General features: G+C 71.8%; 40 protein-coding genes (1 of these 40 running past the window's edge). 15 read left to right on the top strand and 25 right to left on the bottom strand.

Annotated elements, in window-relative coordinates:
* Positions 1 to 117 precede the first annotated feature (117 nt).
* The 3 genes from AB0I04_RS04435 to AB0I04_RS04425 all read right to left on the bottom strand — a co-directional run bounded on the left by AB0I04_RS04435 (position 118) and on the right by AB0I04_RS04425 (position 3967).
* Entirely contained in the window at positions 118 to 1572 is a 1455-nt protein-coding gene (locus tag AB0I04_RS04435; RefSeq protein ID WP_360878783.1) for an SLC13 family permease, read from the bottom strand.
* Between the two features lie 147 nt (positions 1573 to 1719).
* Positions 1720 to 3012 carry an enolase C-terminal domain-like protein gene (locus tag AB0I04_RS04430; RefSeq protein WP_360878780.1) on the bottom strand — a complete coding sequence of 431 codons (1293 nt, stop codon included), beginning with the start codon at positions 3010 to 3012 and terminating at the stop codon, positions 1720 to 1722.
* A gap of 13 nt (positions 3013 to 3025) precedes the next feature.
* Entirely contained in the window at positions 3026 to 3967 is a 942-nt protein-coding gene (locus tag AB0I04_RS04425; protein WP_360878777.1) for a 5-dehydro-4-deoxyglucarate dehydratase, read from the bottom strand.
* A gap of 132 nt (positions 3968 to 4099) precedes the next feature.
* On the opposite strand from AB0I04_RS04425, the gene AB0I04_RS04420 reads away from it, so the two are divergent.
* Positions 4100 to 4897 carry an IclR family transcriptional regulator gene (locus AB0I04_RS04420; RefSeq protein ID WP_360878774.1) on the top strand — a complete coding sequence of 266 codons (798 nt, stop codon included), beginning with the start codon at positions 4100 to 4102 and terminating at the stop codon, positions 4895 to 4897.
* A gap of 452 nt (positions 4898 to 5349) precedes the next feature.
* On the opposite strand, the gene AB0I04_RS04415 is transcribed toward AB0I04_RS04420, so the two are convergent.
* The 3 genes from AB0I04_RS04415 to AB0I04_RS04405 all read right to left on the bottom strand — a co-directional run bounded on the left by AB0I04_RS04415 (position 5350) and on the right by AB0I04_RS04405 (position 7689).
* Positions 5350 to 5718 carry a hypothetical protein gene (locus AB0I04_RS04415; protein WP_360878770.1) on the bottom strand — a complete coding sequence of 123 codons (369 nt, stop codon included), beginning with the start codon at positions 5716 to 5718 and terminating at the stop codon, positions 5350 to 5352.
* A 259-nt stretch (positions 5719 to 5977) separates the two neighbouring features.
* Positions 5978 to 6607: an MBL fold metallo-hydrolase gene (locus AB0I04_RS04410; RefSeq protein WP_360878767.1), complete on the bottom strand. Its 630-nt coding sequence runs from the start codon at positions 6605 to 6607 to the stop codon at positions 5978 to 5980.
* Positions 6604 to 7689, bottom strand: a complete 1086-nt coding sequence (locus AB0I04_RS04405; RefSeq protein ID WP_360878764.1) for an S-(hydroxymethyl)mycothiol dehydrogenase — start codon at positions 7687 to 7689, stop codon at positions 6604 to 6606. Before AB0I04_RS04405 ends, AB0I04_RS04410 begins: the two co-directional genes overlap by 4 nt.
* A 345-nt stretch (positions 7690 to 8034) precedes the next feature.
* Between AB0I04_RS04405 and AB0I04_RS04400 the strand changes: the two genes are divergently transcribed.
* On the top strand, positions 8035 to 8451 hold the full coding sequence (locus AB0I04_RS04400; protein WP_360878761.1) for an STAS domain-containing protein: 417 nt from the start codon (positions 8035 to 8037) through the stop codon (positions 8449 to 8451).
* A 74-nt stretch (positions 8452 to 8525) separates the two neighbouring features.
* On the opposite strand, the gene AB0I04_RS04395 is transcribed toward AB0I04_RS04400, so the two are convergent.
* A complete protein-coding gene (locus AB0I04_RS04395) occupies positions 8526 to 9425 on the bottom strand; it encodes a LysR family transcriptional regulator (protein ID WP_360878758.1) in 900 nt (299 codons plus the stop codon).
* 85 nt (positions 9426 to 9510) lie between these two features.
* Between AB0I04_RS04395 and AB0I04_RS04390 the strand changes: the two genes are divergently transcribed.
* The gene (locus AB0I04_RS04390; RefSeq protein ID WP_360878755.1) at positions 9511 to 10698 is read left to right on the top strand and encodes a serine hydrolase; all 1188 of its coding nucleotides are present in this window, start codon (positions 9511 to 9513) and stop codon (positions 10696 to 10698) included.
* A 2-nt stretch (positions 10699 to 10700) separates the two neighbouring features.
* Positions 10701 to 12128 carry a cytosine permease gene (locus AB0I04_RS04385; protein ID WP_360878752.1) on the top strand — a complete coding sequence of 476 codons (1428 nt, stop codon included), beginning with the start codon at positions 10701 to 10703 and terminating at the stop codon, positions 12126 to 12128.
* Between the two features lie 30 nt (positions 12129 to 12158).
* Here AB0I04_RS04385 and der read toward each other — a convergent pair whose 3' ends face one another.
* Entirely contained in the window at positions 12159 to 13508 is a 1350-nt protein-coding gene (gene der, locus AB0I04_RS04380) for a ribosome biogenesis GTPase Der (RefSeq protein ID WP_360878841.1), read from the bottom strand.
* Between the two features lie 19 nt (positions 13509 to 13527).
* Positions 13528 to 14241: a (d)CMP kinase gene (gene cmk, locus AB0I04_RS04375; RefSeq protein ID WP_360878838.1), complete on the bottom strand. Its 714-nt coding sequence runs from the start codon at positions 14239 to 14241 to the stop codon at positions 13528 to 13530.
* 157 nt (positions 14242 to 14398) lie between these two features.
* Here cmk and AB0I04_RS04370 point away from each other — a divergent pair, with 157 nt between their 5' ends.
* Both AB0I04_RS04370 and AB0I04_RS04365 read left to right on the top strand, forming a co-directional pair.
* On the top strand, positions 14399 to 15022 hold the full coding sequence (locus AB0I04_RS04370) for a GntR family transcriptional regulator (protein WP_360878749.1): 624 nt from the start codon (positions 14399 to 14401) through the stop codon (positions 15020 to 15022).
* A 37-nt stretch (positions 15023 to 15059) separates the two neighbouring features.
* Complete coding sequence (locus AB0I04_RS04365) at positions 15060 to 16430, top strand: MFS transporter (protein ID WP_360878746.1); 1371 nt, start codon at positions 15060 to 15062, stop codon at positions 16428 to 16430.
* Here the strand turns inward: AB0I04_RS04365 and AB0I04_RS04360 are convergent.
* Genes AB0I04_RS04360 through AB0I04_RS04345 form a run of 4 tightly spaced genes read right to left on the bottom strand, consistent with a single transcriptional unit; the run spans position 16357 to position 21239 of the window.
* Positions 16357 to 17433, bottom strand: a complete 1077-nt coding sequence (locus AB0I04_RS04360; RefSeq protein ID WP_360878743.1) for a prephenate dehydrogenase — start codon at positions 17431 to 17433, stop codon at positions 16357 to 16359. The genes AB0I04_RS04365 and AB0I04_RS04360 overlap by 74 nt on opposite strands.
* A gap of 59 nt (positions 17434 to 17492) precedes the next feature.
* A complete protein-coding gene (locus tag AB0I04_RS04355; RefSeq protein ID WP_360878740.1) occupies positions 17493 to 18644 on the bottom strand; it encodes a substrate-binding domain-containing protein in 1152 nt (383 codons plus the stop codon).
* Positions 18628 to 19785 carry a hypothetical protein gene (locus tag AB0I04_RS04350; protein WP_360878737.1) on the bottom strand — a complete coding sequence of 386 codons (1158 nt, stop codon included), beginning with the start codon at positions 19783 to 19785 and terminating at the stop codon, positions 18628 to 18630. The genes AB0I04_RS04355 and AB0I04_RS04350 overlap by 17 nt, the downstream gene beginning before the upstream one ends.
* Positions 19782 to 21239, bottom strand: coding sequence for a sugar ABC transporter ATP-binding protein (locus AB0I04_RS04345; protein ID WP_360878734.1), 1458 nt, complete (start codon positions 21237 to 21239; stop codon positions 19782 to 19784). The genes AB0I04_RS04350 and AB0I04_RS04345 overlap by 4 nt, the downstream gene beginning before the upstream one ends.
* A gap of 268 nt (positions 21240 to 21507) precedes the next feature.
* Between AB0I04_RS04345 and AB0I04_RS04340 the strand changes: the two genes are divergently transcribed.
* Positions 21508 to 22461, top strand: a complete 954-nt coding sequence (locus tag AB0I04_RS04340) for a cyclase family protein (protein WP_360878731.1) — start codon at positions 21508 to 21510, stop codon at positions 22459 to 22461.
* An 8-nt stretch (positions 22462 to 22469) separates the two neighbouring features.
* On the opposite strand, the gene AB0I04_RS04335 is transcribed toward AB0I04_RS04340, so the two are convergent.
* From AB0I04_RS04335 to AB0I04_RS04290, 10 genes are all read right to left on the bottom strand, one after another.
* Entirely contained in the window at positions 22470 to 24746 is a 2277-nt protein-coding gene (locus AB0I04_RS04335; protein ID WP_360878728.1) for a LuxR C-terminal-related transcriptional regulator, read from the bottom strand.
* 107 nt (positions 24747 to 24853) lie between these two features.
* The gene (gene aroH / locus AB0I04_RS04330) at positions 24854 to 25222 is read right to left on the bottom strand and encodes a chorismate mutase (protein WP_360878725.1); all 369 of its coding nucleotides are present in this window, start codon (positions 25220 to 25222) and stop codon (positions 24854 to 24856) included.
* Between the two features lie 33 nt (positions 25223 to 25255).
* Positions 25256 to 25993 carry a pseudouridine synthase gene (locus tag AB0I04_RS04325; RefSeq protein WP_360878722.1) on the bottom strand — a complete coding sequence of 246 codons (738 nt, stop codon included), beginning with the start codon at positions 25991 to 25993 and terminating at the stop codon, positions 25256 to 25258.
* Positions 25990 to 26562: an SMC-Scp complex subunit ScpB gene (gene scpB, locus AB0I04_RS04320; RefSeq protein WP_360878835.1), complete on the bottom strand. Its 573-nt coding sequence runs from the start codon at positions 26560 to 26562 to the stop codon at positions 25990 to 25992. Before scpB ends, AB0I04_RS04325 begins: the two co-directional genes overlap by 4 nt.
* 310 nt (positions 26563 to 26872) lie before the next feature.
* The gene (locus AB0I04_RS04315; protein WP_360878719.1) at positions 26873 to 27697 is read right to left on the bottom strand and encodes a segregation/condensation protein A; all 825 of its coding nucleotides are present in this window, start codon (positions 27695 to 27697) and stop codon (positions 26873 to 26875) included.
* 100 nt (positions 27698 to 27797) lie between these two features.
* Positions 27798 to 28688: an AAA family ATPase gene (locus AB0I04_RS04310; RefSeq protein ID WP_360878833.1), complete on the bottom strand. Its 891-nt coding sequence runs from the start codon at positions 28686 to 28688 to the stop codon at positions 27798 to 27800.
* A gap of 141 nt (positions 28689 to 28829) precedes the next feature.
* Positions 28830 to 29741 carry a site-specific tyrosine recombinase XerD gene (xerD, locus tag AB0I04_RS04305; RefSeq protein WP_360878716.1) on the bottom strand — a complete coding sequence of 304 codons (912 nt, stop codon included), beginning with the start codon at positions 29739 to 29741 and terminating at the stop codon, positions 28830 to 28832.
* Positions 29742 to 29815: 74 nt separating this feature from the next.
* Positions 29816 to 30448: an NUDIX hydrolase gene (locus tag AB0I04_RS04300; RefSeq protein WP_360878713.1), complete on the bottom strand. Its 633-nt coding sequence runs from the start codon at positions 30446 to 30448 to the stop codon at positions 29816 to 29818.
* A gap of 73 nt (positions 30449 to 30521) precedes the next feature.
* The gene (locus tag AB0I04_RS04295) at positions 30522 to 32177 is read right to left on the bottom strand and encodes a CTP synthase (protein WP_360878710.1); all 1656 of its coding nucleotides are present in this window, start codon (positions 32175 to 32177) and stop codon (positions 30522 to 30524) included.
* A 144-nt stretch (positions 32178 to 32321) separates the two neighbouring features.
* Positions 32322 to 34421: a hypothetical protein gene (locus AB0I04_RS04290; protein ID WP_360878707.1), complete on the bottom strand. Its 2100-nt coding sequence runs from the start codon at positions 34419 to 34421 to the stop codon at positions 32322 to 32324.
* Between the two features lie 188 nt (positions 34422 to 34609).
* On the opposite strand from AB0I04_RS04290, the gene pip reads away from it, so the two are divergent.
* The 7 genes from pip to AB0I04_RS04255 all read left to right on the top strand — a co-directional run bounded on the left by pip (position 34610) and on the right by AB0I04_RS04255 (position 41096).
* The gene (pip, locus tag AB0I04_RS04285) at positions 34610 to 35566 is read left to right on the top strand and encodes a prolyl aminopeptidase (RefSeq protein WP_360878704.1); all 957 of its coding nucleotides are present in this window, start codon (positions 34610 to 34612) and stop codon (positions 35564 to 35566) included.
* A gap of 55 nt (positions 35567 to 35621) precedes the next feature.
* The gene (locus AB0I04_RS04280) at positions 35622 to 36545 is read left to right on the top strand and encodes an arginase family protein (protein WP_360878701.1); all 924 of its coding nucleotides are present in this window, start codon (positions 35622 to 35624) and stop codon (positions 36543 to 36545) included.
* 82 nt (positions 36546 to 36627) lie between these two features.
* The gene (locus tag AB0I04_RS04275; protein ID WP_360878698.1) at positions 36628 to 37794 is read left to right on the top strand and encodes a thiolase family protein; all 1167 of its coding nucleotides are present in this window, start codon (positions 36628 to 36630) and stop codon (positions 37792 to 37794) included.
* Positions 37791 to 38183, top strand: coding sequence for an OB-fold domain-containing protein (locus AB0I04_RS04270; RefSeq protein ID WP_360878695.1), 393 nt, complete (start codon positions 37791 to 37793; stop codon positions 38181 to 38183). Before AB0I04_RS04275 ends, AB0I04_RS04270 begins: the two co-directional genes overlap by 4 nt.
* Entirely contained in the window at positions 38180 to 39304 is a 1125-nt protein-coding gene (locus AB0I04_RS04265; RefSeq protein ID WP_360878692.1) for a nitronate monooxygenase family protein, read from the top strand. The genes AB0I04_RS04270 and AB0I04_RS04265 overlap by 4 nt, the downstream gene beginning before the upstream one ends.
* A 173-nt stretch (positions 39305 to 39477) precedes the next feature.
* Positions 39478 to 40773 (top strand): hypothetical protein, encoded by a 1296-nt coding sequence (locus AB0I04_RS04260; RefSeq protein WP_360878689.1) that lies wholly within the window; start codon positions 39478 to 39480, stop codon positions 40771 to 40773.
* Positions 40716 to 41096 (top strand): hypothetical protein, encoded by a 381-nt coding sequence (locus tag AB0I04_RS04255; RefSeq protein WP_360878686.1) that lies wholly within the window; start codon positions 40716 to 40718, stop codon positions 41094 to 41096. Before AB0I04_RS04260 ends, AB0I04_RS04255 begins: the two co-directional genes overlap by 58 nt.
* Before the next feature lie 86 nt (positions 41097 to 41182).
* On the opposite strand, the gene AB0I04_RS04250 is transcribed toward AB0I04_RS04255, so the two are convergent.
* Positions 41183 to 42223: an SGNH/GDSL hydrolase family protein gene (locus tag AB0I04_RS04250; protein WP_360878683.1), complete on the bottom strand. Its 1041-nt coding sequence runs from the start codon at positions 42221 to 42223 to the stop codon at positions 41183 to 41185.
* 300 nt (positions 42224 to 42523) lie between these two features.
* Between AB0I04_RS04250 and AB0I04_RS04245 the strand changes: the two genes are divergently transcribed.
* Positions 42524 to 42727 carry a cold-shock protein gene (locus AB0I04_RS04245; RefSeq protein ID WP_345431049.1) on the top strand — a complete coding sequence of 68 codons (204 nt, stop codon included), beginning with the start codon at positions 42524 to 42526 and terminating at the stop codon, positions 42725 to 42727.
* Positions 42728 to 42944: 217 nt separating this feature from the next.
* On the opposite strand, the gene uvrB is transcribed toward AB0I04_RS04245, so the two are convergent.
* Positions 42945 to 44125: the 3' portion of an excinuclease ABC subunit UvrB gene (gene uvrB, locus AB0I04_RS04240; RefSeq protein WP_360878679.1), read on the bottom strand. The gene runs 934 nt beyond the window's last position; only the last 1181 of its 2115 coding nucleotides appear in the window; its start codon lies off the right edge, out of view; it ends in the stop codon at positions 42945 to 42947.

Below are 44125 nucleotides of genomic sequence, written 5' to 3'. Positions count from 1 at the left end.
TCTGTACCACTGGGGCATCGAGGAGTCGCTGAAGGCCGGGCGGCTGCCCGCCGTCGTGGCGACGTCGAGCCTGGAGCTCGGCGCGCGGGGGCCGGTGAACGGCCCCCGCGCGTGCTGTCACAGGAACAGGCTGATGACCAGGGCGATCAGGAAGGCGGTCACGCCCATCAGCGTCTCCATCACCGTCCACGACTTCAGCGTCTGCGGGATGGTCAGCCGGAAGTAGCGGTTCATCAGCCAGAACCCGGCGTCGTTGACGTGCGACAGCACCGTTCCCCCGGCGGCGATCGCGATGACGACGAGGGCCAGTTGTGCCTGACCGAAGTGCGACTGGGCGGCGAGCGGCGCGACGATGGGCGCGGTGGTGACGATCGCGACCGTCTTGGACCCGAGAGCCACCCGCAGCGCGGTGGCGAGCACGAACGCCAGGACGAGCGTCGGCACTCCGGCGTTGCCGAGCAGGTGTGCCAGGGCACTGCCCACGCCGGTCTTCTTCAGCACCGCCGCGAACATCCCGCCCGCGCCGATGACGAGCGTCACCGAGGCGATCGGCCCGAGGCAGGCGTTCGCCGCCTGTTCGAGGTGCTTCCCGCTCAGCCCGCGCCGTACGCCGAAGATGTAGAACGCGCCGAGCACCGTGATCGCCAGTGCGATGATCGGGTCGCCGACGAACTCCAGGATGTTCTGCGCCGTGGACCCCTCTTTCAGGAGCACGGTGGAGAAGGTGTTGAGCATGATCAACACCATCGGCAGCAGGACGATCGCGAGCACGCTCGCCAGCGACGGCGGGTTCTCGACGGCCCGCGAGGCCACCGCCGTCGTCCGCCGGTCGGCCACGGCGACACCGCCGTCGGCAGAGCCGGGTCCGTCGCCCTTCTCGTCCGGGGTGGTGCCGCCCTCACCGGCGACGGACAGATCCTCCGGGACCGTCACCTCGCTCATGCGCGGGCCGATCCACACGCCGTACGCGTAGCTGCCCAGCAGCCAGGCGGGCAGCCCGCAGATGATGCCGAAGACGGTCACCCAGCCGAGGCTCACGTGCAGCAGCCCGGCGGCGGTCACCGGTCCGGGGTGCGGAGGCAGTACCGCGTTGGTCATCGCCAGGGCGCCGACGGCGGGCAGCGCGATGGCGATCAGCGGTTTGCGCGAGGTACGGGTGACGGCGAACATCAGCGGCAGCAGCACGATCCATGCCGCGTCGACGAACATCGGGATGCCGAAGATGAGGGCGGTCACGCCCATGGCGAGCGGCGCGCGGTCCTCGCCGAAGCGGCGGATCATGGCACGGGACAGCACTTCGGCGCCGTTGGCCATCTCCAGCATCCGGCCGAGCATCGCGCCGAGGGTGATGATGATGGCGACGGAGCCGAGTGTGTCGCCGAAGCCGCCGGCGAGGACGTCGGGAATGTCCTTGACCGGCAATCCCGCCGCGATCGCCACGCCGACGCTGACGATGAGCAGGGCGAGGACCGCGTGTAGACGGATCTTGATGACGAGGAGAAGTAGGGCGGCGATGCCGGCCAGGGCGAGCAGGGCGAGGCCCCAGTCCGGCAGGTGGGTGGTGATGTGCATCGGCACTCCCGGGGGGTAGGGAGAGCGGGCATGCCGTCGACCGGCACGCCCGTTAACGCCAGGAGGAGGTGAGAAGGGAAAGGGAACGAGCGGCCCAGGACGGGCCCACCCGGCCGACCGACGCGGCCGGCCGGGAGACGGTGGGTGCTACCAGCGCGGGATCGACGGGGCGTTCCAGCCGGGGTCGACGACCCGCATCGCGGCGACGTCGTCGCGAGATCGCACGTCACTGGTACGCCAGCGCTCGTGGTAGCGGGCGAGCGCGGCGCGGTCGAGTTCGACGCCCAGGCCGGGCGCGTCCGAGACGGTCAGCGCGCCGTCGCGGAACACGTGCGGCTCGGTGATGACGTCGTCGGTCTGCCACGGCCGGTGCGTGTCGCAGGCGTGGAGGTGGCCGGGCGCGCAGGCGGCCGCCTGCGTCATCGCCGCCAGACTGATGCCCAGGTGGGTGTTGGAGTGCATGGACAGGCCGACGCCGAACGTCTCGCAGATCCGCGCGAGGGCCTGGGTGGCGCGCAGACCGCCCCAGAAGTGGTGGTCGCACAGGACGACCTGCACGGCATTGGCGCGGAACGCCTCGGGGATCTCCCGCATCGAGGTGACGCACATGTTGGTGGCGAGCGGCACTCCCGTACGGCGGTGGACCTCGGCCATGGCCTCGACGCCCGTGCAGGGGTCCTCGAGGTACTCGACGGTGTCGCGAAGGGCCTCGGCGACGCGGGTGCCGGTGTCCACAGACCAGGCGCCGTTCGGGTCGAGGCGCACCGGAACACCGGGGAACGCGTCGCGCAGCGCCCGGGTCGCGGCGATCTCCTCGTCGGGTGGGAAGACGCCGCCCTTGAGCTTCAGCGAGCCGAAGCCGTACTGGTCGATCATCCGCTGGGCCTGCGCGACGACGCCTTCCGGGTCGAGGGCCAGGCCCCAGTCGTCGACGGGCGCGCCGGCGACCGGGTGCTTCTCCCACTTGTAGAAGAGGTAGCCGGCGAAGTCGACGCGGTCGCGCACCTTGCCGCCGAGCAACTGGTGCACGGGCAGCCCGAGGGACCGGCCCATGGCGTCCAGGAAGGCGACCTCGAACGCCGACACGACGATGGCGTGCAGCTTGGTGAGGTTCTGCCGGCCGAACAGCCGCCGGGCCTGCAGGTCGTCCGTGAGCGAGCCGGTCACCGCGCTCGCGTCGAGCGCCCCTGCCACGATCTCCCACAGGCTCTCGGAGGACGCGACCGAACGGCCGGGCAGCAGCGCGGCCACCGCCCGCAGGGGTTCGAGGTACTCGTCGTCGCCGTAGGTCTCCCCCAGGCCCACGACGCCGTCCTCGGTCTCCACCTCGACGATCACCCGCGGGGTGTACGGCTGGTGGACGCCCTGCAGGTTCAGCAGCGGCGGGTCCTCGACGAGGACGGGGGTGACGCGCACGTCGGCGATGCGCAGGTCGCTCATCAGTACTCCTGACTCAGATCAGCTCGAGGCCGGCGGCGAGGACGCGCTCGAGGTCGGCCAGGTCTTCGGGGCCGGGATCGGCGAGCGGCGGGCGTACGGGGCCGGCGGGCAGGCCGCGCAGCCGCGCCGCGGCCTTGACGAGCGACACCGCGTACCCTGCCGTCCGGTCGCGGATCCGGGCCAGGGGCAGGTAGAAGCCGGAGAGCAGGCGATCGGCGGTCGCCTCGTCACCGCTGCGCAGCGCGGTGTGGAACGCCCCGGCGATCTCCGGCGCGAAGGCGTGCACGGCCGAGGAGTAGGCGGGGATCCCGATCGCCGCGTAGGCACGGGCCTGCAGTTCGGCCGTTGGCACGCCGTTGAAGAACAGGAAGTCCGGCGGCGTCGCCAGCCGCAGCGCCTGGAAGTGTTCGATGTCGCCGGTGCCGTCCTTGAGCCCGACGAGGTTCGGCACCTCCGCCGCCAGGGCGGTCACGGTGTCCACCGCGTACCGAGCCTGTCCCCGGTGATAGATGACCACCGGCAGGGTGGTCGCGGCGGCGACCCGCCGTACGTGCTCGGCGAGACCCGCCTGCGGGGCCTCGGTCAGGTAGTGCGGCAGGAGGAGGACCGCGGCGGCCCCGGCCTCTTCGGCGGCCCTGACGTACCGGGTCGCCAGCGCGACGCCGTGCCCGGCCCCCGCGACCACGGGAACCTCCGGCGGGGCCAGCTCGACCGCGGCGCGCACACAGGCGGCGTACTCCTCCAGATCGAGGCTGAAGAACTCGCCCGTGCCACAGCAGACGAACAGCGCGCCGGGCGACGCGGCGAGCTGGTGCTCCAGGAGAGCCCGATACGCGCCGAGGTCCAGATCGCCGCTTGCGGAGAACGCCGTCAGCGGAAAGGACAGCACCGCGCGGTCCATCCCCGCGCGGAGCGCAGCCGTGCGCGCTGCAACGGCCGAGTCCGTATCGTGCACGTCATCTCCATATGTAGACAGCATCTATGCTGGGAGACTATGCACATAAAAGTGCAAGTCCGTCAAGAAGCCGCAATCCACCCGCGATATGGACATGACAGGATGACGGCCATGACGGCGGGGAGGGGATCAGTGAGCACGGAGCAACCGCGGGGTGTTCGCGATGTGAAGTCGGCCGGGCGGACGATCGAGGTCCTCGAGGCTCTCGCCGCACTCCAGGGTAGGGCGGTGACGCTCAAGGACCTCGCCGAGCGGATCGACATCCCCCGCAGCAGCCTCTACGCCCTGCTGCAGACCCTCGTGGGCCGCGGCTGGGTCCGCACCGACGCCACCGGATCGCTGTACTCCATCGGCATCCGCGCCCTGCTCGTCGGCACCGCCTACCTCGACGACGACCCCCGGCTCGCCATGCTCAAGCCGCACCTGGACGCGCTCGCGACCGAACTCGGCGAGACGCTGCACTTCGCCCGGCTCGACGGCACGGACATGGTCTATCTCGCCACCCGCGAGTCCCACCACTACCGCCGCCGGTTCAGCCGCGTCGGCCGGCGGCTGCCGGTGCACACCACGTCCCTGGGCAAGGCGGTCCTCGCCGAGCACACCGACGATGAGATCGACGCCCTGCTCCCCGCCGCGCCGGAACGGCTGACCCCGCACACCCTCTGCGACCGAGACGCCCTGCACGCCGACCTCGCCGAGACCCGGCGGCGCGGCTACTCCGTCGACGACGGCGAGAACACCGTCGGCCTGTACTGCGTCGGCGTCGCCCTGCGCTACGACGCGGCCGTCACCGACGCGCTCAGCTGCTCGATCCCCAAGTCACGCCTCACACCGGAGCTGGAGAGCGACGTCATCGCCGCCCTCCAGGAGGTCCGCGCCGCGATCGAGACCGCCACGGCCTCCCCCGCTCTCTCCGTCGTCTGGCGCTGACCGACCCCCGACGTCGTTCAGTCGTCCGCACAGCGCCCGCGCCGGCCGGCGCAAAGGGCAACGCCGGCCCGGTTCCGGTCCGGCACCCCCATGCCGTGACCGGTTCCGGACCGGCGGCGGCCGCCGCGGCCCTGGGGCCTGTCTCGAAGCCCGCTGTCCTCCTGAGCGGTGACTTCGAGACAGGCCAGCGGTGATTCCCGGAGCCGGCGCCCGGTCGATGACCGTCCCCCAGGCCCTCTCCCCTATGGAGGGCCCGGCCCGGCTCCGTCTCCCCGGCACCGCGGGTCGAAGCGGCGATGTGCGGCACGTCCCGCTCGGCGGTGGCGCTCCCCTTCGGCGCCGCCGCCGAGCGATTCCCGTGCCGGGTCTGACTGGACCTCCTCTGTTCCCCGCCTACCGCTCCGGGCGTCGCGTCGCGCGCCGCCCGGAGCGGGCTCCCGTCTGGGCGGGGATCAGCGGAAGTCGTGGACGTCGTGACCCGTGTGCCAGGTCACGAGCCTCCACGTGCCGTGGCTCCAGTGGTAGAGCCGGTCGCCGATGACGCGGTACCGCCGGCCCTCGCTTCCGTACCAGTACCGGCCGTGGCCCTCCCAGACGCGGCGGCCGTCCCAGCGGCGGCCGTCGCCATGGTCGCGGTAACGGTCGTCGTCGCGGTTGTCGCCGTGTACGGCGACGCCCGACGAGTGGGCGATGACGGTCGTGCGGTGCGCGTCCTGGACGGACGCCGCGGAGGCGGTCCCGCCGAGTGCGAGTGCGGCGCCGCCGGCCACGGCGAGTGTGGCGGCCGCGGTGGCGACACGCCGTCCCAAGGTCCGATTCATGGTCATCTCCTTGTGTCGGCCCGGCGCCCTCGTGGGTGAAGGGCGCCGGGACTGCGTCCCTGGGTGGTGGGACATGGAAGACGTTACTCGTGCATAAGTTTAAATTTCAACTTATGCACGTGTGAGGTATACCATCATGACAACCCCTCTGACCTGGGAATATGCCGATCTTGGGCAGCCGGGAGGGGCGGTGTCATCACCCCGCAAGCGGCGGCGAGCACGCCCGTCCGATCGATGGCCGGCCGGCTTCGGCGTCGGTTCAGTGGCCGCGGGCGATCCACTCGTCCAGGTGCGGGGCCTCCGCGCCGATCGTGGTGTCGTCCCCGTGTCCGGTGTGGGCGACGGTCTCCGGTGGCAGGACGAGGAGGCGGTCGCGGATCGAGTCGATGATCGTCGGGAAGTCGGAGAACGACCGTCCCGTGGCCCCGGGGCCGCCCTGGAAGAGGGTGTCGCCGGTGAACAGCGCGCCGAGCGCCGGAGCGTACAGGCAGACGGCGCCGGGGCTGTGGCCCGGCGTGTGGAGCACCGTCAGCTCGGTGCCCGCGACGCGGAGCGTCTGCCCGTCGGCGAGTTCCGCGTCCGGGGCGCGGTCCGGGTGGGTGAGATCCCACAGCGGCCGGTCGGACGGGTGCAGCAGGATCGGCGCCCCCGTACGGGCGGCCAGGGCCGGGGCCGCGTCGATGTGGTCGTCGTGGGCGTGGGTGCAGACGACGGCGACCAGCCGGCGGTCGCCCACCGCATCGGCGATCGCGTCGGCGTCGTGAGCCGCGTCGATCACCAGGGCCTCGGCGTCGTCGCCGAGGATCCAGACGTTGTTGTCGACGTCCCAGGTGCCGCCGTCGAGAGAGAAGGTCCCGGAGGTGACGATGTGGTCGAGGCGGGCGGTCACAGGGTCACCACCGACCGCAGGACCTCGCCCCGTCCCATGCGCTCGAAGGCACCCTCGACGTCGTCGAGCGGGATCGTCTCGGAGACGAAGGCGTCCAGGTCGAGCCGGCCCTGAAGGTACAGGTCGATCAGCATCGGGAAGTCCCGCGAGGGCAGGCAGTCGCCGTACCAGGAGGACTTCAGCGCGCCGCCGCGCCCGAAGACGTCCAGCAGCGGCAGCTCGAGGCGCATGTCCGGGGTGGGGACGCCGACGAGGACGACCGTACCGGCGAGGTCGCGCGCGTAGAAGGCCTGTTCGTACGTCTGCGGGCGGCCGACGGCGTCGATCACGACGTCGGCGCCGAAGCCGCCGGTCAGGTCGCGGATCGCGGTGACGGCGTCCTCGCGGGCGGAGTTGACCGCGTGGGTGGCGCCCAGCTTCTTCGCCTGGTCGAGCTTCCGGTCGTCGATGTCGACGGCGATGATCTTCGCGGCGCCGGCCAGCCGCGCTCCGGCGATCGCCGCGTTGCCGACGCCGCCGCAGCCGATCACGGCCACCGAGTCGCCGCGGCCGACCCCGCCCGTGTTGATCGCGGCGCCGAGGCCCGCCATCACCCCGCAGCCGAGCAGTCCCGCGGCGGCAGGTGAGGCGGCCGGATCGACCTTGGTGCACTGGCCCGCGGCCACCAGGGTCTTGTCGGCGAACGCGCCGATGCCCAGGGCGGGCGACAGCTCGGTCCCGTCGGTGAGGGTCATCTTCTGCGTCGCGTTGTGCGTGTCGAAGCAGTACCAGGGGCGGCCGCGCCGGCAGGCGCGGCACCGGCCGCAGACCGCCCGCCAGTTGAGGATCACGAAGTCGCCCGGCGCGACGTCGGTGACGCCGTCGCCGACCGACTCCACGACACCCGCCGCCTCATGGCCGAGCAGGAAGGGGAACTCGTCGTTGATGCCGCCCTCGCGGTAGTGCAGGTCCGTATGGCAGACACCACAGGCCTGCACCTTCACGACCGCCTCACCGGGGCCGGGGTCCGGGACGAGGATGGTGGTCATCTCCACTGGCGCGCCTTTGGCCCGGGCGATGACTCCGCGTACTTCCTGCGCCATGCGTGACGTCCTTCCGATCTCGGGCCGCGGCGTGGCCGGACGGCTCGGGGCTGTCCGCCGATCGTACGCATGTCCACCCCGGCCACGGCCAGGGGCTTCCATCAGCCGAAACCCGGCAGCCGGCAGGATGCGGGCCCGGCGGTCGTCCTGAGGGCCGGGCTGTACGGGCCTATCCGGGCCGTGCACGGCACATCGGACGAAATGCGCAGGCCAGGGACTTTTTAGGATTCTCCCGGCGCTATACGGGTAGAGCTCCGATTGCGACACAGTGTTCCTGACTTTTGGTCAATCAGTCGGTCACGCGATCGCCCCCCGAACCCGGCCAGCCGTGAGGTGGAATCTGCGATGCGACATCTGTCCACAGTCGATCTGAAGGTGGAGGAGAGCTCCGGCGTCACCGTCGTGCACTTCCCGGAAGAGGTCGACGTGGTCAACGCTCCGGCCATCCGGGAACGGGTGCTCCGCCTGCTGAACAGCGGGGTCTCGGAGATGGTCCTCGACCTGACCGGCACCCGCTTCCTCGACTCGGCCGGCCTCCACATCATCGTGCGGGCCCATGGCCGCGGCACCGCCCTGTCGATCCCCCTGTCCGTGGCGATCCCGGAAGAGGGGATGGTACGCCGGGTCTTCGACCTCACGGCGATGGCGCGGCTCGTTCCGACCACCGTCGGCCTGCCGGATCCCCGGTCCGCCGCACCGGCGCCGTCGCTGTCCTGCTCGACCGCCGGCCCCCGCAGACGCGGCCGCAAGCCCCGGCGCTGATCCGTTCGCGCCGCGTCCGGTGACGTCGGGATCATCGCCGGCTCGCGACGGACGATGATCCCGATTTCGACGGGCTAAGCGACCGAGTGAGCCGCCTCTCGCACCTCGGTGTCGGCGAAGGCCGCCAGTCGCGTGGCGAGTTCCGACAGCGCGGTCGCGGCGTAGTGGTCCGGGTCCCAGCAGGCATGAATGGTCAGCAGAACCTTCTCGCCGCGATGATCGGTGACGAAGATCGGGTGGGCTCCGAACCGTTCGAGGTTGGTGACGATCGAGACGCCGCGCCCGGCCGCGGCAAGGGCTTGGCTCAGCGGCGGCCAGGCGATCTGCTCGTACCTCTCGTAGCGCAGTTGTTCCCGGGTGACCGCTTCGTCCAGCGCGAGGCGGGTCGGGTCGGTGGCCGGCGGGATGAGAAGCGGCGCACGCACCAGTTCCTCCAGCGGCACCGTCCGGCGGCGAGCCCATGAGTGATCAGGTGCGACGTAGGCGCGCAGCGGCACACTTGTCAGACGAGTCCAGACCAGCCGACCGGTCGGGGGCGCTGTCGCGGCCACGCCGAGATCGTGACCGGCCAGCACCGCTTCGTGAACGGCATCGGGGGCGACCGAGTCGACCGAGATGAACGGGTCGCTCGCGGAAAGTGTGGCCACGAACGGCGCCAAGACGTACTCGATCGTGGTCGGCGCCGCGACGACCGCCACACGGGTCAGCAGTCCGCGTGCCATCTGTTGCGCGACCATGGTCGCCCGGTCGGCCCTGGTCACGATGTCGGCGGCGACGTCGCGCATCTGGCGTCCAGCATGGGTCAACGCGAGGCGTGGCCCGTTGCGGGTGAACAACGCCACGCCGAGATCGCGTTCCAGCCGGTGCAACTGCCGCGAGATCGCCGGCTGCGCCACGTGAAGCCGAGCGGCCGCCGCCGTCACCGTCCCGCACTCGGACACAGCCAGGAAGTAACGCAGGTGACGTAGCTCCATGGGCGCACATCATACCTATGAGGCATGGACACGGCCGAACATTAGGTCTTGGACACAGGAATGGACCGGAGTCACCATCGTCGACATGAATCGGGACGACCGCAGCCACCTGCCAGAGGCGACACCGCAGAACTGGGCGACACCGCCCTACCACCGCCAGGGCCTGCATCGCGTGGAGCAGCTCGTACGCTGCGCTCTCCTGTCGCGTGGTGACGGACCGACGCGTGAGTTCGGCCTTGCCGACGAGCCGCTGGACTGGAGCGCCCTCGCCCTGCCGTCGGCCGGAGGAGCGGAGATCAGCGGCGACGAGTTCCTGGCGCGTACCCACGCGGACGCGCTGTTGGTGATGCGCGGCGAGCAGATCGTGTTCGAGCGCTACCTCGGCGACTTCACGCCTGCGACGCGGCACATCGTCATGTCGATCTCCAAGTCCTTCTGCGGGATGCTCGCCGGGTGCCTCGTCGAGGCGGGCGTCATCGACCTGGCCTCGCCGACCTCCCGGTACGTGCCCGAGCTGGCCGGGGGCGCGTTCGGCGGCGCCACCGTGCAGCAGCTCCTGGACATGACCGCGGCACCGCACTATGACATGGCGTACCTGAACCCGGGCGCGGAGGTTCACGCGGGCGATCGCGCGGCGGGGTGGCGGCCCCGCCGGCCGGGTGACGTCGCGGGAACCCGCCGGTTCCTGGCAGGGCTCCGCGGTGCCGGCGTACACGGAGCGGGCTTCCAGTACTGCTCCGGCACCACCGACGTTCTCGCCTGGGTTCTCGAACGCGCCGCGGGCCTGGACTACCGGGAGTTGATGACGCGTTCCATCTGGTCGCGGATCGGCGCCGAAGCCGACGCCTTCATCACCGTCGACGAGTTCGGCACTCCCTACGCGTGCGCGGGGATGGGGATGCGGCTCCGGGACCTGGCCAGGTTCGGGCGCCTCGTGCTCGACCGCGGATACCGCGACGGCCGGTCCGTCATCCCGGCTTCCTGGATCGAGGACACCCGCCGCGGGGGCCGGGTCGACACCGGCGGGGAACCCGGTGCGGCCCGGCACGGCACTTACAAGAACCAGTGGCGAATCCCGGGCGACGAGCACGGCGGCTTCTACGCCGTCGGCATCTTCGGCCAGTACCTCTGGCTCGACCCGGTAGCCGACGTGCTGGTCGCGAAGTTCTCCGCCGAGGACGCCCCGGTTCCAGACGACTCGCAGGAAATTCAGGCTCTGTCCGCCATCGCCCGCGCCGCCGCGGACCCCGCCATCGTCCCCCAGGAGACCTGACCATGGATCGCGCCCAGACGTTCACCGACGCCATCGAGCAGCACTCCATCGACTACATCCCCGCCGAGGAACGCCACGGCAAACCCTGGCACCTGTTCACGATCTGGTTCTCCAGCAACGTCCAGATCACCGCCTTCGTGACCGGCGTTCTCGCGGTGACCGTCGGGCTGAACCTGACCTGGGCGATCGCCACCATCGTGGTCGGCAACCTCGTCGGCGGCCTGTTCATGGCCTACCACTCCATCCAGGGACCCCGCCTCGGCATCCCGCAGATGATCCAGAGCCGAGCTCAGTTCGGGTTCCTCGGTGCCCTGCTACCCGCCGTGATGGTGCTCGTCATGTACCTGGGCTTCCAAATCGAAGGTGGTGTGATCACCGGTCAGGCCCTGGCCCACTGGGCGCACATCCCCCTGACCGCCTCGGTGATCATCCAAGTCGCGATCCCCGCGGTCATCGCGATCGTCGGGTACAACTTCATCCACCTGTCCACCCGGGTCGTCAGCGTGGTGTCCGCGGTCGTGTTCGTGATCCTCACCTTCGCGCTCGGTTCCCATCTGCCCGCGCACCTGCCCAGCGGCCACGCGCCGACGTTCAGCACGATCCTTCTCGCGATCTCGATCTTCGTGTCCTGGCAACTCACCTGGGCGCCGTACGTGTCGGACTACTCCCGCTACATGCCGGAGAACACGCCGCCCCGCACCACGTTCCTCTGGACGTACGCCGGTTCCGCCCTGGGCGCGTCCTGGGTGATGATCCTCGGCGCCATGGCCGCGACCATCGGCGCGCGACAGGTCGGCGACGACGCCATCGGCATGCTCAGCCACCAGGTCCCCGGCCTGGGTTCGGGCATCCTGCTCGCCATCATCATCGGGATCATCCCCGCCGGCGTGTACGGCAACTACGGCATGTACCTCACCGCGATGAGCGCGATCTCCGCCAGAGGCCACGGCGCCGCGAACGCCCGCGTCCGGACCGTCTTCATCCTCGTCACCTCAGTGCTGGTCACCGTCGCGACCCTGCTGGCCAAGGGGCACATCCTCACCACCGTCCAGGACATCACGCTGTTCCTGCTGTACCTGCTGGTGCCCTGGACCGCGATCAACCTCACCGACTACTACGTCATCCGCCGCGGTCACTACGACATCGGCGAACTGTTCAAGATCCGCGGCACGTACGGTCTGGTCAACCGGGCCGCCATCGTCACCTACCTGATCGCCATCGCAGCGCAGATCCCGTTCATCAGCACTCCGCTGTACACCGGCCCGATGGTCAAGCGTCTCGGCGGCGCCGACATCTCCTGGATCATCGGCCTCGTCGTAGCGACGCTCCTCTACTACGGCTGCTCAAGGGCCGACCGCCGGGCACCGGCCCACGGCCGAACCGGCAGCACCCAGCCGGTCCCCGTAGGCGCGGATGACGAAGCCGGCTGATGCGTGCGGTGACCCCATGTCGGCAGGACACTACTTGCGCTGGCGCTTCTCCCTGATCTTCATGCCGATGTCGATCGGGGTGCCCTCGAAGCCGAAGTCCTCGCGGAGCCGGCGTTCGACGAAGCGGCGGTATCCGGCCTCCAGGAAGCCCGACGTGAACAGCACGAACTTCGGCGGCTGCACGCTCGCCTGGGTGGCGAAGAGGATCTTCGGCTGCTTGCCGCCCCGCACCGGGTGCGGCTTGGCGGCGACCAGGTCGGTCATGAAGGAGTTGAGCCGGCCCGTCGGCACCCGCTCCCCCCAGCCGGCCAGGGCCGTCTCGATGGCCGGGACGAGCTTCTCCACGTGCCGTCCCGTACGGGCCGAGATGTTGACGCGCGGGGCCCAGCGGGCGTGGTGGAGCTGCCGGTCGATCTCCCGGTCGAGGTAGTGCCGGCGCTCCTCGTCCACGAGGTCCCACTTGTTGAACGCGAGGACGAGTGCGCGGCCGGACTCGATCACCATGGAGATGATCCGCAGGTCCTGCTCGGCGAGGGGCTCGCTGGCGTCCACGAGCACGACCGCGACCTCGGACCGCTCCAGGGCCGAGCGGGTGCGCAGCGTCGCGTAGAAGTCGGCGCCCTGGTTCTCGCGGGCGCGCCGGCGGATGCCGGCGGTGTCGATGAACCGCCAGGTCTGCCCGCCCAGCTCGATCAGCTCGTCGACCGGGTCGCGGGTGGTGCCGGCGACCGCGTCGACGACCACACGATTTTCCCCCGCCAGCTTGTTGAGCAGGCTGGACTTGCCGACGTTGGGCCGGCCGAGCAGCGCGATCCGGCGCGGGCCGCCCGCGGCGCCGAACGTCTCCGGCGGCGCCTCCTCGGGCAGGGCCTCCAGGACGGCGTCCAGCAGGTCACCGCTGCCCCGTCCGTGCAGGGCCGAGACGGCCAGCGGCTCGCCGAGGCCGAGCGACCACAGCGTGGTCGCGTCCGCCTCGGTCCGGGGGTCGTCGACCTTGTTGGCGGCCAGCACGACCGGCTTCTTGGCGCGCCGCAGGATGTCGGCGACGGCCTCGTCGGTGTCGGTCGAGCCGACGGTGGCGTCCACCACGAACAGCACGACGTCGGCGGCGTCGACGGCGAGCCGCGCCTGGTCGGCGACGGCGGCCGCGAGGCCCTCGGCGTTCGGCAGCCAACCGCCGGTGTCGACGACGGTGAATCGCCGTCCGCTCCAGGTGGCGTCGTAGGCGACCCGGTCGCGGGTCACACCGGGGACGTCCTCGACGACCGCTTCACGGCGGCCGAGGATGCGGTTGACCAGCGTGGACTTGCCGACGTTCGGCCGTCCTACGACGGCCACGACCGGCGGCGGCGCGACGTCGTGCTCGACCGCGACGTCGATCGCCTCGGCATGCTGGAATTCACTCACTGGTCTCGCTCCTCGTGGGCGGCTCGCCTGCCCGGGAGCGCGCCTGTCGTGCCGAATCGCCGTCGGTGCCGACGGTGTGCTTGCGCGCGATGCGCAGGACCTCCTCGATGACCTCACCGAGGCCGAGGCTGGTCGTGTCGAGCTCGATCGCGTCGGCCGCCTGCGCGAGCGGGTCGACCTTGCGCGTGGAGTCGAGGTGATCACGGCGGGCCAGATCGGCCTGGGTCGCGGCGATCGTGGCCCCGGTGACCTCGGCGTTGCGGCGCTGCGCCCGCGCCTCCGCGCTCGCGGTGAGGTAGATCTTGACCTGGGCGTCCGGCGCGACGGCGGTGCCGATGTCGCGGCCCTCGACGACGATACCGCCCGTGCCGATGATCTCGCGCTGCAGGGCGACCAGTCGCTCGCGGACGGCCGGGACGGCCGCCACGGCGCTCACCGCGCCGGTGACCTCCGACCCGCGGATCGGGCCGGACACGTCGGCGCCGTCGACAATGATCGTCGGTGCGGCCGGGTCGGTGCCGGAGACCAGTACGGGCTCGCCCGCCCGGGCGGCGACCGCGGCCGGGTCGTCGACCGGCACGTCCTCGCGGAGCATCCACCAGGTCATGGCGCGGTACATCGCGCCCGTGTCGAGATAGCGCAGCCCGAGGGCGCGCGCCACGCCTTTGGAGACGCTGGACTTACCCGACCCGGATGGACCGTCCATGGCGATGACGAGCGTCACGTTCGCTTCCTTATCTACATACCGACCGGCCAACGAATGAGGCTACCGGTACCGGGGTCCCGCTGCGGCCGGGCCGCCGGAGCCGCGGTCCGGACCCCCGAGGAGATCGCATACGACTTGTATGTAACATAGATACAAGATGACCTCAGCCACCTCCCGGGCGTACGACCATGTCAAGCAGGCCATCCTCGACCGCGCCTACCCGGGTGGCGCGCTGCTCAGCGAGGGTGAGATCGCCACTGCGGTCGGGGTGTCCCGTACCCCCGTCCGCGAGGCCCTCCTCCGTCTGGAGGCCGAGGGGCTGGTGCGCCTCTATCCCAAGCGGGGCGCGCTGGTGCTGCCGGTCTCCCCCAAGGAGATCTCCGACGTGCTCGAGACGCGGGAGCTCGTGGAGACCTTCGCCGCCGGCAAGGCGTCGCTCGACCCGGCGCTGATCACCGAGCTCACGGAGTTCCTCGAGGCGATGCGAGAGCACGCCGAGGCCGGGAACGCCCAGGAGTTCGCCCGCGCCGACCGCTGCTTCCACCGGGCGATCGTCGCGGCGGCGGGCAACGAGATCATCATCCAGCTGTACGACGCCCTGCGCGACCGCCAGTTGCGCATGGCCCGGCTCACCGCGGACGACCCGGACCGTACGGCGTCCGCGATCCACGAACACGGCGAGATCCTCGAGGCCGTGCGGTCGGGCGACCGCCGGCGGATCCGCAGTGCGATCCACCGTCACCTGCAGACCGCGGTGACGGCCGTGCGCGAGCACGCGTGACCGCGCACCACCATCAACACCCCCAGGAAGGCCCCCGTTGAATCCCGCGGTTCTCACCGCCCCCCGTACGATCTCCTCCGCGCCGATTGCCACCGGACACCCGCTCGGCGGACGCCGGGCCTGGAGTGTCTGGGCCGTCGCCGCGGCGGTCTACCTCACGGCCTTCTTCCACCGGACCAGCCTGGGCGTCGCCTCGCTCGCCGCCCAGCAGCGCTTCGGCGTCGACGCGACCGCCCTGTCGACGTTCGCGATCCTGCAGCTCGGCGTCTACATGGCCATGCAGATCCCGAGCGGGGTCATGGCCGACCGCTTCGGGCCCCGGCGGATGCTCGGCATCGCCCTCCTCATCATGGCGCTCGGCGAGGCGCTCTTCGCGTTCGCGACCACGATGCCGCTGGCGGTCCTCGGCCGGGCGCTGGTGGGGCTGGGTGACGCCCTCACGTTCATCAACGTGATCCGCCTGATCGCCTCATGGTTCCCCCGCCGGAGGTTCACCCTGCTCATCGCGCTGACCGGGATGACGGGCGCGCTGGGGCAGATCGTCGGCACCGCGCCGCTGTCCGCCGCGCTGCGGGCGTTCGGCTGGACCCCGACCTTCCTCGGGGTGGGGCTGGTGAGCGGCCTGCTGTCGATCGTCGTGTGGTGGGTGCGCGACCACCCGGGCGGCCCCATGGAACGTTCCATCGCCCGCACCTCCGTCCGGGCCGACCTCCGGGCCGTGTTCGCGGCACGCGGCACCCGCGCCGGGCTGTGGACGCACTTCGCCACCATGTCGTCCTTCATGGTGCTCGCCACGCTGTGGGGCTACCCGTACCTGGTCGAGGGGCTCGGGATGGCACCCGGGACGGCCCGGCTCGTCCTGACGGCCGGCGCGGCGACGCCCATGGTCGCCGCGCCCCTGATCGGCTGGCTCGGCGGTCGTCGCCCTGACCTTCGCGGCCGGCTGATCATCGGCGTCACCGCCGTCCTCGCCGTCGCCTGGCTCATCGCGATCACCTGGCCCGGCGGCCACCTGCCCGGACCGCTGGCAGGGGGACTCGTGCTGATCAGCGCCGTCGGCAGCGCCGCGTCCATGCTCGCCTTCGACTTCGCCCGCGACGCCAACCCCCCGCACCGCGGCGGAATCGCCTCGGGGCTCGTCAACGTCGGAGGCTTCTCGGCCGCCGTGACCGGATCGCTCAGCGCCGGCATGCTCCTCGACGCCACCGGCGGTCATTACAACGCCGGCGCCTTCCAGGTCGCCTTCCTCCCGATCACCGCCATGGTCGTCATCGGCGCCGTACGGGTCGCGCTGCTGCTGCGCCGCGCGCCCGCCGACGGCGGGCGCGGGACGGTCAGCCGGGGACGGACCAGCCCCGGGCCCGCAGTTCCTCGGCCAGCCGCTGCGCCGTCGACGGATCGACGCTGAGCTCGACCACACCGACCGGCCGGCCGGGCGAGTGCTCGATCGTGACGTCCTCGATGTTGACCCCGGCGACGCCCGCCGCCTGGAACAGCAGCGCGAGCTCGCCGGGCCGGTCGGGGATGAGCACGGACACGACGGTGTAGGCCCCCGGCCGCCCGCCGTGCTTGCCGGGCAGCCGGCGGCGGCCCGTGCCGCCGCGTTCTAGGAGGTCGGAGACGCCCGGTCCGGCGCCCTCGCGCAGCGCGGCGGCGGTGGAGGTCAGATCGGCGGCGACTTCTTCGATCACCTCGGCCACCGGCAGGGCGTTCGAGCCGAGGATGCCGATCCACAGCTCCGGGTCGCCGGCCGCGATGCGCGTGACGTCGCGCACGCCCTGGCCGGCGAGGCCCAGCGCGACCTTCGGGGCCTGCTCCAGGCGGGCGGCGACTGCGGCGGCGACGACGTGCGGGGCGTGGGAGACCAGCGCGACGGCCTGGTCGTGCTCCTCGGCGTCCACGACGACGGTCTGGGCCCCGCACGCGCGGGCCAGGGCCGTCACGGTCTCGAGCGCGGCGGGATCGGTGTCGGCCGTCGGGCACAGCGCCCAGGGCCGGCCGAGGAACAGGTCCTCGCGGGCGGCGGCGGGCCCGGAGCGCTCACTGCCGGCGAGCGGATGCCCGGCGACGAAACAGGTCAGGTCGCAGCCCAGCTCGGCGGCCTCCCGCAGGGGCCGGGCCTTCACGCTCGCGACGTCGGTGTAGACGCGGGCCAGGCCGCGCTTCTGCGCGTCCAGCAGGGTCGCCGCGACCGCCGCCGGCGGAACCGCGACCACCGCCACGTCGGCCGGCTCGTCCCCGGCGCGCAGCGGCGTGCCCGCCCCGATCTCGGCCGCCAGGCGCACGGACGCCGGGTCGCGGTCGGTGAGCGACACCTCGACGCCGCGCTCGCGCAGCGCGAGGGCCACGGACGTGCCGATCAGTCCGGTGCCGATGACGACGATCCGCCGAAGTGCGCCGATGGGTCTCACCTCCCGATGGGGGTACCAGCGTATCGATTCCGGCGATCGGGCCGACCGGGCCGTACGTGTCACGCGCCCCAGATCCGCCGGTACGCCTCCTGGTAGCCCTTCGGGTTCCAGGAGGTTCTTTCGTCGACGTTGCGGACGGTGGCCAGGTGCACCGGTGCGACGTAGCCGCTCGGGGGCCGGCCGGCGAACGCACGGTTGAACTCGTCGATGATCTGGGTGCCCTGCTGATCGAGGGGTTCCGGCACGGTCGCCGCCTGGTAGTGCCGGTTCCGGATCCGCGCGAACGCCGAGGGATCGCCGTCACCCGCGCCGATCGAGTACGGCGCGCCGTCGCCCCTCCTGCCACCGGCCCGCAGGGCGGGCGCCGCGTCGGCGAAATAGAGATCGTTGATCGCGACCGAGTGGGTCCAGCGGTCGCCGAAGCGGGCCAGGAGAGAGGCCACCTCCTGAGGGGTACGGCTGGTCGAGTCCGGGATCGGGATGTTCTCGTAGGCGAGCAGCTTCACGTCGGCGCAGGCCAGCACCCGCTGCTTGATCAGCTGGGACTTCCGCTCCGCGAACGGGACCGAGGAGTCGGTGAAGATCACGACGCCGGCCCGGCCGTTCGACCCGGCGATAACCCAGTCGGCGCTGATCCGGGCGACGTCCTCGACCCGGGTCGTGACGTTGGTGAAGAGCCGGGGCGCGACGCTCGGGCCCGGCGCGGCGATCGCGTGCCAGCCGATGAGCTGGATGCCCGCCGCGTTGGCCCGGCCGACCTCCTGGGCCGCAGAGGCGGGGTCGAAACCAGCGATCACGATCCCGGACGGCTGAAGGGCGATCGCCTCGCCGAACGCCGTCTTGATGCCCGCGGGGCCACCCTGGCCGTCGAGGATCCGGACGTCCCAGCCGATCGAGCGCCCCGCCCTCTGGACGGCCCGGGCGACCCCGGCCACGCCCGGATTGGTCATGGTCTCGGCGACCACGACGATGCGCTTGCCGGGGACCGCCCGCGGACCGGTGGTGGGACCGTCCCACGCCGCCCCCGCTGCCTCGGCGCGCGCGACGGCCTGTCTCGCCGCCTGGAGCACTGGGGGGCACCCGCCGACCGATGAGCCGTTCCCCGGAGCGGTCGGCCGCCGCTCGCAGCCGAGCAGGACGAGGAGGATGAGCAGGATGAACGCGATCACCGCCGCCGGCGCGCGCTGAACGCGCTCAGGTACGCGGTTCACGTGCGCTCCCCTCCCCGGACGGCGGCGCGGGCGACGCCCTCCCCTCCGGAGACGCCTTCCCCTTCGGAGACGCCCGCCTGGCGGGCGGCGCGCTCGTGGCCGATTCGCCCTCTCCTCCGGAGGGACCCGGCGGTGCCGCGCCCGGCCGTACGTGCGCGCGCTCGCGGCGACGCGCGGAATAGCCGGCCAGCCCCACCGCGATCAGGAGGGTCACGCCGTTGAACAGCGGCGTCACCCAGAACTCCGCGCCGAGCTGGCCGATCCCCGCCAGGCCGATCGCCAGGACCGTGACCGCCACCAGAGTGCCGAGGGCGTTGGGCCGCCCCGGCCGGATCGCGGTGGAGCCCAGCAGAGCGGCCACGAAGGCGGGCACCAGGTATCCGAGCCCGACGCTCGGATCACCGATCTCCTGCTGGGCGGCGAGCAGGACGCCGGCGGCCGCAGTGATCACCCCGGACGCGGCGAAGGCGTAGACGATGTACCGGCGGGTCGGGATGCCGACGAGTTCGGCCGCCCGCGGGTTGTCTCCGATGACGTACAGGTATCGGCCGAGGGGAAGGCGCTCCAGGACGAGCCAGAGCACGGCGGCGAGCAGCAGCACGTAGAAGGTCGGCAGGGGCACGCCGAGGAACGTCATGTCGTACAGATCGGTGAAGGCCAGGGGAAGGCCGCTCGGGCCGGGCAGGATCCGGCCCCCGTGGGTCGTCCACCCGCTGATGGCGTACATGACGCTGCCGGTGCCGAGGGTGGCGATGAACGAGTCGATCTGCGCGAACTCGACGAGGAACCCGTTGATCGCGCCGATGAGGGTGCCCCCGGCGAGCGCGGCCGCGCACGCCGCCGGCCACGGCCAGCCGTCAACGATCATCAGCTGGAGGATGAGCACGTGCCACAGCCCCAGGCCATAGCCGATGGACAGGTCGAACCTCCCGGCGACGATGGGGATCATCGCGCCCAGGGCGAGCACCGCTGGGATCGCATGGCTGGACAACAGCGAGGTCATCGTGGCCGTCGTAGGGAAGGTCGCCGGCAGGGTCACCGAGAACACGGCGAACAGCGCGATGCCCAGGGCGAGCAGTCCGTAGCTGCCGATCCGGTGCGCGGCGGACCAGCGACGGGAACGGCGCGGAGGGGCCGTCAACGCCCCGCCCTCCCCGACAGGGGCCCCGCGGACGCGGCACGGACGACCGTGGCGGCCGTGAGAGCCTCACCGGACAGCTCGGCGCTCATCACGCCGCGGGTGAACACCAGGACCCGGTCGCACAGGCGTACGACCTCGTCGACGTCGCTAGAGACGAGGAGGACGGCCAGGCCCCGTGCCAGGGCGTCGTCCAGCAGCCGGTAGATCTCCGCGCGGGCGGCGACGTCGACGCCGGCGGTCGGCTCCTCGAGCACCAGGACGCGCCGGTGCACCCCGAGCCACCGCCCGATCAGGGTCTTCTGCTGGTTCCCGCCCGACAGGGCCGCGAACGGCGCCTCGGGGTCCGGCGGGCGTACGCCGAACCGCGCCAGCAGACGGCTCGCGCCGGCGCGCTCTTTGCCGGTCCCGACCAGGCTCACCGGGGACAGCCCCCCGACGCGCGGGTTGGCCAGGAGGTTCTCTCCGACGCTCAGGTGGGGGGCCGCCCCGGCTCTGTCGCTGGTCACCAGGCCGATGCCGGCGGTGACGGCGGCGAACGCCGACCTGATCGCGACGGCCCGGCCGTCGAGGATGACGTCCCCGCTCAGGACCGGGCACATGCCGGCCGCCGCGCGGCCGACATCGGTGTGGCCGGCGCCCGTCAGGCCCACCAGGCCGAGCACCTCCCCGGCACGCAGCTCGAGGCTCACCGGCCCGGCCCGCTCCGTGCGTACGCCCGCGAGCGCCAGCACGACCTCGCCGGTCCGCGAGGCGCGACGGCGATGGCGCCCGGGATCGCGTCCCACGACGTCGCGCACCAAACCGTCGGGGTCGTCGGGGACCGGCCCGTACCGGACGAGGTGCCCGTCGCGGAGGACCGCCACGGTGTCGGCGACCTCGGCGACCTCGTCGAGCCGGTGGGTGACGTACATGATCCCGCGACCTTGGTCGCGCAGCGTCCGCAGCACCGTGAAGAGGCGGGCGCAGTCGGTCGCCGGGAGGCTCGCCGTCGGCTCGTCGAGGATCACGACCTGGGCGTCGGTCGCCAGGGCGCGGGCGATTGCGACGAGGGACCGCTCGGTGCGGGTGAGGCCGGTGACCGGACGGTCGGGGTCGATGTCGGCGGCGACGGCCCGGAGGGCCGCGACCGAGCGGTCACGGGTCCGGCGCCAGGAGATGATCCCGCGGCGGAGCGCGTAGCCGGCGCCCAGGGCGATGTTCTCGGCGACGGTCATCCACTCGACGAGACCCAGGTCCTGGTGGATGAAGGACATCGCGCGGGAGGCGGCCTCGGTGCCAAGAGGATGACCCCCTACCGTGACCCGGCCCTCATCGGCGTGGTGGACGCCGGCCAGGATCTTGATCAGCGTGGACTTGCCGGCGCCGTTCTCCCCGAGCAGCGCGAGGATGCTGCCGCGCCGGAGGTCGAGGTCCACCCCGGCCAGCGCGGCAGTGCCTCCGAACCTCTTGCGCAACCCGCGGATCCGGAGGAGAGGGTCCGCGGCCGCCTCAGCCGCCGGACCCGTGAAACGATCGACTGGAGTGTCACACACCGACTTCTCCGCGGAACTCCCGTCCCGGCGGGCCCCCGCTCGCGCTCGCCCAGTTGTCTTCATCGTACAAAGACGCTGGTCAAGCGCTCGCCATCGGCCGCGGCCGGGCGAGCCGGACGCCGTAGAGTGGCGGGAGGAAGGAGGGCGGCGGTCGCCGGTCGCCGGGCCGGGTCCGCGCGCGGTGACGCTCATGGGCAACGGCTCGGGGGCGGACGGGCCGCCGGACAACGGACCGGCGATCTCACGCGCCGAATTCGATCGTCTCTTCGCGGCGGTGCGCGCCTGGGACCGGTGGCCGGACCCGGAGCGAGGCGCCTGGAACCTCGTCGGCGCGCGTCACGTGCTGGCCGCCGCCGCGCTCGTGCGCTCGGGCGTCGTCGTCCCGCTCGCCCGGCCGTGGAGCACGGCTCCCGCGCCGGACAACCACCGGCCCGCGCTGCACCACATGACCGAGCTCGGTGACGTCGAGGCACCCGAACCCACCGGTCACAAGGACTTCATCGCCATCGATTATCACGGCAAGGCGGCCAGCCACCTCGACGCGCTCGCGCACATCGCCTACCAGGGGCGGCTCTTCGGCGGGCCGGCCGCGCGCGAGGTGATCGACGCGACCGGGGCGCGGTACGGGTCGGTCGACCGGCTCGGCCCCTTCGTCACCCGCGGAGTGCTGCTCGACCTGCCCCTGGTCCGCGGCGTCGACTGGCTCGAACCCGGGCAGGCCGTGCACGCCGCGGACGTCCTCGCCGCCGAAGCGGCGTTCGGCCTGCGGATCGGCGAAGGAGACGCCGTACTGCTGCGTTCGGGTCACCTGCGACGCCGCGCGGCCCTCGGGCCGTGGGACCCGTCCGCGGCGAGCGCCGGGTTCCACGTCGACGCCGTGCCCCTGCTGGCCGAGCGGGGCATCGCGCTCCTCGGCGGAGACGGCGACAGTGATGTACGGCCTTCTCCGGTGGCCGGCGTCCACTCCCCCGTCCACGCCCTCGCCATCGCGGCGATGGGCGTGCCGCTCCTGGACAACCTAGACCTGGAGCGGCTGTCCGGCGCGTGCGGGGCGGCCGGGCGGTACGAGTTCATGCTCGTCGTCGCCCCGCTGAACGTGCCCGGCGCGACCGGCTCCCCCGTCACCCCCGTCGCCGTGCTGTGAATCGACCTTCAGCCCTCGGACCGGGCGGAGGGCGTCCAGGCGGCGGCGATCTGGGATCGGGACGTGAAGCCCAGTTTGCGCAGGATGTGCTCGACGTGTCCCTCTGCGGTCCGCTGAGAGATCACCAGGGCGGCCGCGATCTCCTTGTTGCTCAGGCCCTCCGCGACGAGGTCGGCGATCTCGCGTTCGCGCCGGGTGAGGACCGCCGCGATGCCGCGTTCGGCCTGCGGGGCCTCCAGATCGGCCTCGCGTTCGGCGACCGCCAGGGCGACGGCGCCGTTGACGTCGAGCCGCATCCCGCGGTCGTACGCCGCCGCGAACTCCCGGTCACCGATGGCGGCTCGCAGGCGGGCCTCGTACCGGTCGTGCGGATCCGCCAGGTGCCTGAGCCCGGACAGCGACGTGCCGATCGACCGCCAGACCGCCTGGGCGGCGCCCAGGAGCTCGGCGGCGCGCCGGTGCTCCTCCGCGTCGGCGGCCAGCCAGGCGAGCACCTCGATGCACTGGGCTATCCCCAGGTGATCGTTGGAGGGCAGCTTGAGGCGAATCGCGTCGCGCACCATCTCGGTCCCCGCCCGTGTGTCGCCCTTGCTCCAGCGTTCCAGGCCCGTGGCCCAGATCGAGAACGACAGCGACCACTGGGCGTTCTCCCGCTCGCACATGGTGCGGCATTCGGCGCAGAGCTCGGCCGCCTGCGCATCGTGGCTCAGGACCGCCGCCATGGTCAGCTGGAACAGCGTGGTCCAGCACCGACCGTGGTTCCCGGTGGTGCGGTAGTACGACAGCGCCTTCTCCAGCAGGGCGGCGGCTTCGGTGAAGTCCCCGGCGAGCAGCGCGGCGAACCCGCTGATATGGACGGCCCCGGCGAGCTGTTCGTCGTCGCCGAGCCGCTCCGCGAGCTCCCGGCACTCCTCCAGCAGTGGCTCCGCCGCCTTCGGCTCACCGCGCAGCAGCATGAGCCAGGCGTCCACCCACAACGCCTTGGCCCGCGCCGGCGTCGGGTCCCGGTCGAGCGCAAGCGCCCGGTCCAGCCAGTGGTGGCCGTCCCGCAGCGAGACCCACGAGAGCCGGTGGCTCCACAGCGACGCGGCGATCTCCAGCGCGCAGTGCGACATGCCGGGCTGGGTGAGGCAGAACTCCAGCGCCGCCACGATGTTGGGCTGCTCACACCGCAACATGGCGACCGCGTCCATCTGGCGGGGCCCGAACCACTCGGCCTCCGCCCGCTCGGCGATGTCCCGGCACCACGCGCAGTGCCGTCTCAGCAGCGCCGTCTCCCGACCGGACTCGGCGAGGCGCTCCCGCCCGTACTCGCGGAGCGTCTCCAGCATCTCGTAGCGCAGCCCGTCGCACTTCGCGGTGGACCGCAGCAGGATGGACTTGTCCACCAGACCCGTCACCACGTCGATGACCTCATCGGAGGGGATCTCTTCCCCGCCGCACACGTATTCGATCGCCTCGAGGGAGCAGCCCCCGGAGAAGACCGACAGCCCCCGCCACAGCGCGCGTTCCTCGGGCGAGCACAGGTCGTGGCTCCAGTCGATCAACGCTCGGAGCGTCTGCTGGCGCGGCAGCGCGACCGGACTGTGGCCGACGAGGATCCGGAAGCGGTCGTCCAGCCGGTCGAGGATCTGCTGCACCGACAGGGCCCGCAGGCGTACCGCCGCCAGCTCGACGGCCAGCGGGATGCCCTCCAGCCGCCGGCACAGCCGCGTCACCGCGAGGGCGTTGTCGGCGTCGATCGTGAACCCCGGGACGGCGGCGGACGCCCGCTGGACGAACAGGCTGACCGATTCGAAGCGCACCACTTCGTCCACCGAGGCGATGTCGTCGGTGTCCGGTACGGACAGCGGCGGCACCTCCAGGACGCGTTCGCCCTCGACGAGGAGCACCTGCCGGCTGGTGGCCAGGATCCGCAGCCCGGGCGCGATGCCCAGGAGCTTCCCGGCCAAGGTCGCGCAGTCGACCGCCAGGTGCTCGCAGTTGTCCAGCAGGAGCAGCAGCCGCCGGTCCGCCAGGTAGTCGCCCAGCGCCGACAGCCCGGCCTCGCCCTGCAGCCCGAGCACCCCGGCCACCACGCGTGGCAGCGGCTCACCCGCCACCACCGGCGCCAGGTCGATCAGCCAGACGCCGTCGGGGAACTCGCGGTACGTCTCGGCGGCCACGCGCTCCGCCAGGCGGGTCTTGCCCACGCCCCCCGGACCGGTGAACGTCACCATCCGGCCGGTGGACAACAGACGCTTCGCCTCGGCAAGCTCACGCCGTCGGCCGACGAAGCTGGTCATCTCGGCCGGCAGATTTCCCGCATGCCTTTGTGTCACCGCTACCGCCATGACACCCTCGAGGTGGTTTTCCCTGGTAGTGGACCAGTCTACTCAGCCGAGCCGGCCCCTTACTGGGCGATGTCCAGCCGGAGTGCCACCGCCCCGCGCAGGTACACGTGCTGGATCTCCGACCGCGGCCGGTCGGTCTCGATGTGGGCCATCAGGCGGACCACGCGCGGCAGCGCGTGCGGAATGTCGATCTCACTCGCGCACAGCAGCGGAACCTCGTTGAAACCGAGCTTCCGGGCGGCCAGCGCCGGGAACTCCGCGGTCAGATCCGGCGTCGCCGTGAAGATGACGCTGATCACATCGTCCGTCGTGAGGGCGTTACGGCTCATCACCTCGGCGACCAGCTCGGCCGTCGCCTCGAGGATCTGATCCCGGTCGTTCTCGTCGACCTGGGTCGCACCGCGTACCGCTCGTACTGATCGTCCCATGAAACCTCTCCGAATCCGTGCGGGCCCGGCCTTCTAGAGCTCCACGGCGGCGTACAGCTCGCCGATCTCCTTGGTGTTCAGCGCACGGATCGTCCCGGACTTCAGCCGCCCGAGCTTGATCGGTCCGAACTCGATGCGCGCCAACTGCTGGACCGGATAGCCGACCTCCGCGAGCAGACGCCGGACGATGTGCTTGCGCCCTTCGTGCAGGGTCACCTCGACGAGGACCCGCTTGCCGACCTGGTCGAAGATCCGGAACTCGTCGGCCTTGGCGAACCCGTCCGCCAGCTTGACGCCCTTCTTGAGCCGGCGACCGAGGTCTCGGTCGACCGGCCCGTGGACCTCAGCAAGGTAGGTCTTGCTGACGCCGTAGCTCGGGTGCATCAGCCGGTTGGCCAGCTCCCCGTCGTTGGTCAGCAGGATCAGGCCCTCGGTCTCGGTGTCGAGCCGCCCGACGTGGAACAGTCGCTCGGGAACGTCGCCGACGTACTCCATCAGGGTCTTGCGCCCCCGCGGGTCCGACATGGTGCTGACGATGCCCCTGGGCTTGTTGAGGGCGTAGTAGCGAAGCTCGGTACGGGTCGGGATGCGCTTGCCGTCGACGTGGATCACGGCGGTCTGCGGATCGACGCGGGCGCCGAACCACGTCACCTTCTCGCCGTCCACCGTGACCCGGCCGGCGGCGATCAGGTCCTCACAGGCGCGCCGACTCGCGATACCCGCCTCTGCGAGCACCTTCTGCAGTCGTACGCCCTCATTCGTCTGGTTCACTGCTGGAGTTCCTCTATGCCTTCCACGTCGTCAGGTAGGTAGGGGGCGAGATCGGGCAGCTCGTCCAGGCTGTTCAGGCCGAGCCGCTCGAGGAAGTAGCCGGTCGTACGGTAGAGCACCGCCTGGTGCTCCGGGTCGTGGCCCGCCTCCTCGATCAGGCCCCGCAGGGTCAGCGTGCGGATCACGCCGTCGCTGTTGACGCCCCGGATGGCCGAAACCCGCGCCCGGCTCACCGGCTGCCGGTAGGCGACCACGGCGAGCGTCTCCAGAGCGGCCTGGGTCAGCCTCGCCTGCTGGCCGTCCCGGACGAAGCGTTCGACGACCGGCGCGCAGGTCTCCCGCGTGTAGAAGCGCCACCCACCGGCGATCTCCCTTAGGTCGAACCCCCGACCCTGGGCGGTGTATTCCGCGGCGAGCTCGCGAAGCGCCGCGGCGATCTCCTGCCGGGGCCGCTCGAGGATCTGGGCGAGCGTCACCTCCGGCACCGGCTCGTCGACGACCAGCAGGATCGCCTCCAGCCCCGCGCTCAGCGACGGCTCGGCCGCCTGCGGCCCCGCCCCGGACGTCACGGGCGTCCCCGGATCTTCGCCGGACGACCCGCCGGTCTCCCGGCCGCCCTCGGACGGGACGGTCTCCGGGCCGCTCACGGAGGCATCCGCCTCCGAGCCGTTCGCGGACACGCCCGCCTCAGGACCGTCCGCGGACACGCTCGCCTCCGGGCCGCCCGCGGACACGCCCGCCTCCGAGCCGCCCTCGGACGCGTCGGTCTGCTGATCGTCCTCGGGAAGGCCGGACGCGGCGGGGCGTACGTCGCGGGACTCCAGCGACGCCTCGCCGACGCGCGGGGCGGGGATGTGCTCGGGTTCAGGGGATGGCGTGTCAGTCATCGTCGGACTCCGTCGGTCGGCCGGTGTAGTCGTCACCGACCTTGATGTCGCCCTCGCCGGTCCCCGTCCAGGTGACGTGCAGCTCGCCGAGGGGCTCGTCCTGTTCGAAGGAGACGGCCTTCTCACGGTAGAGCTCCAGGAGGGCCAGGAAGCGGGCGACCACCTCGAAGGTGCCCGCACAGTCGTCGGTCAGGACCTGGAAGGTCGCGCGCTCCAGCTTACGCAGGCGGGCGATGAGGATGTCCGCCTGCTCCCGCACGCTGGCCTGCGGGGCGTACATGTGCTCGATCGAGACGGTGGGCGGCCGCTTCGGCGCGAGGGCCCGGGCGGCCAGGGCGGCGAACTTCTCGGGCCCCAGGCCGAGGAGCACCTCCGGCAGGAGGTTGGCGAACTGCGGCTCCATGGGGACCGTGCGCGGGAACCGGCGCGACTCGTCGGCGATCCGGCCGGCGAAATGCGCCCCGACCTCCTTGTAGGCGCGGTACTGCAGAAGCCGTGCGAACAGCAGGTCGCGGGCTTCCAGCAGCGCCAGGTCCTCTTCGTCCTCGACCTCCCCGGAGGGGAGCAGCCGGGCGGCCTTGAGGTCCAGCAGCGTGGCGGCCACCAGGAGGAAGTGACTCGCCTGGTCCAGATCCCAGTCGCTGCCGTGGGACCGGATGTGGGCGATGAACTCGTCGGTGACCTTGTGCAGGGACACCTCGGTGATGTCGAGCTTGTGCTTGGAGATCAGCCCGAGCAGCAGGTCGAACGGTCCCTCGAAGTTGTCGAGATGGACCCGGAACCCGCCCTCCTGCCCCTCTTCCGCCTGCTCGCCCACCTCGTCAACGGTAGTCGAGGTCACGGACTCCCCTGCGGCGCCGTGTGGGCGCGGGACGGCCCACTACGGCGTGGGCCGGGGCCGGCCGACCGCGGGAGGGTCACCCGGCGAGCTGCCACCTCTGCAGCACCTCCTTGGCCAGCTCCCGGTAGGCGTTCGCGCCCATGGACGACGGGTCGAACCGGGTGATGGGCTCACCGACGACCGTCGCGTCCGGAAAGCGGACCGTACGGTTGATGACCGTGTGGAAGACCTTCTCGCCGAACGCCTCCACGATCCGGCCGAGCACCTCGCGGGTGTGGAGGGTCCGCGAGTCGTACATGGTGGCCAGGAACCCGTCGATGGTCAGCTCGGGGTTGAGCCGGCCCTTGACCTTCTCGATCGTCTCCATGAGCAGCGCGACGCCGCGCATGGCGAAGTACTCGCACTCCAGCGGCACCAGGACGCCCTGGCTGGCGGTGAGCGCGTTGACGGTCAGCAGGCCGAGCGACGGCTGACAGTCGATCATGATGTAGTCGTAGTCGGCGACGACCGGCTTGAGCAGCCCGCCGAGGATGTACTCGCGGCCGACCTCGTGGACGAGCTGGACCTCCGCGCCGGACAGGTCGATGTTGCTGGGCAGCAGGTCCATGCCCTCGACGCTGGTCGGCAGGATGACCTCTTCGGTCTCCACGCCCCGCTCCATGAGCAGGTTGTAGATCGTCATGTCGAGCTGGCGCGGGTCGCCCTTGCCCAGGCCGACCGATAGCGCCCCCTGCGGGTCGAAGTCGACGAGCAGCACCCGGCGGCCCTGCTCCGCGAGCGAGGCGCCGAGGTTGATCGTGGTCGTCGTCTTGCCGACGCCGCCCTTCTGGTTGCAGACCGAGACGATGCGGGCCGGCCCGTGCTCGGCCAGCGGCGCCGGGTCCGGGAACGACGGAATGGGACGCAGCGTAGGCCCGAGTGGCGCTGCGTTACGCGGATCGGTCGCGATGGCGGTCGAGAGCGCCATTTCCGAACGTGCTCTCTCCTGCTCGCTGGGCTCAGTCACCAGCTCCTCGAACCTCCCCCGCGGCTGCGGATTGCCGTAGATGGGGACTCTAGGGCCTGTCAAGTAGGGCGGGCAAGGCGGCGCACCGCGCGGACGCTCTGATCACCCCAACGCACGCGGGTGTGCGGATGCGTAGACCTCGCGCAGCCGGTCGACGGTGACCAGGGTGTAGACCTGGGTCGTCGTGACCGACGCGTGGCCGAGCAACTCCTGCACCACCCTAACGTCGGCGCCGCCGTCGAGCAGGTGGGTCGCGAAAGAATGCCGCAAAGTGTGCGGAGAGACGTCCTCGAGCCCGGCGCGCGCCGCCGCCGACCGCAGGGTCGACCAGGCGCTCTGCCGCGACAGCCGCCCGCCGCGGGCGTTCAGGAACAGCGCCGGGCCGCCCTGGCCGCGGACGTTCAGCGCCGGGCGGGCCCGGACGAGGTAGGCCGCCAGGGCCTCGCGGGCGTACCGGCCGACCGGCACGACCCGGTCCTTGCCGCCCTTGCCGCGCAGCAGCACGACCGCGTCGTCCAGGTCGACGTCGTCGACGGCCAGGCCGACGGCCTCGGAGATGCGCGCCCCGGTGCCGTACAGCAGCTCCAGCAGTGCGCGGTCGCGCATCCCGCGGGCGGTGTCCGCAGGCCCGGCGACGGCCAGCAGCCGCTCGACCGCCTCGATGCCGATGGCCTTGGGCAACCGGCGCGGCGGCGTGGGCGGCTTGACGTCGCGGGCCGGGTCGGCCGCCGACATGCCCTCCCGGACCGCGAACCGGTGCAGGCCGCGCACGGCGACGACCGCGCGGGCCGCGGACCCGGCCGCCAGCGGCGGGTGCGCGTCATCGCCCTCCCGCAGCACCATCAGGAACGACACGACGTCGTCCTCACCGACCTGGCCGATCGCCGTACGGCCGCGCGCGGTCAGCGCGTCGACGTAACGGCGCAGGTCACGCCGGTAGGAGCTCAGCGTGTTAGCGGCCAGGCCGCGCTCGACCGCGAGATGGTCGAGGTAGGCCCGGACCTGCGCCTGCAACGATCGTCCGACCTCTTCACCGGCGGCGGATATCAGCGGGGCACCTCATCCCGACGAGTCGTGGCGGACGGGGGTCACCACTCCGGGGCGTCGGGTGCGCGCAGGTCTCGAAAGCCCGCGGCCCGGGCGGCGTAGACCGCCAAGATACCCATGACGGCAAGGGGATTGTGGACCGCGCCGCGTTGTACGGCCGCGACCGCGTCGTCGAGCGGCACCCAGGCGATCGGCATGTCGGCTTCTTCGTGGATGCGCTCGAAGTCGTCCTCGCCCGCGGAGATCTCGCTGAGCCCCCGGGCGAGGAAGATCCGCGTCCGCTCGTTCGTCATGCCGGGCGACGTACAGGCGTCCAGCAGGGTGTGCCACTCGCGGGCCCGGTAGCCGGCCTCCTCGGCCAGTTCGCGGGCCGCGGTGCGCCACAGTGGCTCGCCCTCGACGTCACGCAGCCCGGCCGGGGGCTCCCACAGCAGGTAGCCGATGGGGTGGCGGTACTGCCTCAGGAGCAGCACCCGCTCCTCGTCGTCCAGGCAGATCACCCCGACCGAGCCCGGATGCACGACGACGTCGCGATTGACCACCTCGGACTTGTCGCCGTGCGGCATCCGGACGCGGTCGGTGCGCACCTCGATGATGGCGCCGTCGAACCGCTGCTCGCTGCCGACGGTCTCCCAGCGACAGCGCTCGTCGGCGACGCCGCCCTCACCGCTCATCGGTGCCCCCCGCTCAGCCTCCACGGCGCCTTCAGACGCGGCCTTCCCTCGTCGCGCCCTTCCGGCTCGCTCATCAGGCCCCTTCTCCGCCCAGCGCGGCGGCGATCAGGCCGGCGAACAGCGGGTGCGCCCGCGTCGGGCGGGACCGGAACTCCGGGTGCGCCTGCGTGGCGACGTAGAACGGGTGCCGATCGCGGGGCAGTTCGACGTACTCCACGAGGCGCTCGTCCGGGGAGAGGCCGGAGAAGACCAGGCCGGCCGCTGCCAGTTCGTCGCGGTAGGCGTTGTTCACCTCGTAGCGGTGCCGGTGGCGCTCCTCGACCTTGGCCGCGCCGTACATCTCGCGGACCAGCGAGCCCTCGGCGAGGTCGGCCGGGTAGAGGCCGAGCCGCATCGTGCCGCCCATATCGCGCTCGCCCGCGACGACGTCGACCTGGTCGGCCATCGTGGCGATCACCGGGTCGGCCGCCTTCTCGTCGAACTCGGCGCTGTTGGCGCCATCGATGCCGGCCAGGGACCGGGCCGCCTCGATGACCATGCACTGCAGGCCGAGGCAGATGCCGAGCGTGGGGATGCCGTTCTCCCGGGCGTAGCGGGCGGCCGACACCTTGCCCTCGATGCCGCGTACGCCGAACCCGCCGGGGATCAGGACGCCGTCCACGCCGCCGAGCTCGCGGGCCGCGCCCTCCGGCGTCTGACAGTCGTCGCTCTTGACCCAGCGGATGTTGACCCGGGTGTCGTTGGCGAACCCGCCGTGCCGCAGCGCCTCCGTCACCGACAGGTACGCGTCGGGCAGGTCGATGTACTTGCCGACGAGCGCGATCGTCACTTCACGGGCGGGGTTGTGGACACGGTGCAGCAGGTCGTCCCACTGCTTCCAGTCGACGTCGCGGAACGGCAGACCAAGACGGCGCACGACGTACGCGTCGAGCCCCTCGGTGTGCAGCACCTTCGGGATGTCGTAGATGCTGGGCGCGTCCACCGCCGAGACCACGGCGTCGGCGTCCACGTCGCACATCAAGCTGATCTTGTTCTTCAGCCCCTGGGTGATGGGCCGGTCCGAGCGGCACACGATCGCGTCGGGCTGGATGCCGATGCTGCGCAGCGCGGCGACGGAGTGCTGCGTCGGCTTGGTCTTCAGCTCGCCGGACGGGCCGATGTAGGGCAGCAGTGAGACGTGCAGGAAGAAGCAGTTGTCCCGGCCGATCTCGTGCCGGATCTGGCGCACGGCCTCCAGAAACGGCAGCGACTCGATGTCGCCGACGGTGCCGCCGACCTCGGTGATGACCACGTCGACGTCCGGGCCGGCCATGCCGCGGATCCGGTCCTTGATCTCATTGGTGATGTGCGGGATGACCTGGACCGTGTCGCCGAGGTACTCCCCGCGCCGCTCCTTGGCGATCACGTTGGAGTAGACCTGGCCGGTCGTGACGTTGGCGGAACCGTGCAGCTCCGTGTCGAGGAACCGCTCATAGTGGCCGACGTCGAGGTCGGTCTCGGCCCCGTCGTCGGTGACGAAGACCTCACCGTGCTGGAACGGGTTCATCGTTCCGGGGTCGACGTTGAGGTAGGGGTCGAGCTTCTGCATGGTGACGCGCAGACCCCGCAGGGTCAGCAGGCGCCCGAGGCTGGAGGCCGTCAGCCCCTTGCCGAGGCTTGAGGCGACACCACCGGTGACGAAGAGATGCTTGGTGGTCCGGGTGGCTCCACCAATGACTGCCGAAGGCAAGAAAGACGCTCCCGTGGTCGTTGCTGCGGCGTTCACCGGTGTGGCGAACGGCCGAATGTCCACGGGCCACCAGAATAACAGGCGACTCTCCTGGTAGCGTCCGGCGATCCGATCAACGGCCGCCGGTCGCGTTCGGCCCGCCGGTCAGCGGTAGCCGTTGGCGTAGCTGCCGGTGCTGTTCGGCGACATCCCGCTCTGGATCTGGCCGCTGAGCTCGTCGATGATCTTCCGGGCCTGGTCGGCCGCGGTCCGCGCCTGGTCCCGCTCGCTGGACAGCGCGGACAGGGCGTCGCGCTGCTGCGTGACGGCCTCGGCGAGCTGGTCGACCCACTGCTCGCGCTCTTCCAGCTTCTTGGTGATGGCGTCGCGTTCGGTGGCGGCCTGCCGTGACTGCGCGAGGGCCTGGTCGCGTTCGCGAACGGCGTCCTCGGCCCGGCGCTGCGCCTGGGCCAGCTCCGACTGGGCCCGCGCCTGTCCCCGCTCGGCGAGGTCCCGGCCGGACTCGGCCTTGGTCGCCTGGTCGAGCGCCCGGCGCCGGTCGGCGTCGAGCTCCTGGACGCGGCGGCGCGCGTCCTCGGCCTCCTTCGCCGACGCCGTCGACGTCTGCTGCAGGGTCAGCGACTTCGCCTCCAGGTCGGCGGCCTTGGCCCGCAGGGTGTTCAGCTCGGACTTCGTGGCCTCGAGAGACTGCGACACCTCGGCCGCGTGCTGGGAGAACCGGTCGCGCTCACCCTCGACCGCCTTGCGCGCCGTCTGGGCCTCCCCGGCGGAGCGGTGTGCCTCGTCGCGGTCCTCGCGCATCTGGTCACGCTCGGCGAAGGCCTGCCGGGCGGTCGCCTCGGACTGCTCGGCCGCGGTCCTGGCCTGGTCGCGCTCGCTGAACGCCTGGCGCATCGCGGCCTCGGCCTGCTCGGTCTGGACGCGCAGGCGCTCGACCTCCTGCCAGGCGGCACCGGCCTCCCGCTGGGCGGCCTCCCGCTCGGCCATCAGCTGGCGCACGGCGGCCTCGGACTGTTCGGCGCGCTGCTCGGCCTGCCGTGTCTGTGCGAGGGCCTGGTCGGTCTCCTGGCGGGCGGCGACCGCGTCCTGCTGTGCATGGTCGCGCTCGGTGAGGGCCTGGCGCATGGCAGCTTCGGACTGTTCCGCCTGGGCCCGCGCCCGCAGGCCCTCCTGCCAGGCCGTCTGCGCCTCCCCCTTGGCGGAGTCGCGCTCCGAGATCGCCTGCCGGGCGGTGGTCTCGGCCTGCTCGACGCGCTGCCCCATCTCGTCGACCTGGGCGCGCATGCGGTCGACCTCCTGCCACGCGGCAGTGGCGTCCTGCTGCGCGGCCTCGCGCTCGGCCATCAGCTGCCGCGCCGTGGCCTCGGCCTGCTCCTTCTGCCGGCGTTCGGCGTGCGTCTCCTGCTGCGCCGCCTCGCGCTCGGCCATCAGCTGCCGGACCGCGGCCTCGGCCTGCTCCTTCAGCTGCCGCTCGGCGTGCGTCTCCTGCTGCGCCGCCTCGCGCTCGGCCATCAGCTGCCGCGCCGTGGCCTCGGCCTGCTCCTTCAGCTGCCGCTCGGCGTGCGTCTCCTGCTGCGCGGCCTCACGTTCGACCATGAACTGCCGGGCGGTGGCCTCGGCGCCCTCCTTGGCCTGCCGCTCGGCCTGCGCCTCCTGCTGCGCCGCCTCACGTTCGACCATCAGCTGCCGGGCGGTGGCCTCGGCCTGCTCCTTGGCCTGCCGCTCGGCGTGCGTCTCCTGCCGCGCCGTCGCCGCGTCGCGCTGCGCGGACTCGCGTTCGGTCATCATCTGCCGGACGGCGGCCTCGGCCTGCTCGGCGCGCTGCTCCATCTGGTCGTGGGAGGCGCGGATGCGCTCGACCTCCTGCAGCGCCGAGGCGGCGTCCTGCTTGGCCGACTCGCGCTCGGCGAGCATCTGGCGCGCGGTGGCCTGCGCCTGCTGCACCTGGGTGCGCAGCCGCTCCACCTCCTGCCAGGCGGACGCGGCCTCCTGCTTGGCCGACTCGTGCTCGCCCCGCACCGCCGCGATCTTCGTCTCGGCGTCCTGCTTGGCCTCGGCGACCTTCTGCTCGCCCTGCGCCAGCGCGCCGGCGAGCATGTCCGCCATTTGTCTCAGTCTGTCGACCACCTCGGCCGGCTGGTCCGCGTCACCAGGACGCGCCGGGAGGTTGGCGTTACCGGGCGCCCACGACGACCCCGCGCCCTCCGGGGCATAGGAACCGCCCGAACCGTTGAGATCGCTCACATAGGGAACTCTAAGGGCGTCTCACCAAGCTGTCTGCCATGTCACGCAAGGTGTGGCGCACGACTCGTGATGATTTCGAGATCTTCGGGACGTGGTAAGACGGCTGTGACCAGCGGTGACTCAACCGAGCGCCGTCAACGGTCACTCTGCGGAATCACCCGCGCTTCGGACGGAAAGAATATTTGACCATGAGAACGCTCTACCCGCCGATCGAGCCGTACGACTCCGGCCTGCTCGATGTCGGCGACGACGACCAGATCTACTGGGAGGTCTGCGGCAACCCCGACGGCAAGCCCGTGGTGATGTTGCACGGCGGGCCCGGCGGCGGATGCACGCACGGTCACCGGCGCCAGTTCGACCCGGAGAAGTACCGGATCGTGCTGTTCGATCAGCGCAATTGCGGGCGCAGCCGGCCGCACGCGAGCGACCCGGCCGTATCGCTGGAGCACAACACCACGTGGAACCTCGTCGCGGACATGGAACGGCTGCGCGAGCACCTGGGCATCGAGCGGTGGCTGGTCTTCGGCGGCTCGTGGGGCAGCGCGCTGGCCCTGTCGTACGCCGAGACGCATCCGGAGCGGGTGACCGAGCTGATCCTGCGCGGGATCTTCACGCTGCGGCCGTTCGAGCTGTACTGGTTCTACCAGGAGGGCGCGTCGCTGCTCTTCCCCGACCTGTGGGAGAAGTACGTCGCCCCCATCCCCGAGGACGAGCGGGACGACCTCATCGCCGCGTTCGCCAAGCGGCTGAACGACCCGGACCCGGACGTACGGATCCCGGCGGCGCGGGCGTGGAGCGTCTGGGAGGGCTCGACGATCACGCTGCGTCCCGACCCGGAGATCATCGCCGAGCAGGGCGAGCCCGACTACGCGGTGGCGTTCGCCCGGATCGAGAACCACTACTTCGTCAACGGCGGGTTCTTCGAGGACGAGCAGCTCATCCGGGACGTCGACAAGATCCGCCACATCCCCGGCGTGATCGTCCAGGGCCGCTACGACGTCTGCACGCCGGCGGCGACCGCGTGGGACCTGCACAAGGCCTGGCCGGAGGCGGAGTTCCACATCGTCGACGACGCGGGCCACGCCTACATCGAGCCCGGCATCCTGCACCACCTCATCGAGGCGACCGACCGCTTCGCCCGTTGACGGCCGGATCCGCGACCGACAAGATGCAACCACCAAAACGATTTAGGTGGTGCTCATGACTCAGTCGGTAGCGGTCCTGGACGCTCCGTCGAATCTCGGGCTGCGGCCGCCGCACGACGGCCACCAGCCCGGGGTCCGGGGCCTCGCCGCCGCGCTGCGGTCGCACGGCCTTATCGGCCGGCTCGGCGCGGCGGACGCCGGCGGCGTCGAGCCCCCGCCCTACTCCTTCGCCGACGAGCCGGTCACCGGCTTCCGCAACGGCCCCGCCATCGCCGACTTCTCCGTACGGCTCGCGGACCGCGTCGGGAAGATCATCGACGAGGGGCGGTTCCCGCTCGTGCTCGGCGGCGACTGCGGCATCGTGCTCGGGCCGGTCCTGGCCCTGCGGCGGCGCGGCTCGTACGGCCTCATCTACCTCGACGGCCACGACGACTACTCCCCGCTCCGGGACCCGGAGAGCCGTCGTGGCCGGTTCGCCGCCGGCGGCATGGCGCTCGCGCTCGCCACCGGGCACGGGCCGGCCGCGCTGACCGGCATCGAGGGCCTCGGACCGTACGTCGCCGAGGAGCACGCCGTGCACATCGGCGTGCAGTACGAGCCGGAGGACCTCGTGCTGTACGACGACGAGCCCTTCCACACCTCGCGGATCCACCGGTATCCGATCGAGTACGTCCGTGAACACGGCGCGGCGGCGGCCGCCGAGGCCGGGCGCCGCGACATGGCGGCCGCGCCCGTCGAGGGCTACTGGATCCACATCGACGCGGACGTGCTCGACAAGAGCGTCATGCCGGCGGTCGACTCCCCCAATCCCGACGGGCTGTCCTTCCCCGAGTTCACCGAGGCGCTGGCGATCCTGCTGGCCGATCCGCGTGCGGTCGGCATGCACGTCGGCATCTACGACCCGGAGCTCGACCCGTCGGGCGAGGCCGGCCGCCCCCTGGTCGACGCCCTCGTCACCGCCTTCGCCGCGAGGCGGTGACCCGCCGGCCCACCCGAATCCGAATATCATTCGGTACGGTGGGTCCGAACGCACCGCGAGAGTGAGGCGGCGACGGTGAGCCATGGCTGAGACGGCGATCGCCGGGCTGGGCATGACCGAGTTCGGCAAGGTGTACGGCCCGAGTCCGCGACGGTTCGCCGCGCAGGCCGTGCGTGCCGCGGCGGCCGACGCCGGGCTCGCCATCACCGACCTCGACGGGCTGATCGTGAGCCCCGGCCTTTCCGGCTCCCCCGGCATCGAACTGGCCCGCGCCCTGGGCCTGCGCGACCTACGCCTGCTCGTCCAGATGAACTCCTTCGGCGCGACCGCCGGCGCGATGGTGGAGCACGCCGCGTCCGTGGTCGCCGCCGGATCGGCGACCGCCGTCGCCTGCGTGTTCGCCGACGCGCCACTGCGCCCGAAACGCTCCGCGGGCTCGGCGTACCACCGCGACGCCCACGAGTGGCACGGCCTGGACGGGCTGCGCGCCGCCCTCGGATTCCGCAGCGTGACGGCCTACTACGCGGTCGCCGCCCAGCGGCACATGGCCCGGTACGGCACGACGAGCGAGCAGCTCGGCGCGATCGCCGTCGGCACGCGGGCCTGGGCGGCGGGCAACCCCCGCGCGCAGATGCGGGAGCCGATCTCGCTGCGCGACCACCAGGAGTCCCGCTGGGTGGTCGAGCCGCTCCACCTCCTCGACTGCTGCCTGGTCTCCAACGGCGGCATCGCGGTGATCGTCACGACCGCCGAGCGCGCCCGCGACCTGGCGCGGCCGCCGGTGTACCTCTGGGGCTGGGGTCAGGGACACCCCGGTCACCGGCTCGAACGCGGGAGCGACTTCGGCCTGACGACGGGAGCGGCGATCTCCGGCCCGGCCGCGATGAAGACGGCCGGCGTCACGCCCGCCGAGATCACCATGTGCCAGCTCTACGACTGCTACACCTTCACGGTCCTCGTCTCCCTGGAGGACTACGGCTTCTGCGCCAAGGGCGAGGGCGGTGCGTTCGCCGCGAGCGGCGTGCTCGGCCCCGGCGGGGGGCTGCCGACCAACACCGGCGGCGGGCAGCTGTCGTCGTACTACATGTGGGGCATGACCCCGTTGTCGGAGGCCGTCATCCAGGCGCGCGGCGACGGCGGCGCACGCCAGGCGCCTCGGAACGACCTGATCCTGGTCAGCGGGAACGGCGGCGTCCTCGACCACCACTCCACGCTGATCGTCAGCCCGCACTCGAGGGGACACCGATGAGCGTGGCAGAGCACCCGTACGGCGTCGTGCGACGCGATGGCCGCTCGGATCCGTTCTTCGACGGCGCGGCGCGGGACTGGCTGATGATCCGGCGGTGCGTCCCCTGCGACCGCTGGTACGCGCCCGACGCCGGCGGCTGCCCCGAGTGCGGCGCCGAGGAGCTCGTCTGGGCCGAGGCGAGCGGCCGGGCGATCCTGGTGTCGTGGGCGGTCGCGCACCTCCCCGGCGGCGAGACGGCGCCGCTGGCGCTGGTGGAGCTCGCCGAGGGACCGTGGATGTACGGGCGGCTGGACCGGGTGACCGCCCCGCGAGAAGGCCTGCCACTGCGTGCGCGCTTCGTCCACCCGGACGAGGGCGAGAGCCATCCCGTTTTCGAGGAGCAGGATTGAAGACCGAGGTCTGTGACACGTTCGGGATCGAGTTCCCGCTGTTCGCCTTCAGCCACTGCCGCGACGTCGTCGCGGCGGTCACCAACGCGGGCGGCTTCGGCGTCCTCGGGGCGGTCGCTTACAGCCCGGACCGTCTCGAGGAGGAGCTGCGCTGGATCGACGACCACGTCGGCGGCCGCCCGTACGGCGTCGACGTCCTCGTCCCCGGCAAGATCGCGAAGGAGGCGGCTGAGGGGTCGGGCTCCCTGCTGTCGGCCGTGCCGCCGCAGCACTGGGAGTTCCTGAAGGGCCTGTTCGAGAAGTACGGCGTCCCGGTGCCGGAGGCCGCCGCCGACCCCCGCGTCGACGGCGTGGGACGTCAGGTCACCCAGCAGGGCGCGACCGAGCTGATCGACGTGTCACTGGCCCATCCGATCCGGCTCATCGCCAGTGCGCTCGGCCCGCCCCCGCCGGTCATGGTGGAGCGGGCCCGTGCCGCCGGAGTGCCCGTGGCGGCGCTGGTGGGCACGGTCGAGCACGCGCGGCGCCAGGTCGAGGCCGGAGTCGACCTGATCGTGGCGCAGGGCGGCGAGGCCGGCGGCCACACCGGCGAGATCTCCACGATGGTGCTCGTCCCGGAGGTCGTCGACGCCGTCGCACCGCTGCCCGTCCTCGCGGCGGGCGGCATCGCGACCGGACGGCAGATGGCCGCGGCGCTGGCCCTCGGCGCGTCGGGGGTCTGGTGCGGCTCGGTCTGGCTGACCACCGAGGAGGCCGAGACGCTGCCCGCGGTGAAGGCGAAGATGCTCACGGCGACCTCCCGCGACACGGTCCGCTCGCGGTCGCGCACGGGCAAGCCGGCCCGGCAGCTCCGCTCCGCCTGGACCGACGAGTGGGACTCCCCCGACAGCCCCGGCCCGCTGCCGATGCCGCTGCAGATGATCGTCGCCGAGGGCGCGATGGCGCCCATCGGCAAGGCCGCGGAGGCCGGCAACGAGGGCGCCCGGCAGCTGGCCAACTACTTCGTCGGCCAGGTGGTCGGGCAGATGAACACCGTCAAGCCCGCCCGTCAGGTCGTCTACGACATGATCGAGGAGTTCGCCGACGCCCTGGAGCGCCTGAACCGGATCACCGACGCCTGAGACCGACGGGCCGGCACCCGCCGCGGACGTGCCGGCCGCCTTCGGGCGCGCCCGGCCGCCGGCTGAGCCCGGCCGGCACCCGGCCGCGAGGACCTTCGCGCCGGTCCGGGGAGCGGACCGGCGCGAAAGGGTCGTAGCGCTGTGCGGGCGCCGTCGCCCTCGCCGCCGGGCTGATGAACCGGAGGATCTGGCTGTCGGTCCTGTCCCGCGTCGGGTTCGGCACCCGCTACCGGTGGCTCGCCGCCTCATCGTTCTTCGCCGTCCAGGGCAACCGGGGGTTCGACGGGCGGCTGAACCGCGAACTCGACCACATCCACCAGGCCGTCACGACCGGCTCGGCCACCTCGGCGGAGTCGTGGCTGCAGACCAGGACCTTCGCCTTCCTGGAGGACCTGCGCGCGCGGCACCGCAAGCTGTCCCCCACACTGCGGGGATTCAAGCGGCCCGTGCCCTCCGTCGTCTTCCTCAAGAACGTCACCGGCCGGAACGGCGGTGTCGCGCTGCTGCTGGCGATGAGCGACGTGCGCAGCCGACGCAGCGAGCTGCATCCGCTGCTCGTCGTGGCCTCGGTCGATCACGCCCACCGGGCGGACATCGACGACCTGCCCGGCGTCCGCCGCACCACGGACGCGCTCTCCCCGCTGGCGCGCTACGAGCAGTGGCTCGAGTCCCTGGCCCGCGCCCAGGGTCCGAGCGCGCAGGTGGCCCTGCCGTGGCTGCTGCGGCTGCCCATCTCCGTCGGCAGCCCGATCCGGGCGGCGCCCCCGCCGCTGAAGCTCCGGATCCGCCCGCGGTGGACCTGGCTGTGGTCGGGCCGGTCGCTGCTGGTGCTCCTGGCCGCCCTCGCCGTCGGCGGATCGTACCTGCACGCCCAGCTCACCTCGACGCACTGCAGCGTGCACGGCCTGTTCTTCGCCAACACCGACACCCAACTGCGGACGAATCCGGCGGGCAGCCGTGAGTGTGTAGGGATCGCCACGAGCGGTGTCCGCTTCGAACGCGGACCGGTCAGCACCGCGCTGGGCGGAGGACGCGCCGGGCCGAACCCCGCCCACACCGCCGGCCAGAGCCGCCGAGTCGCAACAGGCGGTCCGCCGGCTGAACGCCGCCGGCCTGGCCGTCGTCGCCCCGGTCAACTCCTCCGACACCCTCCCCGCGCTGCCGCACTACTACGGTCTGGCCGCGACCGACAACGACGAGGCCGTGGTCGCCCGCAAGGCCCTGGGCGGCCGGCGGCCCGGGCGGACGCTGATCGTCTACCGCTCCCCCGGATCGGGCAACGACTACGGCGCGGAGCTGGCCGAGGACGCCCGGAGGGCGTTGCAGGTCGGCCCGTCCTCCACGATGCTGCGCTACGACGGCACCGACGACATCGGCGGCAAGGTCCGGGCGGCCTGCCGGAGCTCGACGGGTGCCCGCTACGACCTGGTGTACTTCGCCGGGGCGGACCGAGGACCTCAGTGGCCTGATCAACGCTCTGCGCGACGGCGGCTGCGCCGGCCGCGAGCTGACCGTGCTCGGCGGGGACGAGGTGTCCCGGTCACGGTTCGGGACCGGCCGCACCGACGTGCTGCTGCCCCGGTCGATGACCGTCTACTACACGACGCACACCTACCTGCCGAACCTCGTGGCCGGCGGCCGCGACGCCGACAACCCGTTCTTCGTCCTGGCCCGGAACGAGCTGGGGATCGGCCTGGCGGAGCGCTCGGCGCTGGTCGGGGCCGTGCCCACGGCCGTCTGCGGTCAGCTGGCGGGCGGGACGCCGGCGCCCGGCCTTCCATCGTGCCAGTAGAGAAGGCGGAGTCGGCCGCGCTCGGGGCGGCGTAATTCGCCGGTGGAAGGACGTTTCCGGCCCGCCACCGTCAGGGGCGCACCCGGTCAGCGGCGGTACTGGTACACGGGGCGGGGTGGGCCGGACTGGATCTGCCCGTCGATCAGCCGGGCGAAGCTTTGGTAGCCGAGCTCGTTCGGGTGGAAGCTGCGGGGCTGGACCGCCGGCGCGCGAAAGTCGATCGTGAGGGCGTTCAGGTACGGCTGCGCCGTGCCGAGCTCGTGGCCGTCGAACGCGCCGTACCCGTCGACGAACTCCACCGTGCCGGGCCTGCCCGCGGCGGCCAGGCCTCCGTCGGCGTTCCGTGCCGCGGCGGCGATCGTGTCGTCGAGGGACCGGACGACTCCGTTGAGGTACGCCTGGTCGGAGACGCCGATGTTGTCCACCGAATGCCCCGGCTGGACCGGGAACGGCCGGGGATAGCCCAGCACGATGACGCGCGCCTTCGGCGCGCGCCGGCCGATCTGGTCGAACACCGACGCCAGCCCGGCGGGCAGCGCCGACATGCGCGCCCGGATGTCAGGGTCCTGGTCCCGGCAGGCCGACGACCAGGGGAGCCGCACGACGCACCGGGTGACGATCTCGGAGAAGCCGATGTCGTTGCCGCCGATCGTGAGCGTCACCAGGCTCGTGTCGGGACGCAGGCGCTCGATCTGCGCCGGCTCGCCGTGCCGTCCGCCCCGCAGGACGTCGTCGACGCGCGCGCCGCTGCAGGCCCACAGGTTTCCGCCGAGCGCGAACCGGAACCCCTGCAGCACCGTCGCGAAGTAAGCCCCTCGCGACCGGTGACAGTCCTCGGCGCCGCCCGCGTACGAGCGGTCGGCGTCGAGGTCCCAGGTGCCCTCGCCCGAGGAGTAGGAATCGCCGAGAACGATGTAGCCGCCGCGGACGGCGGCCTCCAAGGGGGTCAACCGGGTCGGCAGAGGCGCGAAATGGATGCGCGGGACCCGGCATCCGCTGCCGAAGAGCCGGCACTGGTCGGTGACGGCCAGCGGAACCGTCAGCGCCGCCAGAACCGCCAGAAGCGCCGAGATCGCGATCAGTGCGCCCCGGCGCGTACGAACCCGCCCCCACAGCACCGCGACCATGCACCACCTCCACCCGAGATCATGATCTCATCCTCGCCGGGCGGACGGGAGCCCTGCGAGCGTCCGGCGCGGCCTTCCCAGGACGCTTGCCCGGGTTCCGGCAAGCGGATAGCATGCCGGTGTTGCAGTCGTGGTTTTCCGTACGTATTGAGTTTGATCTTGAGCGCCCGCGGAAGTTCTGACGGCGGGCGTTTTCGCTTCTCCGGGATAGTTTTCGCGGACGAAAGCAAGGGTCCGTATGCAGCCCCGGTACACCACCCGGCGTATCGGTGAGGCTCCCAAGAAGGAGAGAAGAAAGAAGTGGCAGAAGGTACCGTTAAGTGGTTCAACGCCGACAAGGGCTTCGGATTCATCGCCCCTGACGGCGGTGGCCCGGATGTGTTCGTGCACTACTCGGCCATCGCTTCCAGCGGCTTCCGCACCCTGGAGGAGAACCAGCGCGTCAGCTTCGAGACGACCCAGGGCCCGAAGGGCCCGCAGGCGGAGCAGGTTCAGCCGCTCTAAGTCCTCGAACGGCCACCGGGCCCGCACCGACTCGTCGGTGCGGGCCCGGTGTCGTTTCCCAGGCGCCTCGTAGCGGCCCGCAGCCCTATGGCGCGCCGGGAAGGCCGGTGCCGCTCCGGAGCGGCCGGTAGCGGCCTGTTGTGGCCCTGGCCGCTACCGGACCGGCGTCACGACGGGCGAATGCCTCTGAACGCCTCTCAGGCCCCAGGGCCAGGCCCTAACGAACGCCGGCCTCCTTCATGTCGCGCAGCTCGCGCTTGAGCTCCTTGATCTCGTCGCGGAGCCGGGCCGCCATCTCGAACTGCAGCTCCTCCGCGGCGTGGTGCATCTGCTGCGTCATCTGGTCGATGAGGGCCTCCATCTCCTCGCGCGGCCGCTCGCCGACGAGGTCGGCGGCGTGCCGGCCGGCCTTCTGCTTGGAGGACAGGCCCGGGACCGGGGCCTTGCCCCGGCTCTGCTGCCGCCCGGCGCCGCCGATGAGCTCCTCGGTGTCGGCGTCCTCGCGGGCCAGCATGTCGAGGATGTCGGCGATCTTCTTGCGCAGGGCCGTCGGCTCGATGCCGTTCGCCTCGTTGTAGGCGACCTGCTTGGCGCGGCGCCGGTTGGTCTCGTCGATCGCCCGCTCCATGGAGGGGGTGACCTTGTCGGCGTACATGTGGACCTGGCCCGAGACGTTACGCGCGGCGCGGCCGATCGTCTGGATCAGCGACGTCTCCGAGCGCAGGAACCCCTCCTTGTCGGCGTCGAGGATGCTGACGAGCGACACCTCCGGCAGGTCGAGGCCTTCCCGGAGCAGGTTGATGCCGACCAGGACGTCGAACTCCCCCAGCCGCAGCTCGCGCAGCAGCTCCACCCGGCGCAGCGTGTCGACCTCGCTGTGGAGGTAGCGGACCCGGATGCCGAGCTCCAGGAGGTAGTCGGTGAGGTCCTCGGCCATCTTCTTGGTCAGCGTGGTGACCAGCACCCGCTCGTCGCGCTCGGCGCGCTGGCGGATCTCGTGGACCAGGTCGTCGATCTGGCCCTTGGTCGGCTTGATGAGCACCTCGGGGTCGATCAGACCGGTCGGGCGGATGACCTGCTCGACCACGTCACCCTTGACGCGGCCCAGCTCGTACGGGCCGGGCGTCGCGGACAGGTAGACCGTCTGGCCGATGCGCTCCAGGAACTCCTCCCACTTCAGCGGGCGGTTGTCCATCGCGCTGGGCAGCCGGAACCCGTGCTCGACCAGGGTGCGCTTGCGCGACATGTCGCCTTCGTACATCGCGCCGATCTGCGGCGTGGTCTGGTGCGACTCGTCGACGACGAGGAGGAAGTCCTCGGGGAAGTAGTCGAGCAGGGTGTTGGGCGCGGTGCCGGGGCCACGGCCGTCGATGTGGCGGGAGTAGTTCTCGATGCCGG

The organism is Actinoallomurus sp. NPDC050550 (assembly GCF_040655075.1).
GTDB lineage: Bacteria > Actinomycetota > Actinomycetes > Streptosporangiales > Streptosporangiaceae > Actinoallomurus.
This window is presented reverse-complemented; position numbering and strand designations above follow the sequence as displayed.

What these genes read in the sequence shown, in the direction of transcription:
- AB0I04_RS04435 (WP_360878783.1), bottom strand. Translation starts at nt 1,572, where the DNA reads ATGCACATCACCACCCACCTGCCGGACTGGGGCCTCGCCCTGCTCGCC.
- AB0I04_RS04430 (WP_360878780.1), bottom strand. Translation starts at nt 3,012, where the DNA reads ATGAGCGACCTGCGCATCGCCGACGTGCGCGTCACCCCCGTCCTCGTC.
- AB0I04_RS04415 (WP_360878770.1), bottom strand. Translation starts at nt 5,718, where the DNA reads ATGAATCGGACCTTGGGACGGCGTGTCGCCACCGCGGCCGCCACACTC.
- AB0I04_RS04405 (WP_360878764.1), bottom strand. Translation starts at nt 7,689, where the DNA reads ATGGCGCAGGAAGTACGCGGAGTCATCGCCCGGGCCAAAGGCGCGCCA.
- AB0I04_RS04400 (WP_360878761.1), top strand. Translation starts at nt 8,035, where the DNA reads ATGCGACATCTGTCCACAGTCGATCTGAAGGTGGAGGAGAGCTCCGGC.
- AB0I04_RS04395 (WP_360878758.1), bottom strand. Translation starts at nt 9,425, where the DNA reads ATGGAGCTACGTCACCTGCGTTACTTCCTGGCTGTGTCCGAGTGCGGG.
- AB0I04_RS04390 (WP_360878755.1), top strand. Translation starts at nt 9,511, where the DNA reads ATGAATCGGGACGACCGCAGCCACCTGCCAGAGGCGACACCGCAGAAC.
- AB0I04_RS04385 (WP_360878752.1), top strand. Translation starts at nt 10,701, where the DNA reads ATGGATCGCGCCCAGACGTTCACCGACGCCATCGAGCAGCACTCCATC.
- cmk (WP_360878838.1), bottom strand. Translation starts at nt 14,241, where the DNA reads ATGGACGGTCCATCCGGGTCGGGTAAGTCCAGCGTCTCCAAAGGCGTG.
- AB0I04_RS04370 (WP_360878749.1), top strand. Translation starts at nt 14,399, where the DNA reads ATGACCTCAGCCACCTCCCGGGCGTACGACCATGTCAAGCAGGCCATC.
- AB0I04_RS04340 (WP_360878731.1), top strand. Translation starts at nt 21,508, where the DNA reads ATGGGCAACGGCTCGGGGGCGGACGGGCCGCCGGACAACGGACCGGCG.
- AB0I04_RS04335 (WP_360878728.1), bottom strand. Translation starts at nt 24,746, where the DNA reads ATGACCAGCTTCGTCGGCCGACGGCGTGAGCTTGCCGAGGCGAAGCGT.
- aroH (WP_360878725.1), bottom strand. Translation starts at nt 25,222, where the DNA reads ATGGGACGATCAGTACGAGCGGTACGCGGTGCGACCCAGGTCGACGAG.
- AB0I04_RS04310 (WP_360878833.1), bottom strand. Translation starts at nt 28,688, where the DNA reads ATGGCGCTCTCGACCGCCATCGCGACCGATCCGCGTAACGCAGCGCCA.
- AB0I04_RS04300 (WP_360878713.1), bottom strand. Translation starts at nt 30,448, where the DNA reads ATGAGCGGTGAGGGCGGCGTCGCCGACGAGCGCTGTCGCTGGGAGACC.
- pip (WP_360878704.1), top strand. Translation starts at nt 34,610, where the DNA reads ATGAGAACGCTCTACCCGCCGATCGAGCCGTACGACTCCGGCCTGCTC.
- AB0I04_RS04280 (WP_360878701.1), top strand. Translation starts at nt 35,622, where the DNA reads ATGACTCAGTCGGTAGCGGTCCTGGACGCTCCGTCGAATCTCGGGCTG.
- AB0I04_RS04275 (WP_360878698.1), top strand. Translation starts at nt 36,628, where the DNA reads ATGGCTGAGACGGCGATCGCCGGGCTGGGCATGACCGAGTTCGGCAAG.
- AB0I04_RS04270 (WP_360878695.1), top strand. Translation starts at nt 37,791, where the DNA reads ATGAGCGTGGCAGAGCACCCGTACGGCGTCGTGCGACGCGATGGCCGC.
- AB0I04_RS04260 (WP_360878689.1), top strand. Translation starts at nt 39,478, where the DNA reads ATGAACCGGAGGATCTGGCTGTCGGTCCTGTCCCGCGTCGGGTTCGGC.
- AB0I04_RS04250 (WP_360878683.1), bottom strand. Translation starts at nt 42,223, where the DNA reads ATGGTCGCGGTGCTGTGGGGGCGGGTTCGTACGCGCCGGGGCGCACTG.